We start from the raw sequence: 57,671 nt of genomic DNA on the forward strand, positions 1-57,671 counted from the left end.
TGACTTCGTGATCGCGATGGAGGACGAGGCCAGAGTGGTCTCGCCGTCTTCGATGTCCCATAGCGAGTTCTGCAGCAGCCGCCCGAGCGTCCAGCCGGTCGCGCGTGCACGGTCCAGGCCGAGGACCTCCGTGAGCAGGTCGAAGCGGCGCCGCACGACGCGCAGGGCATCGTTCTTCATGACGACGTCGTCCCACCGGCTGTCCAGGGCGGGCCAGAGGTCGAAGCCGGGGTCCCCGGCGAGCGGTTCGGGATCGATGGCGAGCCACGGCTCACGCTGCGCGGCGAGAACGTTGTCGTAGTGCAGATCCCAGTGCAGCATCCGGTCTCCGGGCTCGTCCGCAAGCTCGGCCACCGCCGACGCCCAGCCGCGCAGGAGCTGCCGGTCTGCCCGGTCAGCCAGAGCCTCGACCGCCGTGGGAACCTTCTCCAGCATCTCAGCGGTGATGTCGCCGAGGCTGCGCAGTCCCTGGGGCGCAGGGACACGGACCAGCCGGGCCTGAAGCTCGGCGAGGATGCCCATCGCAGCGTCGTCGTCCTCGACCGAGGTCAGCGTGCGGGCAGCGTTCAGCCGCTCCAGGAGCATGGTGCTGGTTTCGGGATCGTGGTCGAGCAGCCGCACCATCCCGTCGCCGTTCCAGGTGCGCAGTCCGATGAGTGCGGCAGCGGTCTCCTCCCTGGGCATCTGCAATTTGAGGACCGCGCGCGTGCCGTTCCTACGCAGCACCGGCAGCACCAGCGAGGCTTCCCCGGCTCCGGCCGCGCCGTCCCGTTTCAGCTCCCAGCGGTCCAGGAATTCAGCGGCGAGGGCCGGCAGGCCGGCGATCCAGGCCCGGCCTTCCTCGCCGAAACCTCTGGCGTACGACACCGCCAGGGACTGCGGGACCTCGACCGCTTCCAACGTGCTCAAGTCATGCGTCCTTCAGCCGCGATCGCGTTTCTCGCTGCAACCTACCGGAGCACAGCGGACGGCCATGCCGTCGTCGACCTTCACCAGCCACCCTCCGCTATCGCTCACGCCCGATCACGGCTGGCTTTCTTGAGGCGTCTGCAGCAGATGAGGCCGCAGGCGAGGGAGACGATGCCGTGCGGTGTCCCGGCAGGTGTGTTGTCGTCGCATTGTCGTGCGGCGCGTGGCGGGAGGTGTCAGGTGCGTGTGCCGCTGGCGTGATGTGGGGTGTGGGCGTTCTGGGCTGCTCTGCGGGTGCTCCAGCGGACCAGGGGCTGCAGGGCTTCGATGAGGGCCTCCCCTGCGGGGGACAGGGTGTAGGTGATCTGGACGGGTGTGGTGGGCACCACGGTGCGTTCGATGAGTCCCTCGGCTTCGAGTTCCTTGAGGCGCTGGGAGAGCAGGCGGTCGGAGATGCCGTGGATCACTGCCCGGTACTCGCCGAAGCGTCTGGCGCCTTGGGTGGCGGCCATCAGGATGGAGCCGGTCCAGCGGCGGCCCACCGTTTCGAGGGTTTCCTGGAAGCGGGGGCAGGTTTCGTCGTGGATGGAACTGCGTTCGAGCTGTCGTGGCATGTGGTCTACTCCTGAGCTACTTACGTAAGATTAGCAGCTTACGGGACGTTTGGTCTGGCGTGAGGGCGGCCGCACTGTGGTGCCATGACCGATTACGGACACCCGCTGTCGTTCGGCCTGAGCCTCGACCCGGCAGCGGACGCTCTCGAAGAGACCCGCCGGCTCGCGCACCAGGCCGACACCGGCGGGCTCGACTACCTCGCCGTCCAGGACCACCCGTACCAGCCGGGCCACCTGGAGACCTGGACACTGCTCAGTCACCTTTCAGCGTCGACGCAGCGCATTTCCTTCCTCACGGACGTGGCCGATCTTCAGCTGCGGCCTCCGGCGCTGCTGGCCAAGGCGGCCGCCTCGTTGGATGTCCTCACCGGCGGCCGTGTGCAGCTGGGGGTGGGCGGCGGCGCCTTCCCCGAAGCGATCGCCTCCATGGGCGGCCTGCCCCGGCGGGGCGCGCAGATGGTTGCCTTCACCGAGGAGTCCCTCGTTCTCATGCACCAGGCGCTGGCCGGTGGTGCGGTACGGATGCAGACCCTTCATCACACCGTCATGGGTTACCGGGCCGGCCCTGTCCCGGCCGCCCCGGTGCAGCTGTGGCTGGGGGCGCAGAAGTCCAAGATGCTCGCCGTGGCCGGGCGGGCGGCCGACGGATGGATCTCGCCGCTGAACATCTACGTGCCGCCCGAGGAGGTGCCCGCACGGCAGGTCATCATCGACGAGGCGGCCACGGCCGCCGGCCGCGACCCGCGGTCCGTCCGGCGCATCTACAACGTCATCGGCGCCATCGGGACGCACGGCGCCCGCCACGGACTCGTCGGCGACGTCGAGGTGTGGGTCGACACGCTCACCGACTGGGCCCTGCGTCTGGGGTTCGACACCTTCATTTTCTGGCCTGTGGGCGATGCCGAGACCCAGCTGGAGCTCTTCGCCGCACGCGTCGTCCCGGCGGTGCGCGCACGCGTCGCGGAGCGCAGGGGGCAGCGATGAACCCGGGACCCGTCACCGCGCCTGCCGCCCTGTCCGGCAAGCTGATCACGCCGGACGACAGCCGCTACCGGACCTACCGTTCCACGTACACCACGGTGGGCAGTCCCGCCGTCGTCGCCGTCCCGGAATCGGCCGGTGACGTCGCCGCCGCCCTGCTCCTGGCGCGGGATCGCGGGCTTGCCGTCGCGGTGCGCAGCGGCGGGCACGGTCTGTCCGGCCGCGGCACCAACAACGGCGGGCTGGTCATCGACCTGCGGCGGATGAACGATGTCACGGTCCTCGACCGTTCCAGGCGCCTCGTGCGGGTGGAGGCGGGCGCCCGCTGGGCGCAGGTCGCCCAGGCGCTGAGCCCGCACGGGCTGGCCATCAGCTCCGGCGACCACGGCAATGTCGGCGTCGGCGGGCTCGCCACGGGTGGCGGGGTCGGATGGCTGGTCAGGCGTTTCGGGCTCACGGTGGACCGTGTGCGGGCGGTGGAGGTGGTGCTGGCCGACGGTTCGCTCGTGCGCGCCGACGCGGCCAACGAGCCGGACCTGTTGTGGGTGATGCGGGGCGCGGGCGCGGGCGCGGGTATAGCCGTGGCCTTCGAGTTCGAGGCCCTCGAACTGCGGAACGTGGGATACGCGCAGATCGCCGCGCGGGTCGATCCGGCGGGCGGGTTGCTGCAGCGTCTGGACGCGGTGCTGAAGGACGCCCCGCGGGAGCTCACGACGGCCGTCATGTTCTCCTCGCAGGGGCCGGTGACGAACGCGTTCATCACCGCGGTCGTCGCCACCGACGACACGCGGGCCATCAGTGATGCGATCGACCCTCTCCTCGGCATCGGTGAGGTGACCCTCCAGCAGGCGCTGCTGACGCCCTACACGAGTCTCGTTCCGCGTGAGCACATGCACGTCAACGTGGGGCAGATGCCCGCCTCCACGACCAACGGGCTGCTCACGGAAGTCACGCCGGCCGCCGGCCGTGCGCTGGTCGACATGGTGGCCGGGCCCACGCCCCTGTTCGTCCAGATGCGCTCCCTCGGCGGTGCGGTGGCCGAGACCGATCCTGCGGCCACCGCCTTCCCGCACCGGCATCAGCGGTTCCTCGTCACCGCCTCGACCTTCCCTCCCTACGGTTACGACGACCTGCTCAGGGCTTGGAAGCCGGTGGAACAGCACACGGAAGGGGCGTATGTGAACTTCGAGAGCAATCCGAGCCAGGCCTCGTTCGACCGCGCCTACCCGGGCGCCGTCGGCACGCGTGTCGCTGCGTTGTGGCGGCGTTACGACCCCGACGGCGTTCTGCGCCCCCGTAGGTGAGTGAGGTCGGTGCGCGGGTCAGGGGTCGTGTGGCAGGAGGCGGAACGTGTGCCGCATGAGGCGGTTTCGCCACTCTGCGTCGAGTGCTGCGGGGTTCGGCTGCGCAGGTGTGTCCTCGTCCAGGTACTGCCCGTTCCAGGTGCCGGTGGCGAGGGCGGCCTGGACCACGTGGCGTGCGCCTCGGGAGGGCGGGTCTCCCTCGATGGTGAACATGGCGTGCAGCAGCGGTGTGCGGATGACTCCGGGGTGCACGCTCACGGCGTCGAACCGGGGCTCGGGCGCCTGCTCCGTGAGCCATCGCGCATGGGCCACCAGGGCGAGTTTGCTTCGGGAGTAGGCGCCGGCGGAGCTGTAGGGGGCGCGTCGCATGTTGAGGTCGTCCACGTCCAGTGACGTGGTCAGATGCGTGGCTGAGGAGACATGAACCACGCGTCCGCGCGCGGTGCGGAGCAGAGGGGTGAGGCGGGCGGTGAGCAGTACCGGTGCCAGGTAGTTGGTTTGCAGGGTGCGCTCGTTGCCGTCGCCGGTGAGTTGCCGGGTCGGCGGGCCGGGGCGGCCTGCGTTGTTGACGAGTACGTGGACCCGGTCGGTGATGTCTGTGATGTGGCCGGCGAGTCTGCCGGCGGCGGCGAGCTGGTCGAAGTCCGCCTGGAGGTAGTGCACTTCGCCCGCGCCCAGCTGGGTGAGGCGGTCGAGGAGGGGGGACTGGCTCTCGGGTGGCTGGGGGCCGTGGACGATCAGCCGGGCTCCGTCCGCGGCCAGAAGGTGAGCGACGTGTTCGCCGATGCCGCTGGTGGCACCGGTGAGCACCACCGTGGGGCGGGCGGTGCTGCTGGAGTCCATGGTGTTCACCGTTGCGTGGGTGACGGGTGCGGGCCCGTGGTGTGCGGATGCCGCCGGGCCGTCCGGCGCCCCGGAAGGCCATGGCGCCGGGCGGATCGGTCGGGTGCCCAGGTGGGGGTCCTGCCCGTGTGGTGGGGCGTTGTGACTGCCGCCCCTCACCCCACCTCACCGCATGGGTGGGCTCTGGTTCACAGGAGCAGCTGGTCGATGGTGAAGGGCAGGGAGCGCAGTCGGCGGCCGGTGGCGTGGTGGACGGCGTTGCCGATGGCTGCCGCCATGCCGACCAGGCCGACTTCGCCGACTCCCTTCGTGCCGACGGTGGTGGCTCGGTCGGGGCCGCCGCAGAAGATCACTTCCATGTCGGGGATGTCCGCGTTGACGGGCATCAGGTAGTCCCCGAAGGTGGCATTGGCGATGCGTCCGGTACCTGCGTCGGTTGCCGTCTCCTCGAACATGGCTTGGCTGATGCCGCCGACGGTGCCGCCGGTGATCTGGCTCGAGGCGGTCTTCTCGTTGAGGATGCGTCCGCCGTCGATCGCGCTGACGACGCGTGCCACCCGCAGGAGGCCCAGTTGCGGGTCGATACGGACCTCGACGAACTTCGCGCCGAAGGCGCCGGCTGTGGCCATGCCGATCTTCTGAGGGTCGGGTGGTGTGCTGCGGCCGTCCGCGCTGAGCTCCTCCAGACCGTGACGGTCGAGGATGTCGGTGTACGCCTCTCCCTGGTCCGGTGCGTCAGTGCGGTGCAGACGGCCCCCGCTTGCGGTGACCTCGTGCGCTGCCGCTCCCCGCAGCGGGGAGGCATCGTCGTCACGGACGATGTCGAGGAACTCCTTGACGAGGTTGCCGCAGGCCATGTGCACAGCGTTGGCCAGCGCTCCGGTCAGGCCGGACCCTCCGGCCTGGGGCGAGTAGGGCATGTCGGAGTCGCCGAGGTCGAAGCGGACCCTGTTGAGGTCCAGGCCCAGGCATTCGGCCGCGAGCTGGGTCATGACGGTGTAGGTGCCGGTGCCGATGTCGGTTGCGGCGCTGGTCACGTAGGCGGACCCGTCGCGGCGCAGCGACGCCCGTGCCTGGCAGGGCACCTGGTAGAACGGATAGGACACGCCGGCCATGCCGTATCCGACCAGCCAGTTGCCGTCGCGCATGGAGCCGGTTTCCGGTGTGCGGCGTGCCCAGCCGAAGCGTTCTGCGCCGACGGTGTAGCACTCGCGCAGAGCCTTGCTCGACCAGGGCAGGCCCAGGACCGGGTTCTGCTCGGCGTAGTTGCGCAGCCGCAGTTCCAGCGGGTCCATGCCGAGCGCGTACGCCACCTCGTCGATGGCGGATTCCAGGGCGAAGTTGCCCTGGCCCTCGGCGGGGGCGCGCATGGAGCCCGGGCAGGGGATGTTGAGGCGGGCCTGACGGTCGTGGGTGCGGGCGTTGGGGCAGTCGTAGGCGACCGCTGATCCGGCGGCGACCGGTTCGTAGTCGTCGTCCTCCATCGCCACCGACGAGATGGCGCGGTGCTCGATCGCCGTCAGTTGGCCGCCGGAGGTGGCGCCGATCTTGATGTGCTGGACGCTGTTGGGGCGGTGTCCGACGGAGGTGAACATTTGTGGCCTGGTCAGGACGAGCTTCACCGGGCGTTTGACTTCGCGCGCGGCCATCGCCGTGAGGATGGTGTGGGACCACACGCGCAGTCCGGCGCCGAAGCCGCCGCCGACGAAGGGAGCGAGGACCCGCACGCCGCTTTCGGGGATCCGGAAGATCCGGGCGAAGGAGGTGCGCACGTTGTGCGGCCACTGGGTGGAGTCGTGGACGGTGACCGAGTCGCCGTGCCAGGAGGCGATGGTGGTGAACAGCCCGAGCGGGTTGTTGGTGTTGTCGGGGGTGGTGTAGCGCTCGTCCACGACGATGTCGGCCTGCGCGAATCCGGCTGTGACGTCGCCGCGCTCGGTGTCCAGTCCCCAGGGGTTCTCAAGGATTTCGGCGCGGGGGTCCTCGATGTCGAGCAGCGCCTCGCCCGGCTCGTACTCCACCTTGATCAGCGAGGCGGCGTGCCGTGCCTGTTCCGGGCTGTCGGCCACGACGACGGCGATGTGCTGGCCGTAGTGCAGGATGCGGTCGTCCTGCATGGGAGCCGGCGGAGAGGGGCCGAGCAAGGTCATCGGTCCGCGTTCCAGCTGGGGTGCGGTCAGGTGGGTGATCACCGTGAGGACGCCAGGAGCATGCTGCGCTTCGGAGGCGTCGATGCTGCGGATGCGCCCTGCGGCGATCGTGCTGCCCACCAGGGCCGCGTGCACCATGCCCGGGTAGATGTAGTCATTGGGGTAGTGCGCGGCCCCGGTGGTCTTCAGGGGGGCATCGACGCGGTCGACGCCTTCACCGATGACCGTGCGCGTCGGGTCTTCCAGAGTGGTCATGACGAGGCTCCCGCGACGGTCTCGAGCGTGCGCACCAGGGTGCGCTTGGCCAGCTCCACCTTGAACGCAGTACCGGGCAGTGTCCGGGCGCCCTCCAGAGCCGCTTCCGCGGCGGTCCGGAAGTTCTCGTCACTGGCCGTGGCGTCGCGCAGCACGTCCTCGGCGCTCCAGGCCCGCCAGGGAACGGTTCCCACTCCACCCAGGCCGATCCGTGCTTCACGGATGGTGTCGCCCTCCATCCGCAGGGCCACGCCGGCGGAGGTGAGAGCGAACTCGTAGGACACGCGGTCGCGGACCTTCATGTAGTGCGAGCGCGCTCCCTCGGGAAGAAGGGGGATCTCGACTTCCGTGATCAGTTCGCCGTGGTTCAGCACGTTCTCGATGTGGGGTGTCGTGCCGGGCTCACGGTAGAACTGAGTCAGCGGGACGGCGCGCGGCCCGTCCGCGCCCTGGATGTGGACGACGACGTCCAGCGCCACGAAGGGTACGGCTACGTCCGATGCGTGCAGGGCGATGCACTGGTCACTCGTTCCCAAGATCGCATGCATGCGCTGGATGCCGTGAATGGCGGCGCATCCGGAGCCGGGATCGCGCTTGTTGCACGCCGCGACGGTCGGGTCGCGGAAGTACCGGCACCGTGCCCGCTGCAGCAGGTTGCCGCCGATCGTGGCCATGTTGCGCAGTTGTGTGGACGCCCCGAGCAGGAGCGCCTCACGTACGAAGGGAAGCCGTTCGCGCAGCAGCGGGTCCGCGGCGAGTTCCTCCATCGTCGTCAGTGCGCCGACGTGCACCGTCGAGTCGGCGTGCATGATGCCTTTGAGGGGCAGCCTGGTGATGTCGACCAGCCGCTCGGGCTCGAGGACGCCGTCCTTCATGAGGTCGAGCTGAGTGGTGCCGCCGGCCAGGAACGACGTGCGGGGGTCTGCGGTGACGGCTGCCACCGCCTGCTCGGTCTCGGCGGGCCGGACATACTCAAACGGACGCATCGTTGCCCTCCGAAACGACGTCGCGGATCGCTGCGCGGATATTCGGATAGGCCCCGCAGCGGCAGATGTTTCCGCTCATGAACTCGCAGATGTCCGCGTCCGTGCCTGCGCGTCCCTCGGCTTCCAGGGAGACCGCGGACATGATCTGTCCCGGGGTGCAGTAGCCGCACTGGAATGCGTCGTGCCGGGCGAACGCCTTCTGCAAGGGATGCGGCTCGCCGTTGTCGGTGAGCCCTTCCACCGTGGTGATCTCGTGGCCGTCGTACTGAGCAGCCAGAGCGAGGCAGGAGACGATGCGTTTCCCGTCGACCAGAACGGTACAGGCGCCGCATGCGCCTTGATCGCAGCCCTTCTTCGCGCCGGTAAGTCCCAGGTGGTCGCGCAGGGCGTCCAGGAGCGTCACACGCGAGTCGAACCGCATGCGGTACGCATCCCCATTGACGCTGAGTGTGACTTCTACGTCCGGGATCTGTGATGTCGCTTCGCTGGGGCGCGTCGGCGTGTCGGCATGCTTCATAGCGCCTCGATTCATGAGGTTCGTGTTCAGAGCAGGAGCGCGCCTTGGCAACCGGAGTGGTTTCTGGTCGATGCTAAAACCGGGCACAAAGGTCCGCCATTCGTGGCAAAACGCGGGCATTGATCAAGAAGTGGGAACCGGTACCTCTGTGTTCTCGACTCGTCAGGTGGGGTGTTCCGAGCCGGGCGGCGTGACGGTCGAACGGTCCCGGGCGCCTGCAGGGATGGCCGCTTACGCTGGTTCCACGCGCGCCTGCCTGTTCTTTCCCGCCGTTCTCGGTGGCGCCACGGCCGTCTCGTACCGCGTGTGCATAGGGACCGATTCCACACTTCAGGAGCTGGAGATGTTGGATGTTGCGGAGCACCTGTACCGCTGGATCAAAGCTGATCAGGATTTCGCCGTCGCCACCGTGGTCTCTGTGAGCGGCAGCGCGCCGCGCATGCCCGGTGCGGCGCTGGCCGTCGACGCCGACGGAACGGCCGTGGGCTCGGTCTCGGGCGGATGCGTCGAAGGAGCGGTCTACGAGGCGTGCCAGGACTCCCTGCGCACGGGGCGCAGCCTGGTCCAGCGTTTCGGCTACAGCGACGAGGACGCCTTTGCTGTGGGCTTGACGTGTGGTGGTGTCATCGACATCGTCACCGTCCCCGTCCGTCGGTCTGATCCCAACCGCCGGCTCCTGGCGTCAGCCCTGGCGGGAGTGTGTGCTGACGAAGCTGTGGCCTTGGCCCGTGTGATCGACGGACCGGAGCCGTACATCGGCCGTGTTCTGGTCGTGCGGGCCGACGGCTCGATGGAGGGCACACTCGACGGGAACACCGAACTGGATCGTGCAGTTGCCGGCGAGGCCCGTGCATTGCTGGACGTCGGACGCACGTCCACCATTACGGTGGGTGCGGATGGTTCGTACTGCGGCCAGCCCCTGCGCCTGCTGGTGGAGGTCAGCGCCCCACCACCACGCATGATCGTTTTCGGCGCCATCGACTTCGCGGCCGCCCTGGTGCGGCTGGGGAAGTTCCTCGGCTACCACGTGACGGTGTGCGATGCCCGCCCGGTCTTCGCCACCCGTCAGCGCTTCCAGGAGGCCGACGAGGTGGTCGTCGACTGGCCGCACCGATACCTCGAAGGCACCGGCATCGACCGTCGGACCGTCTTGTGCGTGCTGACGCATGACGCCAAGTTCGATGTGCCCCTGCTCGCCCACGCCCTGCGGCTGCCAGTGGCCTACATCGGGGCCATGGGATCGCGCCGCACCCACGAAGACCGCGTCCGGCGCTTGCGGCAGGCCGGTGTGACAGACGAGGAGCTGGCCCGGCTGCGCGCGCCGATCGGCCTCGATCTGGGAGCACGGACCCCGGAGGAGACCGCGGTCGCGATTGCCGCTGAGCTGGTTGCGTCGCACAGAGGAGGGAGCGGTTCGCCGCTCACGGGTTCAGCGGCCCGCATCCACAAGGACGTCGCACCGCAGTGACCGGTTCACCGTCGTCGCAACAGGTACGGGGTCGCTGGGGTGCGGGTGGCAGAGCTCCGGTCGGCACTCGTGTCCGGCGGCACCTGCAGGCCGTCGTCGCGGGTGCATCCCGGGGTCGGCCTTGCGATTCTGACGGACGGGGATGCAGAGGGGACTGATGGTGGTGAGCACCCCGTATGACGACTCGGAGAAGTCGCTGACGCAGCGGCTTCCGACAGCCGAGTTGACAGTCGACCAGCACGGGACGATCACCCGGTGGAGCGGGGCTGCCCGGTCCCTGGTCGGTTTCACGGCCTCGGAGATGCGCGGCGAACCGGTCACCCGTCTTTTGTCCCCCCGAGTCGATGCATCGGGCGAGGGCGCGGACACCACCGCTCCGGTTCTGGTGCACGGCAAGGACGGTCGCGCCCAGGCCTGTCATGTGCGTATCCGGCCCGCCGATGACGTCGCCGGCGGCTGGGCCGTGACTCTGACGCCCGTGGCTGCGGGCGAACACGGTGACAGGGTGGGGTCTGCGGTGCTCGGAACTCTGTTCACGCAGGCACCGTCCAGCTTGTGTGTGTACGACTGTGACCTGCGGCTTCGCCAGTTCAATCCGGCGGCGCAGGGCATGCAGGGGGTTTTCGGCCCTCGCTCTCTGGGTCTGAGGCCGCACGAGGTGTGGCCGGATTCGAACTCGAAGGAGTTCGAAGTGCGCATGCGTCAGGTCCTGAAGTCCGGGATTCCGGTGCTGGGCTTCGACAAGCGGGGCCGTCCTCCGGACGATCCCGAGCATGAGCATGTCTTCGCGAACTCGATCTTCAGGCTGGAAGATGCCCAGGGGCGCGTGCTGGGCTTGGCCACCACAGCGGCTGAGATCACCGAACAGCGCAACGCGGAGGAACGCATTGCGCTGCTCGCGGACGCCAGCGCTGTGGTCGGCACGTCCCTGAGTGTGGTCGAGACCGGCCAGCAGCTCGCGGATGTCACAGTGCCCCGCTTCGCCGACGCTGCAACGGTCGACGTCCATGCACCCGTTCTCGCAGGAGAGGAACCCGATCCGAGCAACTCCGACTTGCGCCGCGTGGGCTTGCGGTACGGCGGCGGTGACCACCGGCAGCGACGCCGTCCCAGGTTTCCCTACCCGATCTCCATGACCGAGCACGTCGACGCCCCCTACCGGTCCGAGGTCCACATCCCCGCGGACGACGGGGAACCGCTGTACCGGAGTACCAGCAGCAGCCGGCCCGTCCCCTGCCTCGTAGCCCCGATGAAGGCCCGCGGCAGCGTCGTGGGGGCCGTGACGTTCTACCGTCTTCGGCCGGGCAGCTCCTTTTCCGACTTCGACAGCCTCACGGCCCGCGATCTGGCCTCCAGGGCGGCTCTGAGCATCGACAACGCGCGCCGCTATGTACGCGAGCACAACGCGGCGCAGGCCCTGCAGCACCAGATGCTTCGCCGCCGCACCACCGGGCAGAGCGCCGTCACGACGAGCCACTACTTCACTCCCGCCTCCGCAGGTGCCCACTGGTTCGACGTCATTCCGGTGTCCGGAGCCCGCGTTGCCTTCGTGCTGGGAGAAACGACCGAGGCGGGCCTGTCTGGGGCGGCCTTCATCGGCCGGCTGGGGGCAGCGGTGCACACGCTGGCGAGCCTGGACCTGGCTGCGGATGAGGTGCTGGCCCGCCTGGACACCTTGGTCACGCAGATGGCCGGCCCCGAGGACGACGCCCCCCGGCACGCGAACGTCTCCCCTGCCGCGGAGATCCGCTGCCTGTACGGCGTCTACGATCCCGTGTCCGGCCGTCTGTCCGTGGCCGTCGCCGGGCACGTCCCTCCTGCTGTCGCGGAGCCCGGGGAGAGGTTCAGAACGCTTCCTATGCTGGTCGGTAAGCCGCTCGGCACTGATGAGCGGCACTTCGTAGGCGCTGATTTCGATCTGTCCGACGGCAGTGTGATCGCCTTCCACACGCCGGCCCTCGGGCCCGGCACCCCCACGGCCCGCGACGACCGGACGCCGGAATGGCTTACAGGCGTCAGGGGCCCGGCTGCCGGGACACCGCTGGACGAACTGCGCGACACCGTCCTGGCTTCCTCCCCCGACACCGGGCACACGCCCAGCGGCGAGATTCTCCTGCTGGCCCGCACCCACCGCCTGGACGACGACCATGTGCACACGTGGGATCTGCCCGGCGACCCGGCGATCGTGGCCACTGCCCGCAGCCTGGTGCAACGCCAACTGGCCGTCTGGGGGCTGGAGGAGGCAGGGTCCGTCACCGAACTGGTGGTGAGTGAGTTGGTCACCAACGCCATCCGTCACGCCGAAGGCCCCGTACGTCTGCGCGTCATACGCGATCGCCAGGCGCTGATCTGTGAAGTGTCCGACGCGAGCACGACGGCTCCCCACCTGCGCTACGCCCGCACCGGCGACGAAGGAGGGCGAGGATTGTTCCTCGTCGCGCAACTCACCCAGCGATGGGGCACGCGGTTCAGCGACAGCGGCAAAACCATCTGGACCGAACAGGACACGCAGCCGCCGGCATGACCCCTCCCCCGCCCTGATGGGAAGCTGCGGCCGGCCTTCTTGGTCCACAGGACGGGGCGCCGGCTCGGGCCCTCCGATACCGGGCCGCGGCCCGGGCGCCGTGCGGCCGTCTGCAGCGGCCGGGCGAGCACGGGCCGCACTGCCCAGTGGGGACGGCGCGGTATGCGGCGGGAGGGATCAGGCGGCGGTGACGCGCCGGGCGGTCTCCTTGCCCTTGAGGACGGCGTCCTCCAGGGCGCGTGCCCAGGACTTCTCGGCCAGCGGGATGAGTTCGGCCATGTCCGGGTTGGAGTGCGCAGCCGTCAGTTCCGGGACGATGAAGTCCAGTTCGAGGCCCATGTACTCGTTGAGGATGGACCGCAGGTAGTTCTGCACGTACTCGGACGCTTCCCTGGGTGTGCCCGGCGCATACGACCCGCCGCGGCTGGCGATCACGGTCACCGGCAGGCCCTTGACGCTGGAGGCGTCTCCGGTGGTGCGTCCGACCATGAGGACGTGGTCGATCCACGCCTTGAGGGTCGAGGGGATCGTGAAGTTGTACATCGGCGCGGCCAGGAGCACTGCGTCGGCCCGCTCGAGTTCCTCGATCAGCCGGACACGGCGGGCCATCGCCGTGGCCTGCTCCGGAGTACGTGCCTCGGCGTCCACGAACGCTGCGGAGAAAGCGTGCTGGTCCAGGTGCGGCAAGGGCTCCGCGGCAAGGTCGCGATAGATGACCTCTCCGTCGGGGTGCTGCTCCCGCCACGCGTCGCAGAACCTCATCGCCACGGTGCGGGACTTCGAGGTGGTGCCGAGGTTCAGGGAGGAGTCGATGTGCAGCAGGGTAGCCATGTGTGCTTCCAGGTCTGTACGGATGATCAGGTCGGGCGGCTCGCGGGGAGCCTGCGTCCAGACTGGCTCCGCTTTCCCCCACCCGCCAAAGCGGTCGTTAGCTACTTACTTTTCGTAAGTCACAGTGGTGGCCGGCATCAAAGACGCGGCGGCAAACTCGCCTTCCACCTCTGCCGGTCACCCTGCGCGGTGACGCCGGCCGGACAAGAGGCCGGCTCACCCCTGAGCAGCAGGCCGCTCCCCGCGAACTCGGCATCTTCCGGGCGCAAGAGGGAGCGGCAGGCCTGTGAGCGGGCTGATACCGCCGACTACAGCTCGAACTCCACGTGTTCGATGTCCGTGAAGCGCACTTCTTCCAGGGTGCCGGCGCGGCGGCCGCCGTCCTGGAAGTACACCTCGCGGAGTGCGTCGGCGGTGATCTGCTGGAGTTGGCGGTCGTCGGCGCCGGCTTCCTGGGCGTCGAAGAGGCGTGCCGCGTGGTGCGGGGGCAGGGCGACGGTCAGGTGTCGGACGCGGGACTCGTCCGTGGAGCCGATGGGTGCGGTGTAGCCGAGGCGGGCGCGGGTGTCGATGACGATGCCGTCGCTGGTCGCCGCCCGCTTCCGGGCCTGGGCGCGGATCTGGGGCTGCCAGCGTTTTTTCACCTCCCGTTCGAGGCGGGCGGCCAGTTCGGGGCGGGGTTTCCTGATCTGGTTCTTCACGTAGCGTTCGACGGTGCGTTGTGAGACGCGCAGCAGTTGGGCGACCGCTTTGGTGCCCTTCAGTTTTCTGACCAGGTAACGCATCTGTGCGGGTGCGGTTTTCGGGGCGGGGCGGGTGAACGCTTTGTGGACCGCCGCCTCCAGGCCGTCGCCGATCACGGTCATTCCTGCTCTGCCTCACTCGCCGGTGTCGGTGTCGGTGACGGTGCCGTCCTTGATGTACCGGGCCAGGTTCAGGGTCGGTGCGTCGAAGCGTTCACGGACTTCCTCTCCCCACAGGACGGTCTGGGTGCCCTCGTGTTTCACCAGGCCTGGGTTGACGCCCAGTTTGAAGCCCCCGGGGAGCGGTTTGTCGTCGCGGTAGGGCAGGAAGTCCAGCGGAGAGGGGCCGGGGGATGCGTAGACGACGCAGTCCGACAGGACCGCCACCGGGTACTGTCCCGTGTACGCCGCGTGTTTGACGATTTTGCGGTGCAGGTTGATGCGGGTGCGGGAGATGACCGCGGCGCGGATGTCGGGGCGCCAGGTGGGGCGGGACAGGGCGCGCCATGGCTGGCCGGGGCGCCAGCCTTCTCCGCGGGGGCGTTCGCGGAGTTTGCCGAGTCCGCCCTTCACTGTTGCCTTGATGGCTGAGACGACCAGCCCCAGGTCGGGGTCACGGTCTGTGTAGCTGTCCATCGCGGTGAGGAACTCGGCTGGGGGCAGGTCGGTGTGGACGCCGAGGTCTGCCATGGTCGTGAGGTAGGCGTCGCGCAGGCGTTTGTACCAGTTGTCGAGGTAGCGGCCGTGGTGGTGGCGGAGCCAGGCCTCCAAGGGCTGTACGTCGTAGCCGAGTTCCGTCGCGTAGGCGACGGTGGGGGTCGCGTACCAGGCGGGGCCCTGGGGGCGGTCGCCCTTGGGCGTGAACGGGGAGGGCAGCAGGTCTCCGTCCAGGTTCACCCATTCCTTGCCGAGTCTCACCCGTGACAGGTCGACGTGGGAGAGGTCGACCAGCCACGAGCCGGGCAGCTTGGGGTCGAACTCCGGGTTCGTGACGTGGGTGGGTGCGTCGAGGCCGACACTCAGGCCGTTGGCGCCGGCGGCGAAGGCCATGTTGACGTCGATGCCGACGAGGTGGTGCAGGGTGCATTCCTCGTCCGTCATGGGCCGTGCCCAGTCGTAGGCCTCTTCGAAGAGTTTCTCGTCCGGTCCGCGGACGTGGAAGCGGGGAAGGTGGGCCAGGACGGGATGCCCGTCGGGGGCCTCGCACGGTGCGGGGTCGACCGGCTGGGCGCCCAGTGAGCCCGGGTTGCGCTCCGGGTGCCGTCGGCCGGCGGCGTCGGGCTCGGACGCGCGGGTCGGCGGGTGCAGCGCCGTCATCAGTTCCAGGCCGGTGACGGCGGTGGAGCCGCGGGGTGTCATCACGCGGGTGGCGTACACGCCCAGGACGCGGGCGAGTTCCGCCGGGGGGAGCTGGGCGGCGTGGCCCCAGTGACGGGTGTCCAGTGCGTGCCAGGCGGGGATGCACAGTTGCACGCACTGGCGCTCCGAGCCCTGGGCGGGGCGGTAGATCCGCGCCCACGGGCCCAGGCCCCGCTGGGTGAGTTTCCAGTCGGCGCGTGCCAGTTGTCTGACGGTGGTGTGGCCGTCGGGGATGCGGCCCGCCCGTTTTTCCTCGTCCGTGAGCGCGGTGGGCAGGCCGAAGTGTTCCAGAGCGGCTTCGGTGAGGACCAGCAGCGGGTCGGCAGGGCGGCCCGGGCCGGAGAGCTTCGGCTGCCCCAGCCTCGCCTTCGACAGGGTCCACTCCACCAGGGACGGCAGGGACGTGGCGGGCACGTCCAGGATCTGGCCGCCCACGCAGTAGGCCGACACCTTCCCGTCCTCGGCGTCGACGACCGCCAGGGGTCCGTTCTCGAAGCGCGCGTCTCGGGGCGCTGCCGGCTCAGAGGTCTTCGCCGGGACCGGGGTCGTCTTTCGCGGGGTGGGTTGTCCGTCGGCCGTGCGGGCGGGTGTCTCGTCCGCGGCAGGGGCAGGGGCATGGGGTGGCTGGGGCGTGACGGGAGAGGGAGCGGGGGTGGAGGTGGAGGGCTCGGGGGTGGAGGGCTCGGCGGCCGGGGCAGGCCCGGTGGCCGGCGTCGCCACGGGAGGAGCGGGCGCTGGCGGTGCGGGGTAGAGCTCCGCGAGCTGGTTCAGCAGCCGGGCGTAGGCGTCGCGCTCCGGCGGGCGGGGTTCCGTTTTGCCCGCCTCCCAGCCGGAGACCGTGGCCCGGCGTACCTTCAGCGCCGCGGCCACTTCCTCGATGGTCAGGCCGTGCGCGGTCCGCAGTCGCTTCCGCTCGGCCGGTGGTGGTAGCGCGGCCCGTGACGCGACCAGCGCGTCCACCGCGTCGAACAACTCGGACACCGGACACCTCCCAATCGGCATCCTACCCCCTGAGCATCCTCTGGGCGTACGAACCGCGTACGTTTTGCGTACGAATCGCGGCGGATGTGCGGCGGAACGGACCCGGCGAGGGTCGAGGGTACGGACCCGCTCAGGGATCTTGGGTGAGGGTTTCCCAGCCGTGCTCCAGCAGGTCGAAGGCGCTGATGACCGCTGCCCTGGGGTCGGCGTGGCCGTATGCGGCGCGCGGGGCTTCGAGGGCGAAGTGGGCCAGTGCCAGGCAGGCGGGGTCGTCGGCGGGGCGGCCGGTTTCCTCGGCGATGACGCGGGCCAGGGCGGCTGTATGGCGCAGCCACATGTTCTGGCCGTAGTCGCGCAGTGCGGGGGTGGTGGTCACCAGGTTGAGGAAGGCGGTGAGGCGGTCGTCGCCGTCGGGGGTGAGCAGGCGGGAGTTGAGGGCGTGTTCGCGCAGGGCGGCCGGGACGGAGGCGCCCGGGGGGCGTTCGCGGACGGCGTTGAGCAGGCGTTCCTCCTGGTCGTCGTCCTCGTCGAAGACGAGGGCTTCCTTGACCGGGAAGTGCTTGAACAGCGTGGTGGTGGACACGTCGGCGGCGTCGGCGATCTCGCGGATGCCGACGGCGTCGTAGCCACGTTCCAGGAAGAGGTGCAGGGCGGCGTCGGCGATGGCTTTGCGTGTGGCGGCCTTTTTGCGTTCGCGGCGGCCCGGGGGTGCGGGGGTGGTGCCGGGTGCGGGGGTGGTCGGGGGCATGCCCGCACCTTACCCGTTTGGTTGACCGGATCCAAAAGTTGAGTTGTTGCACTTATTTAGTTGTTGTGTTTTTCTGGGCGCGGCAGCCGTGAGGCCCTGCCCGGCCGCCGTCCCGCCCACGAACGGAGTCCTCTCATGTCCCCCACTCCCCCGCCGCGCATCGCCGTCGTCGGCGCCGGCCCCGGCGGCCTGGCCTGTGCCCGCATCCTGGCCCGGCACGGCATCACCGCCACCGTCTACGACCGTGACGCGGGACCCGACGCGCGCGACCAGGGCGGCAGCCTCGACCTGCACGCCGACAACGGCCAGCTCGCCCTGCGGGAGGCCGGGCTGCTGGAGGAGTTCTTCCGGCTGGCCCGCCCCGAAGGGCAGGAGATACGGCAGCTCGATCCCTCCGGCGCGGTCCTGTTCCACCACGTGCCCGGGCCGGACGAGCGGTTCAAGCCGGAGATCGACCGCCGTCTGCTGCGCGATGTGCTGCTGACATCGCTGCCGGCCGGCACCGTGCGCTGGGGGCACACCCTGCGGGCCGTCACCGGGCCCGCCGACGGCCCGCGGCGGCTGCACTTCGCCGACGGCGCCACCGTGGAATGCGACCTCGTGATCGGCGCCGACGGCGCCTGGTCCACCGTCCGCCGCGCCGTCTCCGACGCCACGCCCCGCTACACCGGCGTCAGCTTCCTGGAGGCGTGGTTCCACGACGTCACCACGCGCCACCCCGGTGTCGCCGACCTCGTGGGACAGGGCAGCGCCGCAGCCGCCGACGGCGAGCGCGGCCTGTTCGCGCAGCGCAACGGCGGCGACCACATCCGCGTCTACATCATCCAGCGCGCCCCCGCCGACTGGATCACCGCCGCCGGCCTCGACCCGCGCGACACCGACCAGGTCCGTGCCCTGCTGCTGGAACGCTTCCGCGACTGGTCACCCCGTATGCGGCGGCTGATCGGTGACAACGACGGCCCCTACGTCGACCGCCCCATCCACGCCCTGCCCGCTGGCCACACCTGGCAGCACAGCCCCTCCGTCACCCTCCTCGGGGACGCCGCCCACCTCATGCCGCCGCTCGGCGTCGGCGTCAATCTCGCCCTGCTCGACGCCTGCGAACTCGCCCTCGCCCTCGCCCGCCACGACACCGTCGGGCAGGCCGTCCGCGCCTACGAGGACACCATGCTCCCCCGCTCCGCCGAGACCTCCCGGCTCCTCGACGGCGCCGTGCACGACCTCGTCTCCACCGAGCTGCCCGACTTCGCCGCCGCCGACGCGCGGTGACTTCCCGCGTGACGCGGCATCCGGCCGGCGCCCCCGGGCTCCGGCCGGATGCCGGGTCCGGTCCTCCGCGCTCGGCCGGCGTCGCCCGCCGGCCGCGTGGGCGGTGACCGGAACCGGCCGCGCGGGACGGCTGCGACTCAGGTCGAGCGGCTGTCGACCGGCCCCTCTCGGACTCATTGAAACCGTTCAATTCCCGCACCGGATCCCGCCCCGGGCCGCCTGCCGGCCCCCCGACCGAGGGCGCCTCCCCACCCCTCCCCCTCGCGCCGCACGGACGCCACTTCCTTCAACACCCGCGCTCTGCAAGCGCTTACCCGCCCCCGCCCGCCCATTTCGCCGCGTCCTCCTCATTGACCCCACCCGCCCACGCCTCTACGGTGGCCACGCTCACCGCATGTGAAACGATTCAATTCCTACCGTGCGAGGTGGCGTAGTGATCAGTCGCAGAAACGTCCTGGCGAGCACGGCGGCCGTGGTGGCCGCCGCGGCCTCCGGAGCCGGGCAGGCGCAGGCCGTGCCCGTGTCCCCCACCACCGCGCGGGCGGGCGGCCGGGCCGCGCCCGTGGAGATCACCTCCCCCACCGTCGAGTACGCCCGTCAGCCGCTGGGCCTGGACGAGCCGCGTCCGCGGTTCAGCTGGCCCATGGCCTCCGACGAGCCGGGGCTGCGGCAGAGCGCCTACCAGCTGCGGGTGGCCACCAGTGCCTCCGCGCTGGCGCGGCCCGACGTCTGGGACAGCGGCCGGGTGGCGTCCGAGGAGTCGGTCCTCGTGCCGTACGAGGGGCCCGAACTGCGGCCGAGGACACGGTACTTCTGGGCCGTGCGGGTCTGGGACGGCCAGGGCCGGGTCTCGAGGTGGAGCGAGCCCGAGTGGTGGGAGACCGGCCTGATGGGCGCCGGGCAGTGGGCCGCGCGGTGGATCTCCGCCCCCGCCGAACTGACCGACGCGCCGTCCTTCGAGGGCGGTCACTGGATCTGGTTCCCCGAGGGCGACCCGGCGAGCAGCGCCCCGGCCGCCACCCGCTGGTTCCGCCGCACCGCGGACCTGCCCCCGGCGGTCGTCTCGGCCACGCTGGTGATCACCGCGGACAACGCCTACTCCGTGTCCGTCAACGGCCGCGAGGTGGCCCGCACCGACCTGGCCACGGACAACCAGGACTGGCGGCGGCCCGCCGTCGTGGACGTCCTGGAGCAGGTGACGTCCGGGAGCAACGTGATCGCGGTCGAGGCGGTCAACGGCACCGAGGGGCCGGCCGGTCTGCTCGCCGTCCTCGTCGTGCGGACGGCCCTCGGCGAGCGGCGGATCGTGACGGACGCCGCCTGGAGGGTCACCGACCGGGAGCCGGCCGGTGAGTGGCGCGGCGCCGGTTTCGACGACTCCGGATGGGCGGCCGCGCGGGAGGCGGCGCCGTGGGGGGCGGGCCCGTGGGGGACGGTCACGCCCGCGCCGCACGCGGTGGCCCGGCTGCGCCGTGAGTTCTCCCTGCGGCGGGCGAAGGTGCGGCGGGCGCGGCTGTACGTCACCGCGCTCGGGCTCTACGAGGCGCATCTCAACGGTGTCCGCGTGGGCCGCGACCAGCTCGCCCCCGGGTGGACGGACTACCGCACGCGGGTGCAGTACCAGACGCACGACGTCACGGAGTTGGTGCGTTCCGGCGGCGGGAACGCTCTCGGGGTGCATCTCGCCCCGGGCTGGTACGCGGGCAACGTCGGCATGTTCGGCCCGCACCAGTACGGTCGGCGCCCGGCGCTGCTGGCGCAGTTGGAGGTCGACTACGCCGACGGGACGGTGCAGCGCGTCGTGTCGGACACGGACTGGTCCGCCTCGTCTGGGCCGGTCGTCGCGGCCGACCTGCTGGACGGCGAGACGTACGACGCCCGCAAGGAGACTCCCGGCTGGGCCCTGCCGGGGTTCGACGACGCGGGATGGCTGCGCGCGGGTGAGGCGGACGGGGTGGTGCCGGAGCGGGTGGTGGCACAGGTCGACGCGCCGGTGCGGGTCACCGAGGAGCTGACGCCGGTGGGTGTCAGCGAGCCCAGGCCCGGGGTGTTCGTCTTCGACCTGGGCCGCAACATGGTCGGTTCCGTGCGGCTGCGGGTGCGGGGCCGGGCGGGCACGGTGGTGCGGCTGCGGCACGCCGAGGTCCTCAACCCGGACGGCACCCTCTACACGGCGAACCTCCGCACCGCGAAGGCGACCGACACGTACGTTCTGAAGGGCGGCGGCAGCGAGACGTACGAGCCGCGTTTCACCTTCCACGGCTTCCGCTACGTCGAGGTCACCGGCTTTCCCGGCACGCCGACCGCGCGGGCGGTCACCGGGCGGGTGATGCACACCGACGCGCCCGCGACGCTCACGTTCGCCACCGACTCGCCGATGCTGAACCGGCTCCACAGCAACATCACCTGGGGGCAGCGGGGGAACTTCCTGTCCGTGCCGACCGACACCCCCGCCCGGGACGAACGCCTCGGCTGGACCGGTGACATCAACGTCTTCGCGCCGACCGCCGCGTACACGATGGAGTCGGCGCGCTTCCTGGCGAAGTGGCTCACCGACCTGCGCGACGCGCAGACGGCGGAGGGCTCCTTCACGCACGTGGCGCCCGACGTCGGGCGTCTCGGTGACGGGGCGGCGGGCTGGGGCGACGCGGGCGTCACCGTGCCCTGGGCGCTGTACCAGGCGTACGGGGATGTGCGGGTGCTGGAGGAGGCGTGGCCGTCGGTGGTGGCGTGGCTGGGCTACCTGGAGAAGCACAGCGACGGTCTGCTGCGGCCGGCGGACGGCTTCGGCGACTGGCTGAACGTCGACGACGAGACACCGAAGGACGTCATCGCCACCGCCTACTTCGCGCACGTCGCGGACCTCGCCGGGCGGATGGCGCGCGAGCTCGGCCGGGACCCGGCGCCCTACGATGACCTGTCCGGGCGGGTGCGGGACGCCTTCCGGCGGGCGTACGTCGACGCCGCGGGCCGGGTGAAGGGCGACACGCAGACCGCGTACGTCCTCGCCCTGTCCATGGGGCTCGTGCCCGACGCGCTCAGGGATGCGGCGGCCGGCCGGCTGGTGGCGCTCATCGAGGCCCGCGACTGGCATCTGTCGACCGGGTTCCTGGGCACGCCGAGGCTGCTTCCCGTGCTCACCGACACCGGGCACACCGACGTCGCCTACCGGCTGCTCACCCGGCGCACCTTCCCGAGCTGGGGCTACCAGATCGAACGCGGCGCGACGACGATGTGGGAGCGGTGGGATTCGCTGCGGCCCGACGGCACCTTCCAGGATCCGGGCATGAACTCCTTCAACCATTACGCCTACGGTTCGGTGGGCGAGTGGATGTATGCGCACATCGCGGGGATCGCGCCGGGCCGGCCGGGTTACCGCGAGGTCGTCGTCCGGCCGCGTCCGGGCGGCGGCATCGACGAGGCGCGGGCGACGCTCAGCTCGGTGCGGGGGCCGGTCTCCACCCGGTGGAGGCGGCGGGGCGGACACTTCGAGCTGACGTGCTCGGTACCGGTGAACACCACCGCGCAGGTGTGGATCCCGGCGTCGGCGACGGACCGGGTCGAGCACACGGGTGCGGCCATGCTGCGGCACGAGGACGGGTGCCAGGTGTTCCGCGTGGGTTCGGGGACGCATCGGTTCGCGGTGTGAAGTGCGGTCGGCCGCGCGGGCGTTCGGGGTCGTCCGCGCGGCCGGGAGGGGGGTGTTCGGTGATCGGTGGCGGGGGCTGTCGGGGCCGGCCGGGCGGCAGGGAGGGGCGGTGCCGGTGGGCGCGACGGACAGCTCCCGCAGGCGTGCGGCCGCGGCGCGGTGGACGGTGTGGGCGCGGGCCCGGCCGTCGTCCGTCGGCCCCTGCTCGTCGGTGGCCCGCGCCGCCTCGCGTGCTCCGGGGAGGGGCCGCCGCGTCCCGGCGGGATTTCTGACGCCGTTGCCGATCACCGTGCCCTGCTCGCCGGTCGTCGTACCGGCGTCTCTCCCCCGCCGCGCGGAGGGCACCGGCGCCGGCGTCCACCCCCGCCCCGCCACCGAGGCGAGACGTATCGTCTTGCCTCGGTGGCGGATGTGGCGTAGTGTCCTGCACATGGGTTCCCTGTGAGATCGCCGGCGCCGACCGCGTAGAGCCGTGCTCCGCCGTCGTCGCGCCTCGCCGCGCAGCCGTCCATCACCTTGTCAGGCCCGGGCTGTCGACCTGTTCGGCCGGGAGGGAACCGATCTTGCACACCGCACAACTCACCCTGCGCAACGTCACCAAGGGCTATCCGGGCCGTACCGTTCTGGACGACGTCTCCTTCACCCTCAAACCCGGCGAGAAGGCCGGGCTGATCGGCGACAACGGCGCCGGCAAGTCCACGCTGCTGCGGCTGATCGCCGGTCAGGAGCGCCCCGACAGCGGGGAGGTGACCGTCGCCACCGCCGGCGGTGTCGGATATCTGCCCCAGTCGGTCCCCCTGCCGCCGTCCGCCACCGTCCAGGACGCCGTCGACCTGGCCCTCGCGGACCTGCGTGCCCTGGAGGCCGGGCTGCACCGGGCCGGGCGGGCGCTCGAGGACGGCGGCGACCCGGCGGCGCTCGCCGCGTACGAGGAGCTCCTCGCCCGCTACGAGGCCCGGGAGGGGTACGACGCCGACCACCGGGTGGACATCGCGCTGCACCACCTCGGCCTGCCGGGGCTGCGCCGCGAACGCCCGCTCGGCACCCTCTCCGGCGGTGAGCGCTCCCGGCTCGCCCTCGCCGGTGTCCTGGCCGGCCGGCCGGAGCTGCTGCTCCTGGACGAGCCGACCAACGACCTTGACGACCGGGCGGTCGAGTGGCTGGAGGCGCAGCTGCGGGCGCACCGCGGCACGGTGCTCGCGGTCACCCACGACCGTGTCTTCCTGGAGCGCCTGACCACCACGATCCTGGAGGCCGAGGAGGGGAAGGTCACCCGCTACGGCGACGGCTACGACGGTTACCGCACCGCGAAGGCGGCCGAACGGCGCCGCCGGATCCAGGAGTACGAGGAGTGGCGCTCGGAGCTGGCCCGCAACGAGCGGCTGGCCGCCGGACACGCCGCCCGCCTCGGCGTCATCCCGCGCAAGGCGCCGCTGGCCAACTTCGGCCACGGCGGTTTCCGGGCCCGCGGCCGGGCGCACGGTGCGATGGCCCGCATCCGCAACGCCCGTGAGCGGGTCCAGCGGCTGACCGCCGAGGCGGTGGCGCCGCCGCCCGAGCCGCTGGCCTTCACGCCCCGCTTGGCGGCGCCCGGGACCGTCCCGGAGGCCGGCGCCGGAGCCGTTCCGGAGGACCTGCCCGCCGCGCACCTGTCGGACGTGCGGGTGGGTGACCGTCTGCGGCTGGGTTCGCTCACCCTCGGCCGCGGCGGGAGGCTTCTCGTCACCGGTCCCAACGGAGCGGGCAAGACCACGCTGCTGAAGGTGCTCGCCGGTGAACTGCGGCCGGACCAGGGCACGGTGCGGGTGCCCGGCCGGGTGGGGCACCTGCGGCAGGAGGAGACGCCGTGGCCGCCCGGCCTGACGCTGGCCGAGGCGTTCGGGCTGGGCCGCGTGGGCTCCCCCGACGAACACGCCGACGCCCTGCTCGCCCTCGGCCTCTTCCGCCCCGCGGACCTGCGCCTGCGCGTGGGCGAGCTGTCCTACGGGCAGCGCCGGCGGGTGGATCTGGCCCGGCTGGTCACGGAACCCGCCGATCTCCTGCTGCTCGACGAGCCGACGAACCACCTGTCGCCGGCGCTGGTCGAGCAACTGGAGGAGGCGCTGAGCGGATACCCGGGGGCGATCGTGCTGGTCACCCACGACCGTTCGCTCCGGGCGCGGTTCGAGGGCGAACGGCTGCATCTGCCGCGGCGGGAGGCGGGAGTCGCGGGCGTCCGGGCAGGCTGACGGCGCACGGTCCGGGCCCCTGCCGTGCGGCAGGGGCCCGGGCGGGTCAGCTGGCGGGCGAAGGCGTCGAGCGTTCGATCAGACCGTGTACGTCCTGGTCGCCGCGCGGGTCCAGGGGCGTGGTGTAGTGGCCCACCGCCCAGAAGGAGCCGGCGTCGTCCGCCGGGGCCAGGTCGTAGAAGGTGTAGGACGGCCACCGCGCGTCGCCGTCGGGAGCCGTCGCCCCGTCCTGCTCGGTCCACGCGGTGCCGTCGTAGTGCCAGAACACCGGGCCCGAGGAGGTCGGTTCGGTCTGGTCACTGCCGGTGACCCACAGTCCGCCGCGGCCGTCGGGGGCGATCGCGTGGACGTAGAGAGCGGACAGGTCACCGGTGACGTCCCGCCACTCGGCGCCGTTCCAGTGGGCGACGGACGGGATCGGCGGGCGGGCGTCGTCATCGGCCCAGCCCGCAACGTAGACGCTGTCCGTCGACTCGACCGCGATCTTCGCGGTGTCCGTACCGGCACGCACCGGTACCTCCTCCAGAAGCGTCCACGTGGTGCCGTCCCAGTGGTAGGTCACCGGGTGGCCTCCGTCGACCGGGTACTTCATGCCGGTGGCGTACGCGTCGTCCGCGGCGAGGGCGTCGATGTCGCGGATGTGCACCTGTTCCGGCAGGGCGAACGTCTGCCAGGCGCCGTCGGCGTAGGTGTAGAGGGCGTCACCGCCCTTGAAGAGGCGCCCGGGCACGGCGTCGAGCGGCACCTCGGGGAAGGAGTCGTCGACGGGGCCCACCGTGGGCACCGTGGTCCAGCGTGTGCCGTCGAAGTGCACGAGTCTCTGGTCCCGGCGCACCGTGCCGTAGGCCCAGACGTCGTCGGCCGCGACGGCGGTCACAGACGACCACTCCCACACGTCGGGAAGCCCCGACGCGGGGTCCTTGCTCCAACGCGTCCCGTCCCAGCGCACGATGACGCCCTGGCCGTCCTTGCTCCCCACCGCCCAGGCCAGGTCGTCGTCCACGGCGGAGACGGACCTCAGGCTGCCGGCCGGGCTCTCGCCGGAGAGGGAGATCTCCCAGTTCGAGGACGTGGGCGCTGCGGTGGCTCCGCCGGCGGCCAGCAGGGTGGAGGCGAGCGCCAGGGAGGCGGCCGCTCCGCGGACGAGGTGCCGTATCTGCATCGGTACGCATCCTTCGGGTCGAGGAACTGTGCGCCGGTCACGGCCTGAGGGGCGCGTGGCGCGCCCGCGCGGCCGGCCGGTCACACACCAAGATCAACCACGACCCTGGAAGGTTGTAGGGCGATGTGAGCGCCCAACTCCTCCAACCGCCGTACCGTTCAGCGCAGTTCGTCGTCGTCCGCCGGGCCGGTCAGGTCGGCGAGGGTCTCGGAGAGGGTGGATGCGGGGGCGGTGGTGGCGGGCGCGGAGGTGCTGGCCGTGAGCGGCGCGGTGGGCGCGGACGGCTCGGCGGTCGCGGTGGCGGTGGCGGTTGTGGCGGGCGCGGGCGGCCAGGTGGGCGCGGTGGTGGCCGTGGTCGGCGCGGCGGCAGCGGCGGTGGCTGGTGCCGCGGACGCGGGCGGCGCGGCGGTCGCGGGCGCGGTGCTGGTCGTGCGGCGGGCGTGGAGGAGGACGCGCAGGGCGCGGGCCGGGGTCAGGCGCAGGACCGGCACGGTCCGGACGGTGAAGCCGTCCTCGTCGGGGACCACGAGGTCCGCCTCGCCGGGCTCGACGCCCGGCGAGGCGGGCGGGGTGCCGCCGGCGGGGTCCCAGAAGGCGACCCGACCCGTGCGGGCCGGGTCGCCCGGTTCGAACACGGCGGCGCAGCACGCCGGTTACGCAGCCTGCCGCGGTGTCATCCACTCCATGCGTTGCGACACCCTCTCCCTCCATGCGCTTGGTTCCGGCCGGTGTGAGCGCGACTGCGCCGGGCGGTCAGAGGTTGTCGCCCCAGCCGCCCTGGATCATGGTCTGGAAGGCCCAGGCGCCGTCCTTGCGGACGAGGACGTCGGCGTAGTCGGTCTCGTAGGCCTGGTCGCCCGCGGTGACGGTGGAGTGGGTGAAAACGACCGCCAGGGAGGCGGAGAGGAAGACCGGGGTGCGGGTGTTGCGGAAGGTGACCTGCTGGCTGTCGTCACCCATGACGTGGGCCATGGTCTCGACGAACCGGCGGCGGTCCCACTGGGCGGACCTGCCGTTGGCCGCCGAGTCGTCGCTGATCACGTTGAGCGGGAACACCGCCTGGTCCGCCATGCGTTCGACGTCGCGCTCGGTGCACAGCGCGTCGTAGTGCTCGAACCAGGCGTCGAGGCTCGCGCGGTCCTCGGCGGTGGGGGTGTAGCCGATCTGGGGCAGGGTCACACGGGCTCCCGGTGAGTGATCCGACTGTTCAAATTTGACTACACCCTAGTCTAGACGGAATTCGGCGGTCTGCCAAAAGGCCGGGGGCGCAGTCCATGGCCGCGACGGGCACGTTGATCCAGAAGATCCACTGCCGGCCGAGGCCGTCGGCGACCGCGCCGCCCACGACCGGTCGAGGGCGACAGCCAGGCCGCTGACGGCGGACCACAGTCCGAGGGCCAGGCTGCGCAGCTGGTCGGGCACCGCCTGCGCCAGCAGTGTCAGGGACAGGGGCATCACGGCCGCGGCGCCGACGCCCTGGGCGGCCCGGCCGGCGATGAGCTCGCCGCTGGTGTCGGCGAAGGCGCAGGCGAGGGAGGCGAGGGTGAAGGCGGCGATGCCGAGGACGAACAGGCGTCGCCTGCCGAGGCGGTCGCCGAGGGCGGCGCCGGTCAGCAGCAGGCAGGCGAAGCTGAGGACGTAGGCGTTGACGAACCACTGCAGGTCGGTCGTGTCGGCCTGGAACTCGGCGGCGAAGGTGCGCAGTGCCGTGGAGACGACCAGGTTGTCGAGGGCGACCATGAACATGGGGACGCTGCACGCGACGATCGACAGCCACAGGGGCGGACGGCCGCGTTCGGCCGCGCAGAGCGGTGCGGTGCGGTGCTCAAGAGGACTCCTCGGGGAGACGGGGCTCGGTGCGGCCTTCGGGAAGGGGGTCCGGCCCGGGGGTGCCCCGGGCCGGAGGTCGTGTCACGGCTCAGGCGTCGCCCGCCGCGTCGGTGCGCGCCTGTTCCGCCAGGCGGCGCCTGGCGTCGTCCCAGGTGATGGGCAGTTTGGTGGTGTCGACTTCCCAGAAGGTGAACGTGGAGGTGCGCATCGTGGAGCGCAGCGACATCATGATGCCGCGGTGCGGTTCGGTCCTGGCGTAGGCGTAGAGGGCGTCGCGGTCCTGCCAGGCGGACAGCGTGTAGAAGACGCGCCGGGCGGGCTGGGCGATCAGTGAGGCGCCGTAGGCGCCGGGGGCCGAGCGGACCTGTTTCCAGGCGGCCAGGGAGCGGAGGAAGAAGCGGGGGACGTCCTTGAGCGTCCGCACTTCGAAGCGGGACGCCATGACGTACGCCGTGCCGTGCGGCGGGGGCGGGTTCGGGACGGTCCAGGGAAGTGTGGGCACCGTGGTCTCGCCTTCTGGAGTGGTGAGTGGCACTATCCATCGTAATCAGATATGGACAGTGGCACTAGCCGTATTCCGATGGACCATGGAAAACAGGACGAGCAGGAAGCGGACCGATGCGCATCTCCGAGCTGAGCCGCCGCAGCGGGGTCTCCATCCCCACGATCAAGTACTACCTGCGGGACGGTCTGCTGCCCGCGGGCCGGCCCACCGCCGCCAACCAGGCCGAGTACGACGAGGACCACGTGCGCCGGCTGCGGCTGATCCGCTCCCTGATCGGGGTCCGCGGGCTGTCCGTGAGCGCCACCAGGGACGTCCTGGCCGCGGTGGACGAACAGCAGGGCGACCTGCATCTGCTGCTCGGGCTGGTGCTCGGCGCGCTGCCCGTGGAGCGGTCCGGCAGACCGCCTCGCCGGGACGACGCCGCGGAACCGGCCGGCGCCGGGGCCGCCGCGGGGGACGCCGGCACCGCTGCGGGGGACGCCGCCGGGGACGTGGCCGCGCTGACCGCCGAGATGGGCTGGAAGACGTCCCCGAACCCGCCCGCCGCGCAGGTGGTCGCCGAGACGCTGGAGACGATGCGGGCGCTCGGGGTGGACTACGACTGGCGCTCCCTCGTCCCGTACGCCGAACTCGCCGACCGGGCGGCGCGGCTCGACCTCGACCAGCTGCGGGACGCGGGCGACCCGCTGCAGCAGGCCGAACGGGCCGTCCTGCTGACCGTGCTGCTGGAGCCCGCGCTGCTGGCCCTGCGGCGGCTCGCGCAGGAGCACCACTCGGCGCTGCGCTTCGGCAACGGCTGACGGCAGGGCTGGAGCCCGGTGGCAGCCGCACCGCACCCGTCCTCGCACGACGACGGGCCCGGTACGGCACGCGCGATGCGCGCCGCGCCGGGCCCGGGCCGGGCCGGGCGGGTCGCCTCAGATGTCGTCCGCCAGGCCGGTCAGGTCGGCGAGGGCCTCGGCCGGGTCGGCGGACGGGGGGCCGGCGGGCCACCACAGGCCGTCGCGGCGGCGGTAGGGGTACCAGCGGCCGTCGCGGCCCAGGCGGAGCTGGAGTCCGCGGCCGGTGAGCGTCCAATGGTTGCCGTCGACGTCGACCGGGGGGAGCTCCTCCGCCTCCCAGGCCGTGGCCAGCGCGGTGCGGGCGCGCGCGGTCTGCTGCTCGGGCGGGGTCCAGGGGTGTTCCAGGACGTCCAGGGCGGCCCGGCCGCCGGTGCGCCACGCGGCGGCGGCCCGGTCCAGGTCCTCGGCGGGGCGGCCGGAGCCGGTGCGGAGCCGCTCCGCCGCACGCGGGTCAGGGTGGGTGGCCGCCAGACGCACCGTGTCCTGCCAGACGTCGAGCGGTTCCGGTGGCTCGGCGCCGAACCCGTGGGCGTAGGCGAGGAGTTCGCGGGCGCGCAGGGCGGCGTCCGCGGCCAGCCGGTCCAGCGGGTCGGCCTCGATGCCGGTCAGCGGCTCCTCGGGGGCGGCGGGCGGTTCGGGCAGCGGCGGCAGGGCGGGCAGCGCGGCGGCGGGGCGGGCGTAGGCCGCGCGCTGAAGGCTGTCGTCGGGCGTCTCGGCCGTCCCGCCGGCGGTCCCGTCCCCGGCCTCCTCGTCGTACGGCTCGCCGTCCTCCTCGTCGTCGCCGGCCAACGCCCGCAGCAGCAAAGCCGACTTGAGTTCCTCCACCGCATCCTCGGCGTCGCGGCCGCGGATCAGGAGCAGCAGCCAGGGGTCGGTGTCCAGCAGCCAGGACAGCTGGTAGGCGAGGGCGGTGGCGTGCGGGCAGGGGTGGTCGAGGGCGTCGCAGTCGCAGTCGGCGTCGAGGTCGCCGTAGCCGGGCAGCATGCGCACCCGGGCGTCCTCGACGGCCTCCAGCAGGTCCTCCGGGAGGTCGCCGGCCAGCAGCGCCTCGGTCTCGGCCGGGCGGTCGGCGGTCTTCTCCCAGAGCAGGTCCCACTCGTCGTCGTCCAGCACGGTCAGCGTCAGCCGCGTGCGGTACGTCTCCTCGCCGCCGTACACCTCGGCGGACACCCGGCCGGGGCTGACCGTGATCGGGCCGATGCGGCCGGTGCGGGCGAAGGAGCGGCCCTTCTTCAGCGGGCCTTCCTCCGGCCAGACGTCTTCCATAGCCTCGGTCCACTGCGCGGCCCAGAAGGACTGGCCGCGGGCGCGGCCGCCCCGGCGTGCCGCGAAGGCGGGGAAGCCCCGTGCGCCACGGCCTCGTGCGCCGCTGCCCTGTGCCTCGCTCATGCCATGCTCCTCAGTTCCACCAGGTTGGCCAGCTCGTCGTTGCTCAGTTCGGTCAGGGCCTGCTCGCCGGAACCGAGGACGGTGTCGGCCAGTTCCTTCTTCGCCTCCAGCAGGGCGGCGATGCGGTCCTCGACGGTGCCCTCGGCGATCAGCCGGTGCACCTGGACGGGCCGGGTCTGGCCGATGCGGTGGGCGCGGTCGGTGGCCTGCGCCTCGACGGCCGGGTTCCACCAGCGGTCGTAGTGCACGACGTGGTCGGCGCGGGTGAGGTTCAGTCCGGTGCCGGCCGCCTTCAGCGACAGCAGGAAGACGGGGAACTCGCCGTCCTGGAAACGCCGTACGAGCTCCTCGCGCCTGGCCACCGGGGTGCCGCCGTGCAGGAGGGCGGCGGGGGTGCCGCGGTCGCGCAGATGGCGTTCGAGGAGGCGGGCCATGGTGACGTACTGGGTGAAGACCAGGGCGGAGCCGCCCTCGGCGGTGATGGTGGCGAGGAGTTCGTCGAGCAGTTCCAGTTTCCCGGAGCGTCCGGTGAGCGGGGCCTGGTCCTCCTTGAGGAACTGGGCGGGGTGGTTGCAGATCTGCTTGAGGCCGGTAAGCAGTTTCAGCACCAGGCCGCTGCGGGCGATGCCGCCCGTGCCGGAGCGGATCTCGCCCATCACCGTCTCCACCTGCTTGCGGTAGAGGGTCTGCTGCTCGGCGGTGAGGCCGACGGGGCGGTCCGTCTCGGTCTTGGGCGGCAGTTCGGGTGCGATGCCCGGGTCGGTCTTGCGGCGGCGCAGCAGGAACGGCCGTACCAGCTCCGCCAGGAGGCGGGCGGTGGGCTGTTCGCCGTCCCCGTCGGAGGCGAGGACGCGTTCGGTCTCGATGGGGGCGATCCAGCGCGTGCGGAAGCGGCGGTGGGTGCCCAGGAGTCCGGGCGTGGTCCAGTCGAGGACGGCCCACAGTTCGGAGAGGCTGTTCTCCACGGGGGTGCCGGTGAGGGCGATGCGGGCACGGGCGCCGATCTGCCGCAAAGCCTTGGCGGTGGAGGAGTGAGGGTTCTTCACGTGCTGGGCCTCGTCGGCGACGACCAGACCCCAGGTGTGCGCGCCGAGCCGGTCGGCGTCCAGGCGCATGGTGCCGTACGTGGTGAGGACGAAGCCCTCGTCGGCGCCGTCCAGGGTGCGGCCGGGGCCGTGGTAGCGGCGTACCGGGGTGCCCGGCGCGAAGCGGCCCACCTCACGCTCCCAGTTGCCCAGCAGGGAGGCGGGGCAGACCACCAGGGTGGGGCCGCGGTCCTCGGGGCGTTCCTGGCGCAGCAGGTGCAGCGAGATCAGCTGGATCGTCTTGCCCAGGCCCATGTCGTCGGCGAGGCAGCCGCCGAGGCCGAGGGAGGTCATGCGGTCCATCCAGCGCAGGCCGCGCAGCTGGTAGTCGCGCAGGGTGGCGGTCAGGCGGGCGGGCTGCTCCACCGGGCCGTCGCCGCCGTCGGGGTCGGCGAGGGCGCGGCGCAGGGCGTCCAGCCAGGCGCTGGACGCCACCCGTACGCGTTCGCCGCCGATGTCGGTGTGGCCGGTGAGGGCGACGGCGAGCGCCTCGATCGCGGTGAGCGGCGGCAGCCTGCGGTCGCGGGCCTTGCGGGCGATGCGTGTGTCGACGAGGATCCAGCGGCCGCGCAGCCTTACGACGGCCCCGCCGGCGGCGACGGCCGCCGCCTCCTCGTCGGTGAGGGGGTCGCCGTCCAGGTCGAGGCGCCAGCGCAGGTCCACGGTGCCGTCGCCGCCGAAGAAGGACCTCAGGTCGGCGGGCGGTTCACGGTCGGCGCCGGCCACCGCGCGGGCCGTGAGCGCCCCGGTGGACGTCTCCGGCCAGGTGACGTCGATGCCGTGCCCGGCCAGCCGGCCCGCCGCGCCGCCCAGCAGTTCCCGCAGTTCCTCGTCGGTCAGGTCCAGGGCGGTGGGCACGGGCAGCAGGCGTTCGAGTGGCTGCCACACGGCCGCGGCGCGGCGGACGGCGAGGACCATGTCGGCCTGGGCGCGCGGTCCGAGGGCGTGGTCGGCGCGGGCGAACAGGTCGTCGGCGTCCAGGGCCAGCGTGGGGTCGGCCAGGCTGTGGGCGCGGAGGATCAGACGCGGGCGGGGCGGCTCCGTGTCCCGCGCGGTGGCGGGGGCGTCGGTGAGTTCGACGCGCAGCGACATCCGTACGCCGGAGTCGAGTCCGGCGGAGATCTCCTCGGCCCAGGCGCGCAGTTGGGGCACGTGCTGAGGTGCGGTCGCGGCGAACGCCGCGCGTCCGGTGGCGAGTTCGGCCGCGGGGGTGCGCGGCAGGGTGTCGGCGACCGCGTCGAGGAAGGCGCGTACGAGCGTGGCCGGGTCGGTGCCGGGGACGGCGACGGCCTCGCCGGGGGCGGCGTCGGCGAGCGCGCGAAGGCGGGCGATGTCGTCCGCGTCGAACGGGCCCGCCCGCCAGGTGTCGTAGCCGGCCGGGGAGACGCCGGGAAGGAGGCGCTCGCGGGCGATCAGATGCAGGGCCAGGGCGGTGACGGCTCCCCAGAAGACGGTGGCGGAGTGGGGGGCGGCGGGGGCCGGCTCGGTCGTGGTGGGCGCCATCGGCCCCGCGGGCGCGGTCGTGGCCGTGCGGCGGGCGTGGAGGAGGGCGGGCAGGGCGTGGGCCGGGGTCAGGCGCAGGACGGGCACGGTCCGGACGGCGAAGCCGTCGCCGTCGGGGACCACGAGGTCCGCCTCACCCGGCTCGCCGCCCGGCGCCGTGGGCGGGGTGCCGCCGGCCGGGTCCCAGAAGGCGATCCGGCCCGTGCGGGCCGGGTCCCCCGGTTCGAACACAGCCGCGCAGCGCGCCAGCGGCGCGGCCTGCCGCGGTGTCATCCACTCCATGCGTTACGACTCTCTCTCCCCATGGTTCCGGACCGCCGCCGCACGTCGCGAGGCGGCGCGGCGTCGGCGGATGCGGGTACACCCCCGCCGATGATCCCTCATGCTCGGCACGGCGTTCCGGGGCCTCACCGAAGGACCGCGCGGCCACCGGGCCGGGTCAGGTTGCGGTGGGCCAGGTCCGCAGGAGGGTGGCGATCTTTCCGGCGGTGCAGGACGGGTCCAGGAGGAGGTCCTTGAGGGCCAGGGCGTTCTCGCGGGTCGGCTTGACGGTGATGCCGGCCGCCTCGAGGTACATGACGCCGGTGGCGGCGGCGACCGCCAGGTTGGAGCGTTCCAGCCAGCGGCAGCGGCCCAGGGTGTGGACCAGGGCGGCAGCCTTGGCGTAGGGGCCGTCGTAGACGGGCTGCTCGAACAGTTCGGCCCGGTGCCGGGCGACCGCGGACACGGGGACGCCGTAGTCGTCGGGGGCCGGGTCGTCCGCGCCGGCGGCTTCGGCCACCTGCAGGATCCAGGGGACGTCGATGTGCAGGTTCATCAGGCGGCGCGAGCTCCCCGCGAGCCCTCCGGCCGCCGGCCGTCGGCTTCGGCTTCGGCTTCGGCTTCGTCGAAGATCGCCTGGTGTTCGGCCAGGAAGCGTGCGGCTGCGTCCACGGCTCGGGCGCGCAGGCCGCTGGCATCGTCCTGCACCAGTCGGGCGAGGTAGTCCCCGACGCTCAGCCCCAGGTCGGCGGCGCGCTTCCGCGCGAGTTCCGCGACGTCCTCGTCCACGCGTGCACCCAGTTGTGTCTTCGCCATGGATGGATGGTAACAGGTGTTACCGATCTCTAGTAGGCGTCGGCCGGGACGTAGGTGCCCCAGACGTCGCGCAGGGTGTTGCAGACCTCGCCGACCGTGGCGCGGGCCCTGAGGGCGTCCTTCATCGGGTAGAGGACGTTGTCCTCGCCCTCGGCGGCCTTCTTCAGCGCGGCCAGCGCGGTGTCGACCGCCTGCTGGTCGCGCTCGGCGCGCAGCTTGGCGAGGCGTTCGGCCTGCTGGGCCTCGATGGCCGGGTCGACGCGGAGCGGCTCGTAGGGCTCCTCCTCGTCGAGCTGGAAGCGGTTGACGCCGACCACGACCCGCTCGCCCGAGTCGGTCTCCTGCGCGATGCGGTAGGCATTGCCCTCGATCTCGGACTTCTGGAAGCCGTGCTCGATGGCGCGGACGGCTCCTCCGAGCTGCTCCGTCTTGTCGATGAGGGCCACGATCTCCGCTTCCAGGTCGTCGGTCATCTTCTCGATGACGTAGGAGCCGGCGAACGGGTCGACCGTGGCGGTCACATCGGTCTCGTAGGCGAGGACCTGCTGCGTGCGCAGGGCGAGCCGGGCGGACTTGTCCGTCGGGAGCGCGATCGCCTCGTCGAAGGAGTTGGTGTGCAGCGACTGCGTGCCGCCCAGCACCGCCGCGAGGCCCTGCACGGCGACGCGCACCAGGTTCACCTCGGGCTGCTGGGCCGTCAGCTGCACCCCGGCCGTCTGCGTGTGGAAGCGCAGCATCAGCGACTTGGGGTTCTTCGCGCCGAACTCCTCCTTCATCACCCGCGCCCAGATCCGGCGGGCCGCACGGAACTTGGCGACCTCCTCCAGGATCGTCGTGCGGGCCACGAAGAAGAACGACAGGCGCGGCGCGAAGTCGTCGACGTCCATCCCGGCCGCGACGGCCGTGCGGACGTACTCGATGCCGTCGGCGAGGGTGAACGCGATCTCCTGCGCCGGCGAGGCGCCCGCCTCCGCCATGTGGTAGCCGGAGATCGAGATCGTGTTCCACTTCGGGATCTCGGCACGGCAGTACTTGAAGATGTCCGCGATCAGCCGCAGCGACGGCTTCGGCGGGAAGATGTACGTGCCGCGCGCGATGTACTCCTTCAGCACGTCGTTCTGGATCGTGCCGGTGAGCTTGTCGGCGGGGACGCCCTGCTCCTCCGCGACGAGTTGGTACAGGAGCAGCAGCAGCGCGGCCGGGGCGTTGATCGTCATCGACGTGGACACCTTGTCCAGCGGGATCCCGCCGAACAGCACCCGCATGTCGTCGATCGAGTCGATCGCCACACCCACCTTGCCGACCTCGCCGTGCGCGATCGGCGCGTCGGAGTCGTGCCCCATCTGCGTCGGCAGGTCGAACGCGACCGACAGACCCATCGTGCCGTTCGCGATCAGCTGCTTGTAGCGGGCGTTCGACTCCGTCGCCGTGCCGAAACCGGCGTACTGGCGCATCGTCCACGGACGGCCCGTGTACATCGACGGATACACACCCCGCGTGTACGGGTACTGCCCGGGCTCACCCAGCTTCTCCGCCGCGTCCCAGTCCGCCAGTGCGCCGGGCCCGTAGACCGGTTTGATGGGCAGTCCGGACTCCGACTCGCGCGCCATGGTGTGCTCCCTCTCCCGCTTCCGCTTCCGCTGTGCCGGGCGTGCCCCCTGCCGGGAGCCTCCCGGGAGGTTACGCACCAGCGGTGGAGGGGTGCTCGTGCGGAGCCGCTCCGGCACCCCCCGAGCATCGGTCGAGGGCGGGACGTCAGGGTCGGGGCCGTGAGCTCCGGTACGGACGGGCGTGAGCCCCCGCGGGGTACACCGCCCGTCGGCGCCCCACCCCCCCCAAGGGCACCGACGGGCCTTCCGCCTGCCCGGCGGCCTGCTGCTCTCCGACGCCCGCGCGGCTTGCGGTGTCGTCCTTCTCTGCGAAGCGGGTGGCGGCCCAGGAGGCGGCATCGAGGGTGACGGTCTCCCCCAAGTCCGCGGCGAGTTCACGGCACCAGCGCCTGAGGTGCTCGTGGTCGCGCCCCCGCGGTCGGCTGCGACGGCGCTGAGGGGCGCGGGCGTTGGCCGGAAGTGGCCCGTCGGCTCGACGGTCGCTCGAGGTGCGGTCTCGTTCCGCCGCACGATCCGGGTCGCCGGGCACCGGCCGCGTCACCGTATGTGCGTGTCAGAGCCACCGCCCTGTGCTGAGACGGGGCGGCAGGCGACTACGTCCCTCCTGCCCCCCACTCGACGGAAGTGCGGTTACCCGTGGCTACCTTCCTGTACAAACTCGGCCGCTTCGCCTTCCGGCGGCGCGGCCTCGTGACCCTGCTGTGGGTGCTGATCGTCGTCGGCGTCGGTGCCGCGGCGTCCTCGGCACCCGCACCGCCGAACGAGCAGTTCTCGATGCCTGGCACCGAGTCGCAGAAGGCGTTCGACCTGCTCGAGGAGAAGTTCCCCGACGCGGGCGCCGACGGCGCCACCGCCCGGGTGGTGATCCAAGCGCCCCGGGGCGCGAAGGCCGCCGACGAGAAGCCGGCGATCGAGACGCTCCTCGCCGAACTCGGTAAGGCGCCCCAAGTGGCGGGCGTCACCGACCCGTTCGCCGCCGGGACCGTCAGCAGCGACGGCCGGACCGCCTACGCCGTGGTGACCTACGAGGTCACCGCGCCCGACCTCACCGCCGAGGCGCACGACGCGCTCGCCGACGCCACCGACCGGGCCCGCGAGGGCGGGCTGACCGTCGAGACCGGCGGTGACGCCGTCCCGATCGAGCAGAACGTCTCCGGCACCGGTGAGCAGATCGGCGTGCTGATCTCGGCCGTCGTCCTGTTCCTCACCTTCGGCTCGGTGATCGCCGCCGGCATGCCGCTGCTCACCGCCCTGATCGGCGTGGGCGTCGGCGTCTCGGGCATCGCCGCGCTGGGCTCCACCCTCGGGCTGTCGGCCACCACGTCGACGCTGGCCATGATGATCGGCCTCGCGGTCGGCATCGACTACGCGCTGTTCATCGTCTCCCGGTACCGGTCCGAGATCGCCGAGGGCCGTACCCCGCAGGAGGCGGCGGGCATCGCCACCGGCACGGCCGGTTCGGCCGTCGTCTTCGCCGGGCTCACCGTCATCATCGCGCTGGGCGGCCTCGCGGTCGTCAACATCCCGATCCTCACCAAGATGGCGCTCGCCGCGGCGGGTACGGTCGCCGTCGCCGTGCTGATCGCGGTCACCTTCGTGCCCGCCCTTCTCGGCTTCGCGCCGCGCCGGGTGGTGCGGCTCGCCGACCGGCACCTCGTACGGACCCGGAAGCCGCTGTCGGCGCGCAAGCTGCGCAGGTCCGAGAAGAAGGCCGCGAAACTGGCCGCGCGCACCAAGCCGAACCTGTCCACCCGCTGGGCCTCCCTCGTGGTGCGCCGCCCGCTCGGTGTGCTGCTCCTCGCGGTGGTCGGCCTCGGCGCGATGGCCCTGCCCGCCACCAAGCTGGAGCTGGGCCTGCCCGGCGAGGGCACGATGGCGGCCGACACCACCCAGCGCAAGGCCTACGACCTGCTGTCCGGCTCCTTCGGGCCCGGCTTCAACGGCCCGCTGACGGTGACCGTCGAGGGCGAGGACGCGGCCGCCGCCGGCGACCGGATCGGCGCCGAGCTGAAGAAGGACGCGGGTGTCGCCTCGGTGTCCCCGGCCACCGCGAACAAGGCCGGTGACACCGCCATCTTCAGCATCGTCCCGAAGTCCGGCCCGACCGAGACCGAGACCGAGGAACTGGTCAAGGACCTCCGCGCGCGGGCAGCGGCGCTGGAGGCGTCCTCGGGCGCCACCGACATCCTGGTGACCGGCCAGACCGCGATGTTCATCGACTTCTCCCGAACCCTGTCCGACGCGCTGCTGCCCTACCTGGGCCTGGTGGTGGGCCTCGCCTTCCTGCTGCTGCTCCTGGTGTTCCGCTCGGTCCTGGTCCCGCTGAAGGCGGCCCTCGGCTTCCTGCTGTCGGTGAGCGCGGCGCTCGGCGCGCTGGTCGCGGTGTTCCAACTGGGCTGGGCCTCGGGCTTCTTCGGCGTGGAACAGACCGGCCCGATCATGACGACGCTGCCGATCTTCATGATCGGTGTGGTCTTCGGCCTCGCCATGGACTACGAGGTCTTCCTGGTCACGCGGATGCGTGAGGCGTACGTCCACGGCGCCTCGGCGAAGGACGCCGTCGTCACCGGCTTCCGGCACAGCGGCCGGGTGGTGGTGGCCGCCGCGATCATCATGATCAGCGTCTTCTCGGGCTTCGTCTTCGAGACCGACGACCTCGTCGCGATGATGGGCTTCGGCCTGGCCGCGGCCGTTCTGTTCGACGCCTTCGTGGTCCGGATGATGATCGTGCCCGCCGTGCACTCGCTGCTCGGCGACGCCGCCTGGTGGCTGCCGCGGTGGCTCGACCGGCTGCTGCCGGACGTGGACGTCGAGGGCGAGAAGCTGCAGCGCAGGCTGCGGTCCGCCGGCCCGGGGGTGCCGGGCGGCCGGACGGACCACGAGCCGGACCTCGTGCACTGACGCTCCCCCCGCCGGCTCTCCCGCCCCTCCCCGCCGGCCGGCCGCTCTCCACCCGCCCGCGACCTCCGGTCGAGGGCGGGGCGGGACGCTCGGGGCGAACGCTCCGGTGACGGACGGGCGCGAGCCCTCGCGGAGCGGTGGACCGCCCGTCGGTGCCCCACATCCCCCGAGGGCACCGGCGGGCCGTTTCCGTGCACCGGCCGACCCGGACGAAGGGACACACCGACTGTGAACAGCACCTGGTTCCGGCGCTTCACCACCCCGGGGAACGGGCCGCTGCTCGTGTGCTTCCCGCACGCCGGGGGCTCCGCGACGGCGTACCGGACCCTGGCGCAGGCGTTGCCCGCCGGCCTCGACGTGATGTGCGTGCAGTATCCGGGCCGTCAGGACCGGTACCTGGAGGAGCCCTTCACGGATCTGACCCGGCTCGCCGGGGCGGTGGCCGAGGAGCTGGCGCGGGTGCTGGCCGCGGACCCCGGGCGGCCGTACGCCCTGTTCGGCCACAGCATGGGCTCGCTCGTCGCGTTCGAGACGGCCCGGCTGCTCGCCGCGGGCCGGCTGCCCGGGCCGCGGCGGCTGTTCCTGTCCGGGCGGGGCGCGCCGGACGCGCACAGCACGGCCCACTTCGGACTGTACGACGACGCCGAAGTCCTGGCCGAGGTGCGCAGGCTGGACGCCGCCTCCCGGTCCATGCTCGACGACCCGGACATCGTGGAGATGGTGCTGCCGGCGCTGCGGGCCGACTACCGGGCCCTCGGCGCCTACCGCTGGCGGGCGGGCGCACCGCTCACCGCCGCGATGACCGTACTGGTCGGCGACAGCGACCCGATGGTGACCGTCGAGCAGGCCGGCACCTGGCGGTCGCACAGCCGCGGGGACGTCGCGGTGAAGGTGTTCCCCGGCGGTCACTTCTACCTCTTCGACCACCTCGCCGAGGTCACCGCGGCCGTCGCCGAGGGACTGCGCGCCGAGGCCGCCGCTTCCTGACCGACCGGGGCCGGCCGGCCCTCAGCAGGTGTGTGTGAACTGGGCCGGGTCGCTGATCCTTAGCTCGGCGGGCAACCGCCGCGTGACCCTCGTCCACCCGGGTCTTCTCGGAGGACCAGGTCAGTCCGGATCCTCGGTGGCCTGGAGGCGGCGCAGGGCCAGGATCAGGTTGCCGCTGCCGAACGTCGCGAGCGCGGCGACGCCCCACAGGGTCGCCGCGACACCGGCCCGGTCCAGCACGGCGCCCGCGGCCAGGAAGCCCAGCGGCCCGGCCAGGGTGCTGATCGTGACCACGGCCTGCAACGCCTTGGGCCCGAGGCCGTCCGGCAGCCGGGCGGAGAGCAGGCCCATCAGCGGCGCGTTCGCCAGGGGCGCGGCGGCCGACGACAGGCCGACGGCGACGACGAGCACGCCGGCCGGCACGGGCACCAGGAGCGTCCACAGGGGCAGAGCGACGCAGACCAGGGCCGTACAGGCGAGTCGTACGGGGGCGACCCGTGCCGCCAGCACATAGGCGGCCACCGAGCCCACCAGGCCACCGGCGCCGAGGGCGGCGATCAGCAGGCCGCCGACCCTGGCGTCCCCCTCGAACCGGGCGAACGCCAGCACCGGCATGGTGATCATCAGGGTCCGCAGCATCAGCCCGAACACCACGGTGGACAGCATCGCCCGGCTCAGGAACCAGTCGCCGCACAGATGCCGCACTCCCGCCCACAGGCCGCGGGGCCCGGCCGCGGACCCTCCGGCCCCGCCGCCCCCTGCCGGGACGCGGCGCAGCAGCAGCAACCCGGAGAAGGCGAACGTGGCCGCGTCCAGCCACACCACCGATGTGGTCCCCACCAGCGGGATCAGCGCGCCCGCGAGCGCCGGTCCGGCGAACGCCGAGCCGTTCTGCACACCTTCCAGCGCGCTGTTGGCGCGGGCCAGGGAGCGGGCGTGCGGGCTCAGCAGTTCCATCGCCAGCACCCGCTGTGCCGCGTGGTACGGAACGGCCAGCGCCCCGAGCGCCGCGACGATCGCCACGAGGACGGCCGGATTGAGCGCGCCCAGGGTCTGCAGCAGCGGGATCAGCGCCACGACCGGAGCGCGGGCGAGATCGGAGACGACCATGGTCCGGCGGGCGCCCAGGCGCTGGATGACCTCTCCGCCCGCGAAGCCGAGCAGCGCCATGGGCAGCACCTGGGCCGCGAAGACCAGGCCCGCGCGGGTGGCCGAGCCGGTGGTCTCCAGCACCAGCCAGGGCAGCGCGAGCATGGTCATCTGGGTGCCCAGCGCCGTCACCGCGCCCGCGACATAGACCGCCGTCAGCGCACGGCCCGGCCTGCCACCCGCTGTGCCGTTCGGCGCTCCGCCGGGTGGGACGGGGGCTGCGCCGGGCCGGGTCGCCGCGATCGTCATCGGGTCGCCCCTTTCTCCTCGGTGGGTCCGGACCATGTGGTCGCCCCCGCACCCTGGCGCCCGCCCACCGTCCGGTGCCAGGGAAGGACCGGCAGCAGCTCACTGCCGGTGCCGCTGCGCTTTCTTCCCTGCCACGCAGCCGGCCCGTCCGGCAGTGTGATGGCCGTCGGAGCCCACGACGGCCAAGGCCACCGGCGGCGGAAGCGGACACCAACGAAGGGGGGACGGCGATGAGCGGCGGTATCGGAACGGCGGTGCACGTCCCGTCCTTCGCCGCCCGCGACGGACGGCGAGCGGTCGAGACCCGGTACGTGGACGGTCTCCCGCAGATCGTGGCCTGGGACCTGACGACGGGTCAGCGCCGCCAGGCGACCACCGCACCGCAGGGTGTGGAGACCGCCGCCATCGAGCCGGACGGCCACGGCCTGTGGTGGTTCGACGCCGCTCCCGGCGGTCAAGGCCGCTGGCTGCGCGGGCCGTTCGAGGGCGGGCACCCGCGCCCGGCGCTCGACGGCGTACCCGCCGGGCGGATGCACGGCCTGGCCTTCGACCCCCGCAGCGGCCTCGCCGCCGTCGGCGTCGGGGTCGCGGACCGCTCGCGGTACTACCTCGGCCGACCGGGCGAGCGCGCCCGCCTGGTGGCCGAGGAGCCCGGTTATGCGGCAGTGGTGGGCCTGGCCCCCGGCGGCCGACTGCTGGCCACCGCGGGGTGCCCGGCCGGACCGGCCGCGGTCCGGCTGTGGTCACCGGCCTCCGGCGTCCTCGTGGACGCCATCCCTGGCGCAGCGGGTGACGGCGACGGCGGCGCGGTGTGGGCGCTGGGCTTCCGCCCGAACCTCACCACCGCACGGCCGGAACTGCTGCTCGTCCTCGAACGCGCGGGCCGCTACACCCTGGCCTTCTGGCGGCAGGGCGAGGGGATCCATGCGCACGGTCCCGGCTCCGCCCTCGACTTCGACACGGAGATCACCGCCTGCTGGTACGGGCCCGGCCGCACGGCGCTGGTCCAGCAGGACCGGGCGGGACGCAGCCGCCTGCTCCGCGCCGACCTCGACCGCGGTACGACGACGGTGCTTCCCACGCCCGAGGGCACGATCATCGACTTCTCCTGCGCACCCGACCGCACGGTCCACGGCCTGTGGAGCCGCGACGGCGAACCGCCCCGGCCACTGATCTGCCACCCGGACAGCGCGGAAAGTGCGGAGCACCCGGAACCCCCGGTACATCCCGACCGCTCCGGCCGCTCCACGACGGCGTCACGCGGCACGGCGCCCGGCGGAACGACCGGATCCAGGCGCCGCGAGCTGTGGACACGTCGGCCGTACGGGCAGATCCACAGCTTTGTGGCCACCCCGCCCGGCCGCAGGGCCGGCCACCGCCCCTGGCCGACGGTCTTCCTCGTCCACGGCGGGCCCCACACCCACGACCGGGACGCCTACGACGCCCGGACCGAGGCCCTGGTCCGGGCCGGATTCGCCGTGGTGCGCACCAACTACCGCGGCTCGACGGGCTACGGCCCCCGCTGGCGGGACGACTTCGGCCACCGGGTCGGCCTCGCCCAGCTCGAAGACCTCGCCGCGGTGCGCGGCCACCTCATCGACGCGGGAGTCTCGGAGCCGGGCCGTACCGGACTGTGCGGCTACTCCTGGGGCGGCTATCTGACGCTGCTGGCGATGGGCGTCCAGCCCCGGCTGTGGGACGTGGGGCTGGCCGTCGCCCCCGTGGCCGACTACACGGCGGCGTACCGGGCGACGACGCCGGCGCTGCGGGAGGTCGACGACCGCCTCTTCGGCGGCACCCCCGAGCAGGTGCCACACCGCTATCGCGCGGCCTGCCCGATGACCTATGTGGGCCGCGTACGCGGCCCGCTCTTCCTCGCCGCCTCGACGGACGACGAGAAGTGCCCTCCGGAACAGATCGAGCGCTATCTCGCCGCGCTGCGGCGCCGCGACGTCCCGCATCGCGTCCGGTGGCTCGGCGGCGGACACGACGTGGGCCGTGACCCGGCCGGACACGCCGCCGCCTGGGCCGACATGGTGCGCTACGCCGACGACACGCTGCGCGCCTCCCCCTGAACCGCCGACCGCCGCGACAGCGGGCGGACCGGCTCGCACCACCCCGTCCACCACACCGAAGAAAGGTCAGAACCATGAAGCGGCACGGACTGCGCGTCGACCCCATCAGCGCCACCGAGCGGGAGCGCGGGATCATCATTCCGCCGGACACCCAGGCCGCCCTGGACAAGGCGGTCCCGGTCCGGCCGAACGGCCCGGCGCGGACCTGCACCACCCGCACGGAGAAGAACACGGAGACGACGTCGCCTCTGCAGTGAGCCCAAGCAGCGCCGTAGCGGGGTGCCACGCCCGGCACCCCGCCGCGGCGCCGGCCGTGCCGGTGAGGACAGGAAGACATCATGACCACAGCTACGGCAGCGACGGCAGCACCCCGGACGAACAGTCCCCGGCCGGAGAAACACCGGCCGGACGGGCCCGGGACGACGGAACCGCGCCAGACCCCGCCGACGTTCCTCAGCGACCCGTACCCGACCCTGGCAAGGATGCGTCAATCGGCCCCGGTCTCCTTGCTGCACGGCGACGGCGGCCTGCGGCTGTGGATCATCCCGCGCTACGCCGATGTCCGGGCCGCGCTCTTCGACCGCCGCTTCGCGCAGGATGTGCGGCGCGCCCAGGCCCTGGCCGACAGCCGGGTCGAGGGCGTCAACCTGGGCAGCGAGATCACCCATATGCTCAGCAGCGATCCGCCCGACCACACCCGCCTCCGCCGCGTGGTCCAGGCGGCGTTCAGCCGCAAGCGGGTCGAGGCGATGCGGCCGATGGTCGAGCGCATCACCCTCGAACTCCTCGACGGGCTTGACGCGGCAGCCGCGCGCCACGCGACCCGCACCACCACCGCCACGGTGGACCTGATACGTGACTTCGCCTTCCCGCTGCCGATCCTCGTCGTCTGCGAACTGCTCGGCTTCCCGCCCGAGGACCGCGACCTCTACCGGACGTGGTCGACCGCCATCGTCACCCAGGGGGGCGACCACGCGGCGTTCCGGCGAGCCGTCCAGGAGATGGGCTCGTACGTCCTGGCCCTCGCCGACCGGCGTATCCGCCGCAATGACCGTCCGGCCGATCTGCTCACCGAGCTGCTGGCGGCCCGCGAGCGCGGGGAGCTGACGGACGACGAGATCGTGGGCATGGTCGCCCTGCTGCTGATCGGCGGGCATGAGACCACCGTGAACCTGCTGGGCACCTCCTGTCTCGCGCTGCTGCGCGATCCCGGCCAGGCCGCCTGGCTGCGCGCCGATCTCACCCGGATGCCCGGGGCCGTCGAGGAGTTCCTGCGCTACGACTCCCCCATCTGCATGGCCACCACCCGCTTCACCACCGAGCCCGTGGACGTCGGCGGGGTGGAGATCCCGCAGGACGAGTTCGTGCTGCTGTCCCTCGGCGCGGCCAACCGCGACCCGGCGCGCTTCCAGGACCCCGACCGCCTCATCCTCGACCGCCGGGACGCCGGCCATCTCGCCTTCGGCGGTGGCATCCACCGCTGCCTCGGGGCCCTGCTCGGCAAGCTGGAGACCGAGATCGCGCTCACCGCGCTCCTCGCCCGCTTCCCCGGCATGACCCTGGCCTGCCAGGAGCGCGACCTGCGGTGGCGCAATACGATGATGCTGCGCGGCTTGGAGGCGCTGCCCCTCACCCTGCGCCGCTGACCCCCGCCCTGACCCTGCCGCCCTCACCGCCTCCTACGGCAGGCGAACGGGCCGCCGGCCGACGCTGAACCGCCGGTCAGGCGCCCGCCCGGGCACCCGACCTGACGGCCTGTTCGCCGGCGGGGCGGCGCGCGGTCGGCGACGCGATGGAGAGACAGCTGGTCGTGCTCAGGTGCGGGTCCCCCAGGTGAGCAGCGTCGCGCCGATCGACATGCCGCCGCCGAACCCGGCGAGCAGCACCAGGTCGCCCGGTGCCAGCGCGCCCGTGCGGTGGGCCTGATCGAGGGCGACCGGTACGGAGGCGCTGCCGACGTTGCCGTACTCGACGAGCGTGCGGTGGGTGAGGGCGGCGCCCAGGCCGGCGCGTTCGACGACCTCGCCGAGCATCACACCGTTGGCCTGGTGCGGTACGAAGTGGTCGACCGCGCCGATGTCGACGCCGGCCCTGCGGGCCAGCGCTGTCAGCGCCGGCGGGACGTGCTCGGCGACGAAGTCCCGTACGCCGCGGCCGTCCATCCGGAAGAAGTGACCACCCTCGGCGACGGTCCGCGCCGACGCCGGGTGGCGGCTGCCGCCCGCCTCGACGCGGATCAGATGGTGGGCGTCGCCGCGACTGGTCAGGTCCGAGGCGAGGATGCCGTAGGGCTCCGGCACCGTCCCGACGACGGCCGCGCCGGCACCGTCGGCGAAAAGGATCGCCGTCCTGCGGTCGGTGAAGTCCAGGATCCGCGAATACACGTCCGCGCCGATCACCAGGACCCGGGCCCGCGGCCGGACGGACACCAGGCTGTGGGCCAGCGACAGGGCGTAGACGAAGCCGCTGCACACGACGTTGATGTCGAAGCAGGCGGCCCCGTAGGCGCCCAGCAGGTGCTGCACCAGGTAGGACGTGGGGGGCTGCGGGTGGTCGCCGGTGGAGGTGGAGACGATGACGTAGTCGATGTCACCGGCGGTCAGTCCCGCCTGTTCCAGGGCCCGTTCGGCGGCCTTCGCGGCGAGGTCGGACGTCGCCTCGTGCGGGGCGGCGTAGCGGCGGGAGCGGATCTGCGTCTTGCGTTCGATCCACTCGGCGGTGACGCCCACGCGCTCGGCGACCTCCTCGTTGCCCACCTCGTGCTTGGGCAGGTAGGAGCCGGTGGAGAGGATGCCGATGCCCATGTCAGGACACCTCCGGGCGGACGGGTGCGGGCGGCGGGGCGGGCCGGGCGGGGCCTTCGGTACTGCTCACAGGACCGCCCCCTCCTTCGTCCGCCTGCGCAGCGCCGGCCTGCTGGAGCGGCCGAGGTCCTTCCACATGTCCGACAGCCCGAGGACGGTGCGGGCCGCGAACAGCCTGCGGATGGACACCTCCTGGTTCAGTTCCGCCCGGATCAGGCCGACCAGCCTGATCGCCCGCAGGGAGTTGCCGCCGAGGTCGAAGAAGTCCTCGTCGATGCCGACCCGGTCGCGTTCCAGCACCTCGGCGAAGGCCTTGGCCAGGACCCGTTCGGTCTCGTTGCGCGGCGCCCGGTACGTCTCGTCGTCGGGCACCGGCTGCGCCAGCGCGGCCCGGTCGACCCGGCCGCCCGCGGTGAGCGGCAGGCGGTCCAGGACGGTGAACGCCGACGGCACCTGGACCTCGGGCAGGCGTTCGGTGGCGAAGCGGCGCAGTTCGTCGGCGGAAGGGGTCCGGCCGGCGACGGGGACAACGTGGGCGGTCAGGCGCCGCCGGCCGCCGGGGTCCTCCTGGACGGTCACGACGGCCTGCGCGAGCGCGGGGTGCTCGGACAGCGTCTCCTCGGCCTCCGCGAGTTCGACGCGGACGCCCCGGACGTCGGCCTGGGTGCCGGGTCCGCCGACGTGGGCGAGCAGACCGTCGGCGGTCCACCGCACCCGGTCCCCGGTCCGGTACATGACGGTGCCGGCCGGGCCGAACGGGCAGGGGACGAAGCGTTCCGCGGTCGCCGCCGGACGCCCGGGGTAGCCGCGGGCCACGCCGGGGCCGGCGACGTAGAGTTCGCCGGCCACGTCGACGGGGACCGGGGCTAGGCCGGGGCCGAGGACGTAGAGGGCGGTGTGGTCCGCGGGGCGGCCGACGGCGAGGAGGGTGGTCTCGGCCCCGCCGTGCCCGGTGACGACCGTCAGATCGGGGCAGGCCTCGCGGACCCGGCGCAGCGCGGCCGGGGGGACCCGGTCGGCGCCGGTCCACACCTCGCGCAGTCCGGCGAGCCGTTCGGGGTGCGCGGCGGCGATCTCGGCGAAACGGGCCGCGGGCAGCCACAGGGTGGTGATGTCGTGGGCCGCCCGCAGCCCGGTCAGCGCGTCGGCGTCCAGATCCCCGGCGGGGGCCACGACGACGCGGCCGCCGTTGAGCAGGGGCGTCCACAGTTCCAGGGCGAGCGCGTCGCAGGCGAACGGCGCGTGCCACAGCACCGTGCCGCGGCCGGCTTCCCGGCACCGGCGGTCCAGGACGAAGCGCTCCAGGTTCCGGTGCGTCACGGCGACCGGCCGCGCGGCACCGTCCGGTCCGGTGCCGTACAGCACGGCCAGCAGGTGGTCCGGGTGCGGCGGGACGGCGGCCCCGCCCGCGGGGTCGGCGGGGTCGGTGTCGAGGTCGTCGAGCAGCAGCACCGGCACGTTCCGGCCGTCCGGGAGCGTGCCGGCCGTGGCGGTGTCGGTGAGCACGGCGGCCACAGTGACGGCGCCGGCCGGGAACGCCGGGGACGCCGGGTCGAGGGGCAGGGCGGCGGCGCCGGCCCTCGCCACCGCCAGCAGGGCGACGGCCAGCTCCGGCGACCGGGGCAGCGCCACCGCGACGACGTCCTCGGGGCCGATGTCCCGCCGGCGCAGCGCCGCGGCCAGCCGGCCGGACCGTTCGTCCAGTTCGCGGTAGGAGACCGATGTGTCGCCGGCGACCAGGGCTACGGCGTGGGGGGCGTGCTCGGCCTGCCGGGCGAACAGCTCCGGGACCGTCAGCCCCGGCAGCGGCGCGCCGCTCGCGTCCGGTGCCGCGCGCACCCGGTCCCGCCCGGCGCCGCCCGACACGTCCAGGGCGCCGACCGGCCGGTCGCCGGAGGCCAGTACGGCACGGACGCAGGAGATCAGCTCCTCGCCGATGAAGCGCAGTTCCGCACGGTCGTACAGGCCCTGGGGGGCGTCGAGCCGGATGAACAGGTCGCTGTCGGGGCTGCCGTCGGTGTAGACGCCGATCGACAGTTCCTCGAAGGTGCCGGTCGTGGCGCCGAAGTAGCGGGCCGGGCTGTCGCCGAAGCGCAGCTGCTCCGCGAACTCGACGACGTTGACGACGGCCCCGAAGCTGCCGCGACCGCTCAAGGCGGTTCCGCTCGCGCGCTGGATGTCGGAGTAGTGGCAGGCGGTGTGGTCGAAGATCTCGTACGTCTCGTCGACGAGCGTGTCGGCCACCTCCGCGAAGGTGGCGCCGAGGGGGACCTTCACCCGTACCGGGACGACGTTCACGGCCAGGCCGGGCGTCCGGCTCGCCACGCCGACGCGGTTGCCGACGGCGAGGGACAGGAGGAACTCCGGGCGGTCGCAGCGGTGCCGGAAGTACACTGCCGCCGCCGCGGTCAGCATCTGCGACATCCACACGCCCAGGGACCCCGCGGTCTCGGTCCACCGGTCGGCCTCGGCGCGCGGGACTGTCAGGGTGCGGCTCACCATGCCGATGGTGCCGGCCACCTCCGACCAGCGGTCGGCGCCGCTCAGCGGCTCCGACAGCGCGGCGCGCCGCGCCTCGGACAGGGCGACGCGGGGGACCTGCGCGGGCGGGGGCGCGTCCTTGAGGTAATCCCGCCAGAACTCCGTGTCCTCGGCGAACCTCTGCGAGGCGAGGTACTCCACGGCCTCACCGGCGAAGGACGCGGTGTCCCAGGGGTGCGGCAGTTCCGGCACCCGCTCGCCGCGCGACAGCGCCGTGTACACCTCGGCGAGGCGCCGGGAGAGCAGGCCGCCCGCGCCGAACCCGTCGGAGACGAGGTGGTGGTAGGCGATCACCAGCAGGGAGCGGTCCTCGGCGAGCCTGACCACGCCGAGCCGGAACAGCAGGTCGCCGCCCAGGTCGAACGGCCGGCGCACGAGGTCGGCCAGGGCTTCGCGGGCCGCCTGCTCGGGGTCGGTCTCGGCGGCGAGGTCGAGGAAGAACGGCCGCCAGTCGCCCAGTTCGCGGGGGACCAGGCGCAGACCGCCGCCGTCGTCGACGAAGGTGACGCGCAGTACCTCCGCCTCGCCCATCACGTGCAGGAAGGCGGACTCCATGACGGCCGCGTCCAGCACACCGTCCACGTCCCACATGGTCAGCGCGTGGTTCGGCGTGTCGGGAGCCATTTCCTGCGCTCGCCACATGCCCAGGTGCGCGGACGACGCTCCGTACGAAGTCACACAGATCAACCCCTCAGCAAACAGACCCGGATCACCGGGAATTCGCGGATCACCCCCACCTTCCGGGAAGTGAGGCGGCCGTTCGAGACAACTCGGGGCCGGCGGGACGGGCCGCGCGCGGCCCTTGCGTGTCCCGCCGGCGGGACGTTCCTAGGCGGCGAGCGAGGACACGATGTGCCCGGCGATCCGTCGCGGGGACGGGTGACGCAGCACCACGTTGGCCCTCAGGCGCAGTCCGGTCGACGCGGTCAGGCGCTTGCTCAGTTCGGCCGACAGCAGTGAGTCGAAGCCCAGTTCCCTGAACTCCTGGTCGGGGTCGACCACGTCGGCGGAGGGCCGGCCGAGCACGACGGCGACCTTCTGCCGCACGTGCTCCAGCACGAGGGCCCGCGCGTCGTCGTCGGGGAGGGCCGCGATCCGCTCCGGCAGGGGAACGGCCTGGTCGTCGTCCTCGGCGGGCGGGACCGCGGGCAGTTCGGCCGTGGCCGCCGCGGTGGGCGAGGAGCTGAGCCAGTACCGCTGCCGCTGGAACGCGTACGTCGGCAGATCCACCCGCCGGCGCGCGGGGAACAGGGCGTCCCAGTCCACCGGACCGCCCCGGACGTGGAGCTGGGCCAGCGAGCCGAGCAGGGCCTGGGCCTCGTCCCGGTCCCGCCGCGAGGAGGACAGCACCAGCGTGTCGTCCAGGTCCTCGACGATCTCCTGCACCGGGACGGTCAGCACCGGGTGCGGGCTCATTTCGACGAACACCCGGAACCCGTCGTCGGCCAGGCGCCGGACGGCGGTGTCGAACAGGACCGGCTCGCGGAGGTTGTCGTACCAGTACTCGGCGTCCAGCCCCGCGGTGTCGACGACCTCGCCGCGCAGGGTCGAGCAGAAGGGCAGCCCGGACGTGCGCGGCCGTACGCCGGTCAGGGCGCCGGTCACCTCGTCCCGGACCCGGGCGACCTGCGGGGAGTGGGAGGCGTAGTCGACCGGGATGCGGCGGGCCTGGGCGCCGTCGGCCCGCGTCTTCTCGACGAACTCGTCGAGCGCGTCCGGGTCCCCGGAGATCACGACGGAGCGGGGCCCGTTGACGACGGCGACGTTCGCCCGGTCGCCCCACGGAGCCAGCCGCTCGGCCACCACGTCCGCGGGCTGGGCGACGAAGGCCATCCCGCCATGACCCTCCAGGGCGACCAGCGCCTTGCTGCGCAGCGCGACGACCCGGGCGGCGTCCCGCAGGGACAGCGCGCCGCTGACGCAGGCGGCGGCGATCTCGCCCTGGCTGTGGCCGACCACCGCGCCCGGTTCCACGCCCCAGGACCGCCACAGGGCGGCCGTGGACACCATCACCGCGAACAGCGCCGGCTGCACCACGTCGACCCGGTCCAGGCCGGGCGCCCCGGGCTCCTCGCGGACGACGTCGAGCAGCGACCAGTCGACCCACTCGGCGAGGGCGTCCGCGCACGCGTCGAGGGACTCGGCGAAGACCGGGAAGGTCTCGTACAGCCGCCGGCCCATGCCGGCCCACTGCGAGCCCTGGCCGGGGAAGACGAAGGCGACGCCGCCGAGCTTGCCGGCGCTGCCGCGCACCACCGCGGCGGACTCGGTGTCCTCGCTCAGCGCGGTCAGTCCGCTCAGCAGCTCCTCCCGGCCGTGCCCCAACACCACCGCGCGGTGCTCGAACCGGGAGCGGCCCGACACCAACGACCAGCCGATGCCGGCGTCGTCGGCGTCGTCGGTGTGCGCGCCGGCGGCGACGAAGTCGCGCAGCCTGGCCGCCTGTCCGCGCAGCGCCTTGGCGCTCTTGGCGGACAGCACCCAGGGCACCGGGCGGACGGCGCCGCGCGTGTCCGGCCCGTGCTCGCCGGACGTCTCCCCGGCCCGCTCGCCGGGCGGCTCCTCGGGCGGTGCCTCCTCCAGAACGACGTGCGCGTTGGTGCCGCTGACGCCGAACGACGACACCCCGGCCCGCCGGGGGCCGTCGCCGCGCACCCAGTCACGGCCCTCCACCAGCAGCTCGACCGCGCCGGAGGACCAGTCGACGTGGCGGGTGGGGGCGTCCACGTGGAGTGTCCTGGGCATGTACCGGTGCCGCAGGGCCATCACGGCCTTGATGACCCCGCCGACGCCGGCGGCGGCCTGGGCGTGCCCCATGTTCGACTTCAGGGAACCCAGCCGCAGCGGCCGGCCGGCGGGCCGGTCCCGGCCGTAGACGGCCAGCAGCGCGTCCGCCTCGATGGGGTCGCCCAGCGTGGTGCCGGTGCCGTGGGCCTCGACCAGGTCCACCTCGCCGGGGGCGACGCCCGCGTCGGCCAGGGCCCGGCGGATCACCTTCTCCTGGGCGCGGCCGTTGGGGGCGGTCAGCCCGTTGCTGGCTCCGTCCTGGTTGACCGCGCTGCCGCGCACGACGGCCAGCACCGGGTGGCCGTTGCGCCGTGCGTCGGAGAGCCGCTCCAGCAGCAGCACGCCCACGCCCTCGGCCCAGCCGGTTCCGTCGGCCCCGTCCGCGAACGCCCTGCACCGGCCGCCGGGCGACAGGGCGCCCTGCCGGGAGAACTCCACGAACATCGCGGGCGTCGCCATCACCAGTGCCCCGCCCGCCAGGGCGAGCGAGCACTCCCCCGAGCGCAGCGACCGCACCGCCATGTGCAGCGCCACCAGGGACGAGGAACAGGCGGTGTCCATCGACACGGCCGGACCGGTCAGCCCGAGTTCGTACGCCACGCGGCCGGAGGCGACGCTCAGCGCGCTGCCGTACAGCAGGTAGCCCTCCAGCTCCTTCTGGCCGCCCTGGAGGAAGCGCCAGCCGTACTCGGAGGAGCTGACCCCGGAGAAGACGCCGACGTCGGTGCCGCGCACGTCGGCGGGGACGATGCCGGCCCGTTCGAAGGCCTCCCACGACGTCTCCAGCAGCAGGCGGTGGTGCGGGTCCACGGCGAGCGCCTCGCGCGGGCTGATGTTGAAGAAGTCGGCGTCGAAGCCGGCCACGTCCCGCAGGAAGCCGCCCTGGCGCGTGTACGAGCTGCCGACGGCGTCGGGGTCCGGGTCGTACACGTCCCGCCAGCCCCGGTCGGCGGGGAAGTCGCCGACGACGTCCCGGCCGTCGCGGACCACGTCCCACAGGTCCTCCGGCGAGGACACGCCGCCGGGGTAGCGGCAGGCCATGGCCACGACGGCGACGGGCTCGTCGCGGACGGCCTTCAGGGCGTCGTTCTCCCGCCGGAGCCGGTCGCGTTCCTCCAGCAGGGTGCGCAGCGCCCGCTGGACCCGGTCCGCGCCGTCCGCCGTGCCTTCCGTGCCTTGGGTGGACTCGGTCATGTCACTTACCTCTTCTCGTCCAGGGCCAGGTCGACCAGTGCGTCCAGGTCGAGGGCGGACAGTTCCTCCACCTCGGCCAGGGCGTCCGCCACAGGGTCGGTACCGGTGCCGGCCCCGGTGTCCGGGGCGGGGGCCGGGCGCAGCAGGCCGAGGAGGTGGTCGCTCAGCTCGCGGGGGGTCGGGTAGCTGAAGACGAGGGTGGTCGGCAGACGCAGTCCGGTCCGGGACGCCAGGCGGTTGCACAGTTCGACCGAGGTCAGCGAGTCGAAGCCGAGCTGGGTGAAGGCCTGTTCGGCGTCGACGGACGCCCCGGAGGGGTGCCCGAGCACGAGGGCGACCTGCTCGCGGAGCCAGTCCAGGGCCGTGGTCCGCATCTCGTCGGCCGGTACTCCGGCCAGCAGGGCGGGCAGGCCGCGCGGCCCGTCGTCCCCGGTGCTCCCGGACCGCTCGCGGCGGGGGCCGCGGGCGGCGACGAGGTCGCGCAGGAGCGGCGGCAGGTCGGCGGCCCCGCGTCCGCGCAGCGCGGCGAGGTCCAGCCGGGCCGGGACGAGGACCGCCTTGCCGCTCGCGCACGCGGCGTCGAACAGGGCCAGCGCCTCGGGCGTGGGCATCGCGGCGACGCCCATCCGCCGCAGCCGCAGCAGGTCCGCCTCGTCCAGGTCGCCGGTCATTCCGCTGCTCTCCTCCCACCAGCCCCAGCACAGCGAGGTGCCGGGCAGTCCGGACGCCCTGCGCTGGTGCGCCAGTGCGTCCAGGAGGGCGTTGGCGGCGGCGTAGTTGGCCTGGCCCGCGGTGCCGAGGGTGCCGGCGAGGGCGGAGAACTGCACGAACGCCGTCAGCGGGCGGTCCCGGGTCATCTCGTGCAGGGTGAGCGCGCCGCCGGCCTTGGCGAGCAGCACCCGCTCCATGGTCTCCGGGGTCAGCGACTCCACGGTGCCGTCCGCGAGGACGCCCGCCGCGTGCACGACCGCCGTCAGCGGGTGGTGCGGGGGCAGGTCGGCGAGCAGGTCCGCCACCGCGGCCCGGTCGGTGACGTCGCAGGCCACGACGCGGACCTCGGCGCCCGCGTCCCGCAGGTCCGCGACCAGGTCGTCGACCCCTTCGGCGGCCGGTCCCCGGCGGCTCGCCAGAACCAGGGAGCGCACCCCGTGCGCGGTGACGAGGTGCCGTGCCACGAGGGAGCCCACTCCCCCGGTGCCGCCGGTGACCAGCACGGTGCCGCCGCCGAAACCGCCGCCGACGTCGAGGACGAGCTTGCCGACGTGGCGGCCCTGGCTCATCTCGCGGAAGGTGCCGCGCGCGTCGCGGATGTCGCGGACGGACACCGGCGTCAGGCGCACCCGGCCGTCCGCGAACAGGGCCATGACGTCACGGAACATGGCGTGGATGGCGTCGGGGCCGGCCGCGTACAGGTCGAAGGCGTCGTACGTCACTCCCGGGTGGTCGGCCGCCACCTGCCGGGCGTCGCGGATGTCGGTCTTGCCCATCTCGATGAAGTGACCGCCCTCGGGCAGCAGTTCCAGCGAGGCGTCGACGTAGGCGTGCGCGAGGGAGTTCAGGACGACGTCCACGCCCCGGCCGTCGGTGGCGGCGCGGAACTTCCCGGTGAACTCCAGGTCGCGGGAGGACGCCAGGTGCGCGTCGTCCAGTCCCAGGCCGCGCAGGACGGGCCACTTGGCGGGGCTTGCCGTGGCGTAGATCTCGGCGCCGGCGTACCGGGCGAGCTGTACGGCGGCCATGCCGACGCCGCCCGCCGCGGCGTGGATGAGGATCCGCTGGCCCTTCTTCAGGCGGGTGACGTGGAAGAGGGCGTAGTAGGCGGTGAGGAAGGTGCTCGGCATGGACGCCGCCTCGGCGTGGCTCCAGCCGTCGGGGACGGCCGTGAGCAGGCGGTGGTCGGCCACGGCCACGCGGCCGAAGGCGCCGGTGAAGATGCCGGTCACGCGGTCGCCCGGGGTGAAGGCGGTGACGTCGTCGGCCACCTCCAGGACGACGCCGGAGCCCTCGCTGCCGATACCGGCGTCGAAGGCCGTGCGGTCCACCAGGCCCAGGGCGATGGTGACGTCGCGGAAGTTGAGTCCGGCGGCCTGGACGGCGATGCGGACCTGCCCGCTCTCCAGGGGCGCCTCGGTCTCGGGGCACGGCACCCAGGTCAGGTTCTCCAGGGTGCCCTTGTCCGGGATGCCCAGTCGGTAGGCGCCCTGAGGCGCCTCCGGGAGCCGTCGGCCGGCGGGTGCGGCGGGGGCGAGGCGGGGGACGAGGAAGGTGCCGTCGCGCAGCGCCAGTTGCTCCTCGCCGAGGGCGAGGGCGTCCGGGAAGGCCGCCCAGGAGGCTTCCCCGTCGTCGATGTCCACCAGGCGGAACCTGCCGGGGTGTTCGGTCTGGGCGGACCGGATCAGACCCCACAGGGACGCGCCGGGGAGGTTCTCGGCCCGCTCGCCCGCGCCGGTGTCGACGGCCAGGCGGGTGAGCACCACCAGCGTGGACGCGGCGAACGCCTCCTCGGTGAGGAACCGCCGCACCTGCTCCAGGACGTGCCGGCCGGCGGCCGCGACCGCGGTGAGCGGATCGGAGCCGGGGGCGGGGCCGGGCGGGCACAGGACGAGGTGCGCGGGGGCGGCGTCCGGGGGGATCTCGTCGAGGGACGCGCAGGCCACGGCCTGGTCGCCGCCTGCCCGCAGGAGCCGGGCGGCCTGGCCGGTGTCCGCGCCGACGACTCCCCACGGTCCGGGCGGGCCGGCGGGCCGGTTCCGGGGGAGGGTCCGCCACTGGACCTCGTACAGCGGGCTGTCCTGCCCGCCGAGGGCCGCGCGCACCTGCTCGGCACTGGCCGGGCGGAACGTCAGGGAGGCGACGGAGGCGATCTCGCGGCCGTCCTCGCCCGCGACCGTCAGGGACACGGCCTCCTCGCCGGCCGGGGTGAGCCGGACCCGGACGGTCGGGCCGCACGGGCCGGACAGGTGGGCGCCGGCCCACGCGAAGGGCATCCGGCCCTGTTCGCCCGTCACCTCGATGATGCCGCCGGCCACCGACGCGTGCAGCACGGTGTCCATCAGCGCCGGGTGCAGGGCGAAGGCGCCCGGCCCGGCGCTGTCGGGCAGGGTGGCGAGGGCGTAGAGGTCGTCGCCGTGGCGCCACACCTGACGCAGTCCGCGGAAGGCGGGGCCGTAGTCGAACCCGGCGTCGGCGAAGGCGTCGTAGAGGCCGTCGAGCGGGAGCGGGGTCGCGCCGGACGGCGGCCAGGCGGCGAGCGGCCGGGCGGTGGCGTCGGCGGGCGGTGCCGCCTGCGGGGCGTCCGGTGCCAGGCTGCCCAGGGCGTGGCGGGTCCAGCCGCCGACGGTGCGGGCGTCGTCGCGGGGGCGCGAGTACACCTCCAGCGAGCGGCGTCCCGTCCCGTCCGCCGCGCCGACGACGACCCGTACCTGCACGTCGCCCGTGTCGGGGAGGATCAGCGGGACTTCCAGGGTGAGTTCCTCCAGGGCGGCGCACCCGACGTGTGCGCCCGCCGACAGCGCCAGGTCCAGGTAGGCCGTCGCCGGTACGACGACCGCGCCGAACACGGTGTGGCCGGCCAGCCAGTCGTGGGCGGCGAGGGACCACTGGCCGGTGAGGACGACCTCGTCGGTGCCGGGGTGGTCCACGACGGCGGCCAGCAGCGGGTGGCCGGGGGCCGACAGACCGGCCGAGGCCACGTCCGCCGGCCCCATGCCGGCCAGGAGGTCCAGCCAGTACCGCTGCCGCTGGAAGGCGTACGTCGGCAGGTCGACCTGCCGGCGCTCGCCGAACAGGGCGGTCCAGTCGACCGCGGCGCCCCGTACGTGCAGGGCGGCCAGTGCGCCGGTCAGCGCCCGGGCCGCCTCGCGGTCCCGCCGGGACGCGGGGACGACCAGCGCGTCGTCGACGCCGGCGGCGGCGAAGGCGTCCTTGGTGAGACCGGTGAGGGTCGCGCCGGGGCCGACCTCGACGAGGATGTCGGCGCCGGCCGCGCGGGCGTGCTCGACGGCGTCGTGGTAGCGGACGGGTTCGCGGACGTGGCGCACCCAGTGCACGGCTGACGTCAGCTCCGCAGCGGTGGCCTCGCGGCCCAGCAGGGTCGAGACGACGGGGATGGCGGGCTCCCCGGCGGGCAGGTCGCCGAGAGCCGCCTCGAAGTCGCCGAGGACCGGTTCCATCAGCGGGGAGTGGAAGGCGTGGTCGACCGGGAGGAGCTTCGCGGACCCGCCGTCGGCCAGGATGCGGTCGCGCAGCGCGTGGACCTGCTCGCGCAGGCCGGAGAACACCACCGACTCGGGGCCGTTGACGGCGGCGAGGCCGACGCGGTCGTACGCGCCGAGCAGGGCTCCCGCCTCGGCCTCGGTGAGACGGGCGGCGAGCATGGCGCCCCGCTCGGTGACGGTCTGCATGGTCCGGCCGCGGGCGGCCACGAGGCGGGTCGCGGTGTCCAGGCCGAGCGCTCCGGCCACGTGCGCGGCGGCGATCTCGCCGACGGAGTGGCCGATGAGGTGGTCCGGCGGCGGGCAGTACCGGGTCAGCAGCCGGTAGAGGGCGACCTGGAGGGCGAACAGGGCGGGCTGTGCGACGTCCGTGCGCTCGCGCCGCTCCGGTTCGGCGGCGAGCAGCAGGGGTTTCAGGGCGAAGGGGAGGTGCGCGTCGAAGTGGGCGCACACCTCGTCGAGGGCCTCGGCGAAGACGGGGAAGGCCTCGTACAGCGGGCCCGCGGCGCCGGCCCACGGCGCGCCCTGCCCGGGGAACAGGAAGACGCGGCCGCCGGTGCCGGCGGCGAGGCCGGTCACCGTCGCGGGCGACTCCTCTCCCTCGGCCAGTGCCGCGAGGCCCGCGAGGAGTTCGTCCCGGTCGTGTCCGAGCACCACGGCACGGTGTTCGAGCCGGGCCCGGCCGGACACCAGCGACCAGCCGGCGTCGGCGAGGTCGAGGCCGGGCGTGGCGGCGACGTGGTCACGCAGCCTGGCCGCCTGGGCGTGCAGTGCCTGGCGCGAGCGCGCGGAGAGGACCCAGGGCACGAGGGCGCCGGGCACCTGCCCGGGTGCGGCGTCCCCCACCGCCTCCTCGAGGGCCGCTTCGGGGGCCTCCTCGAGGAGGAGGTGCGCGTTGGTGCCGCTGACGCCGAAGGCGGAGACGCCCGCGCGCCGGGGCCGGCCCTCGGGTGTGGTCCACTCCCGGGCCTCGGTGAGCAGTTCGACCGCTCCGGCCGACCAGTCGACGTGGGTCGTGGGCCGGTCGACGTGCAGCGTGCGGGGCAGGGTGCCGTGCCGCATCGCCATGATCATCTTGATGATGCCGCCTACACCGGCCGCCGCCTGCGCGTGGCCGATGTTCGACTTCAGCGACCCCAGCCACAGCGGCCTGCCGGGTTCCCTCTCCTGCCCGTAGGTGGCCAGCAGCGCCTGTGCCTCGATCGGGTCGCCCAGCGTCGTACCGGTCCCGTGCGCCTCGACGGCGTCCACGTCGGCCGGCCGCATCCGGGCGTTGGCGAGTGCGGCGCGGATCACCCGCTGCTGCGCCGGGCCGTTGGGCGCGGTCAGCCCGTTGGACGCGCCGTCCTGGTTGACCGCCGAACCCCGGATCACCGCCCAGATCCGGCGCCCGGCCCGTCGCGCGTCC

General features: G+C 73.0%; 36 protein-coding genes and 2 pseudogenes (2 of these 38 cut by a window edge). 13 read left to right on the top strand and 25 right to left on the bottom strand.

Annotated elements, in window-relative coordinates; all coding sequences use genetic code 11:
* Both ELQ39_RS00265 and ELQ39_RS00270 read right to left on the bottom strand, forming a co-directional pair.
* Positions 1–909, bottom strand: the 5' portion of a protein-coding gene (locus ELQ39_RS00265; RefSeq protein WP_242590434.1) for an aminoglycoside phosphotransferase family protein. Its footprint begins 15 nt before the window's first position; only the first 909 of its 924 coding nucleotides appear in the window; its start codon is at positions 907–909; its stop codon lies beyond the left edge, outside the window.
* Between the two features lie 236 nt (positions 910–1,145).
* On the bottom strand, positions 1,146–1,523 hold the full coding sequence (locus ELQ39_RS00270; RefSeq protein ID WP_242590435.1) for a winged helix-turn-helix transcriptional regulator: 378 nt from the start codon (positions 1,521–1,523) through the stop codon (positions 1,146–1,148).
* 84 nt (positions 1,524–1,607) lie between these two features.
* Here ELQ39_RS00270 and ELQ39_RS00275 point away from each other — a divergent pair, with 84 nt between their 5' ends.
* Both ELQ39_RS00275 and ELQ39_RS00280 read left to right on the top strand, forming a co-directional pair.
* Positions 1,608–2,507 (top strand): LLM class flavin-dependent oxidoreductase, encoded by a 900-nt coding sequence (locus tag ELQ39_RS00275; protein WP_242590436.1) that lies wholly within the window; start codon positions 1,608–1,610, stop codon positions 2,505–2,507.
* Positions 2,504–3,808, top strand: a complete 1,305-nt coding sequence (locus tag ELQ39_RS00280) for an FAD-binding oxidoreductase (protein WP_242590437.1) — start codon at positions 2,504–2,506, stop codon at positions 3,806–3,808. The genes ELQ39_RS00275 and ELQ39_RS00280 overlap by 4 nt, the downstream gene beginning before the upstream one ends.
* Before the next feature lie 18 nt (positions 3,809–3,826).
* Here ELQ39_RS00280 and ELQ39_RS00285 read toward each other — a convergent pair whose 3' ends face one another.
* From ELQ39_RS00285 to ELQ39_RS00300, 4 genes are all read right to left on the bottom strand, one after another.
* Positions 3,827–4,651 carry an SDR family NAD(P)-dependent oxidoreductase gene (locus tag ELQ39_RS00285; protein WP_242590439.1) on the bottom strand — a complete coding sequence of 275 codons (825 nt, stop codon included), beginning with the start codon at positions 4,649–4,651 and terminating at the stop codon, positions 3,827–3,829.
* A 188-nt stretch (positions 4,652–4,839) separates the two neighbouring features.
* Complete coding sequence (locus tag ELQ39_RS00290) at positions 4,840–7,056, bottom strand: xanthine dehydrogenase family protein molybdopterin-binding subunit (protein ID WP_242590441.1); 2,217 nt, start codon at positions 7,054–7,056, stop codon at positions 4,840–4,842.
* Complete coding sequence (locus tag ELQ39_RS00295; protein ID WP_189408998.1) at positions 7,053–8,042, bottom strand: FAD binding domain-containing protein; 990 nt, start codon at positions 8,040–8,042, stop codon at positions 7,053–7,055. Before ELQ39_RS00295 ends, ELQ39_RS00290 begins: the two co-directional genes overlap by 4 nt.
* Positions 8,029–8,559: a (2Fe-2S)-binding protein gene (locus ELQ39_RS00300; RefSeq protein WP_190005495.1), complete on the bottom strand. Its 531-nt coding sequence runs from the start codon at positions 8,557–8,559 to the stop codon at positions 8,029–8,031. Before ELQ39_RS00300 ends, ELQ39_RS00295 begins: the two co-directional genes overlap by 14 nt.
* Before the next feature lie 343 nt (positions 8,560–8,902).
* Between ELQ39_RS00300 and ELQ39_RS00305 the strand changes: the two genes are divergently transcribed.
* A complete protein-coding gene (locus tag ELQ39_RS00305; protein WP_242590664.1) occupies positions 8,903–10,027 on the top strand; it encodes an XdhC family protein in 1,125 nt (374 codons plus the stop codon).
* Positions 10,028–10,184: 157 nt separating this feature from the next.
* Positions 10,185–12,551: an ATP-binding SpoIIE family protein phosphatase gene (locus ELQ39_RS00310; protein WP_242590443.1), complete on the top strand. Its 2,367-nt coding sequence runs from the start codon at positions 10,185–10,187 to the stop codon at positions 12,549–12,551.
* 177 nt (positions 12,552–12,728) lie between these two features.
* On the opposite strand, the gene ELQ39_RS00315 is transcribed toward ELQ39_RS00310, so the two are convergent.
* From ELQ39_RS00315 to ELQ39_RS00330, 4 genes are all read right to left on the bottom strand, one after another.
* A complete protein-coding gene (locus tag ELQ39_RS00315) occupies positions 12,729–13,382 on the bottom strand; it encodes an FMN-dependent NADH-azoreductase (protein WP_242590445.1) in 654 nt (217 codons plus the stop codon).
* A gap of 308 nt (positions 13,383–13,690) precedes the next feature.
* Positions 13,691–14,248, bottom strand: coding sequence for a telomere-protecting terminal protein Tpg (tpg, locus tag ELQ39_RS00320; RefSeq protein WP_242590447.1), 558 nt, complete (start codon positions 14,246–14,248; stop codon positions 13,691–13,693).
* 12 nt (positions 14,249–14,260) lie between these two features.
* Positions 14,261–16,465 (bottom strand): telomere-associated protein Tap, encoded by a 2,205-nt coding sequence (gene tap, locus ELQ39_RS00325; protein WP_242590449.1) that lies wholly within the window; start codon positions 16,463–16,465, stop codon positions 14,261–14,263.
* A gap of 130 nt (positions 16,466–16,595) precedes the next feature.
* A complete protein-coding gene (locus tag ELQ39_RS00330; protein WP_242590451.1) occupies positions 16,596–17,213 on the bottom strand; it encodes a TetR/AcrR family transcriptional regulator in 618 nt (205 codons plus the stop codon).
* Positions 17,214–17,348: 135 nt separating this feature from the next.
* Here ELQ39_RS00330 and ELQ39_RS00335 point away from each other — a divergent pair, with 135 nt between their 5' ends.
* From ELQ39_RS00335 to ELQ39_RS00345, 3 genes are all read left to right on the top strand, one after another.
* Positions 17,349–18,482, top strand: a complete 1,134-nt coding sequence (locus ELQ39_RS00335) for an FAD-dependent oxidoreductase (RefSeq protein ID WP_242590453.1) — start codon at positions 17,349–17,351, stop codon at positions 18,480–18,482.
* Between the two features lie 433 nt (positions 18,483–18,915).
* A complete protein-coding gene (locus ELQ39_RS00340) occupies positions 18,916–22,131 on the top strand; it encodes an alpha-L-rhamnosidase (RefSeq protein ID WP_242590455.1) in 3,216 nt (1,071 codons plus the stop codon).
* A gap of 563 nt (positions 22,132–22,694) precedes the next feature.
* On the top strand, positions 22,695–24,359 hold the full coding sequence (locus ELQ39_RS00345) for a TlrC/CarA/OleB/SrmB family ABC-F type ribosomal protection protein (protein ID WP_242590457.1): 1,665 nt from the start codon (positions 22,695–22,697) through the stop codon (positions 24,357–24,359).
* A gap of 46 nt (positions 24,360–24,405) precedes the next feature.
* On the opposite strand, the gene ELQ39_RS00350 is transcribed toward ELQ39_RS00345, so the two are convergent.
* The 5 genes from ELQ39_RS00350 to ELQ39_RS00370 all read right to left on the bottom strand — a co-directional run bounded on the left by ELQ39_RS00350 (position 24,406) and on the right by ELQ39_RS00370 (position 27,853).
* Positions 24,406–25,521 (bottom strand): hypothetical protein, encoded by a 1,116-nt coding sequence (locus tag ELQ39_RS00350; protein ID WP_242590460.1) that lies wholly within the window; start codon positions 25,519–25,521, stop codon positions 24,406–24,408.
* Positions 25,522–25,679: 158 nt separating this feature from the next.
* The gene (locus ELQ39_RS00355; RefSeq protein ID WP_242590461.1) at positions 25,680–26,156 is read right to left on the bottom strand and encodes a hypothetical protein; all 477 of its coding nucleotides are present in this window, start codon (positions 26,154–26,156) and stop codon (positions 25,680–25,682) included.
* A 118-nt stretch (positions 26,157–26,274) separates the two neighbouring features.
* Positions 26,275–26,700 carry a nuclear transport factor 2 family protein gene (locus ELQ39_RS00360; RefSeq protein ID WP_242590462.1) on the bottom strand — a complete coding sequence of 142 codons (426 nt, stop codon included), beginning with the start codon at positions 26,698–26,700 and terminating at the stop codon, positions 26,275–26,277.
* Between the two features lie 45 nt (positions 26,701–26,745).
* Positions 26,746–27,267, bottom strand: a complete 522-nt coding sequence (locus ELQ39_RS00365) for an MFS transporter (RefSeq protein WP_242590463.1) — start codon at positions 27,265–27,267, stop codon at positions 26,746–26,748.
* A gap of 172 nt (positions 27,268–27,439) precedes the next feature.
* On the bottom strand, positions 27,440–27,853 hold the full coding sequence (locus ELQ39_RS00370; RefSeq protein ID WP_242590464.1) for a DUF3291 domain-containing protein: 414 nt from the start codon (positions 27,851–27,853) through the stop codon (positions 27,440–27,442).
* Positions 27,854–27,969: 116 nt separating this feature from the next.
* On the opposite strand from ELQ39_RS00370, the gene ELQ39_RS00375 reads away from it, so the two are divergent.
* The gene (locus ELQ39_RS00375; protein ID WP_242590465.1) at positions 27,970–28,656 is read left to right on the top strand and encodes a MerR family transcriptional regulator; all 687 of its coding nucleotides are present in this window, start codon (positions 27,970–27,972) and stop codon (positions 28,654–28,656) included.
* 117 nt (positions 28,657–28,773) lie between these two features.
* Here the strand turns inward: ELQ39_RS00375 and ELQ39_RS00380 are convergent, their stop codons facing one another.
* From ELQ39_RS00380 to ELQ39_RS00400, 5 genes are all read right to left on the bottom strand, one after another.
* Complete coding sequence (locus ELQ39_RS00380; RefSeq protein WP_242590466.1) at positions 28,774–30,087, bottom strand: SWIM zinc finger family protein; 1,314 nt, start codon at positions 30,085–30,087, stop codon at positions 28,774–28,776.
* Positions 30,084–32,957, bottom strand: a complete 2,874-nt coding sequence (locus ELQ39_RS00385) for an SNF2-related protein (protein WP_242590470.1) — start codon at positions 32,955–32,957, stop codon at positions 30,084–30,086. Before ELQ39_RS00385 ends, ELQ39_RS00380 begins: the two co-directional genes overlap by 4 nt.
* Positions 32,958–33,114: 157 nt before the next feature.
* Complete coding sequence (locus ELQ39_RS00390; protein ID WP_242590472.1) at positions 33,115–33,492, bottom strand: fic family toxin-antitoxin system, toxin component; 378 nt, start codon at positions 33,490–33,492, stop codon at positions 33,115–33,117.
* Entirely contained in the window at positions 33,492–33,752 is a 261-nt protein-coding gene (locus ELQ39_RS00395) for a hypothetical protein (RefSeq protein WP_242590473.1), read from the bottom strand. Before ELQ39_RS00395 ends, ELQ39_RS00390 begins: the two co-directional genes overlap by 1 nt.
* Positions 33,753–33,781: 29 nt before the next feature.
* Positions 33,782–35,362: an acyl-CoA mutase large subunit family protein gene (locus tag ELQ39_RS00400; protein WP_242590475.1), complete on the bottom strand. Its 1,581-nt coding sequence runs from the start codon at positions 35,360–35,362 to the stop codon at positions 33,782–33,784.
* A gap of 636 nt (positions 35,363–35,998) precedes the next feature.
* Between ELQ39_RS00400 and ELQ39_RS00405 the strand changes: the two genes are divergently transcribed.
* A complete protein-coding gene (locus tag ELQ39_RS00405) occupies positions 35,999–38,263 on the top strand; it encodes an MMPL family transporter (protein WP_242590477.1) in 2,265 nt (754 codons plus the stop codon).
* Positions 38,264–38,491: 228 nt separating this feature from the next.
* Positions 38,492–39,250 (top strand): thioesterase II family protein, encoded by a 759-nt coding sequence (locus tag ELQ39_RS00410; RefSeq protein ID WP_242590479.1) that lies wholly within the window; start codon positions 38,492–38,494, stop codon positions 39,248–39,250.
* A 120-nt stretch (positions 39,251–39,370) separates the two neighbouring features.
* Here the strand turns inward: ELQ39_RS00410 and ELQ39_RS00415 are convergent, their stop codons facing one another.
* Positions 39,371–40,648 (bottom strand): MFS transporter, encoded by a 1,278-nt coding sequence (locus ELQ39_RS00415; protein WP_242590482.1) that lies wholly within the window; start codon positions 40,646–40,648, stop codon positions 39,371–39,373.
* Positions 40,649–40,878: 230 nt separating this feature from the next.
* Between ELQ39_RS00415 and ELQ39_RS00420 the strand changes: the two genes are divergently transcribed.
* The 3 genes from ELQ39_RS00420 to ELQ39_RS00430 all read left to right on the top strand — a co-directional run bounded on the left by ELQ39_RS00420 (position 40,879) and on the right by ELQ39_RS00430 (position 44,369).
* The gene (locus tag ELQ39_RS00420) at positions 40,879–42,723 is read left to right on the top strand and encodes an alpha/beta hydrolase family protein (RefSeq protein WP_242590485.1); all 1,845 of its coding nucleotides are present in this window, start codon (positions 40,879–40,881) and stop codon (positions 42,721–42,723) included.
* A 74-nt stretch (positions 42,724–42,797) separates the two neighbouring features.
* On the top strand, positions 42,798–42,980 hold the full coding sequence (locus tag ELQ39_RS00425) for a hypothetical protein (protein WP_225626550.1): 183 nt from the start codon (positions 42,798–42,800) through the stop codon (positions 42,978–42,980).
* 225 nt (positions 42,981–43,205) lie between these two features.
* Positions 43,206–44,369: a cytochrome P450 family protein gene (locus ELQ39_RS00430; RefSeq protein WP_225626551.1), complete on the top strand. Its 1,164-nt coding sequence runs from the start codon at positions 43,206–43,208 to the stop codon at positions 44,367–44,369.
* Positions 44,370–44,537: 168 nt separating this feature from the next.
* On the opposite strand, the gene ELQ39_RS00435 is transcribed toward ELQ39_RS00430, so the two are convergent.
* The 4 genes and pseudogenes from ELQ39_RS00435 to ELQ39_RS00450 form a co-directional block, all read right to left on the bottom strand.
* Positions 44,538–45,527, bottom strand: coding sequence for a 3-oxoacyl-ACP synthase III family protein (locus ELQ39_RS00435; RefSeq protein WP_190005707.1), 990 nt, complete (start codon positions 45,525–45,527; stop codon positions 44,538–44,540).
* A 66-nt stretch (positions 45,528–45,593) separates the two neighbouring features.
* On the bottom strand, positions 45,594–48,746 hold the full coding sequence (locus tag ELQ39_RS00440) for an AMP-binding protein (protein WP_337662982.1): 3,153 nt from the start codon (positions 48,744–48,746) through the stop codon (positions 45,594–45,596).
* Between the two features lie 150 nt (positions 48,747–48,896).
* Positions 48,897–51,926: pseudogene (locus ELQ39_RS00445) on the bottom strand (type I polyketide synthase); the annotation flags it as partial.
* A gap of 128 nt (positions 51,927–52,054) precedes the next feature.
* Positions 52,055–57,671: pseudogene (locus ELQ39_RS00450) on the bottom strand (type I polyketide synthase); its annotated part runs 839 nt beyond the window's last position; the annotation flags it as partial.

The sequence above is a fragment of the Streptomyces sp. GB4-14 genome (assembly GCF_022696125.1).
Lineage (GTDB): Bacteria > Actinomycetota > Actinomycetes > Streptomycetales > Streptomycetaceae > Streptomyces > Streptomyces werraensis.

Excerpts from the sequence above, each read along its gene's own strand:
- ELQ39_RS00270 (WP_242590435.1), bottom strand. The coding sequence starts at position 1,523 with ATGCCACGACAGCTCGAACGCAGTTCCATCCACGACGAAACCTGCCCC.
- ELQ39_RS00275 (WP_242590436.1), top strand. The coding sequence starts at position 1,608 with ATGACCGATTACGGACACCCGCTGTCGTTCGGCCTGAGCCTCGACCCG.
- ELQ39_RS00280 (WP_242590437.1), top strand. The coding sequence starts at position 2,504 with ATGAACCCGGGACCCGTCACCGCGCCTGCCGCCCTGTCCGGCAAGCTG.
- ELQ39_RS00285 (WP_242590439.1), bottom strand. The coding sequence starts at position 4,651 with ATGGACTCCAGCAGCACCGCCCGCCCCACGGTGGTGCTCACCGGTGCC.
- ELQ39_RS00290 (WP_242590441.1), bottom strand. The coding sequence starts at position 7,056 with ATGACCACTCTGGAAGACCCGACGCGCACGGTCATCGGTGAAGGCGTC.
- ELQ39_RS00295 (WP_189408998.1), bottom strand. The coding sequence starts at position 8,042 with ATGCGTCCGTTTGAGTATGTCCGGCCCGCCGAGACCGAGCAGGCGGTG.
- ELQ39_RS00300 (WP_190005495.1), bottom strand. The coding sequence starts at position 8,559 with ATGAAGCATGCCGACACGCCGACGCGCCCCAGCGAAGCGACATCACAG.
- ELQ39_RS00305 (WP_242590664.1), top strand. The coding sequence starts at position 8,903 with ATGTTGGATGTTGCGGAGCACCTGTACCGCTGGATCAAAGCTGATCAG.
- ELQ39_RS00310 (WP_242590443.1), top strand. The coding sequence starts at position 10,185 with ATGGTGGTGAGCACCCCGTATGACGACTCGGAGAAGTCGCTGACGCAG.
- ELQ39_RS00315 (WP_242590445.1), bottom strand. The coding sequence starts at position 13,382 with ATGGCTACCCTGCTGCACATCGACTCCTCCCTGAACCTCGGCACCACC.
- tpg (WP_242590447.1), bottom strand. The coding sequence starts at position 14,248 with ATGACCGTGATCGGCGACGGCCTGGAGGCGGCGGTCCACAAAGCGTTC.
- ELQ39_RS00330 (WP_242590451.1), bottom strand. The coding sequence starts at position 17,213 with ATGCCCCCGACCACCCCCGCACCCGGCACCACCCCCGCACCCCCGGGC.
- ELQ39_RS00335 (WP_242590453.1), top strand. The coding sequence starts at position 17,349 with ATGTCCCCCACTCCCCCGCCGCGCATCGCCGTCGTCGGCGCCGGCCCC.
- ELQ39_RS00350 (WP_242590460.1), bottom strand. The coding sequence starts at position 25,521 with ATGCAGATACGGCACCTCGTCCGCGGAGCGGCCGCCTCCCTGGCGCTC.
- ELQ39_RS00365 (WP_242590463.1), bottom strand. The coding sequence starts at position 27,267 with ATGTTCATGGTCGCCCTCGACAACCTGGTCGTCTCCACGGCACTGCGC.
- ELQ39_RS00375 (WP_242590465.1), top strand. The coding sequence starts at position 27,970 with ATGCGCATCTCCGAGCTGAGCCGCCGCAGCGGGGTCTCCATCCCCACG.
- ELQ39_RS00380 (WP_242590466.1), bottom strand. The coding sequence starts at position 30,087 with ATGAGCGAGGCACAGGGCAGCGGCGCACGAGGCCGTGGCGCACGGGGC.
- ELQ39_RS00385 (WP_242590470.1), bottom strand. The coding sequence starts at position 32,957 with ATGGAGTGGATGACACCGCGGCAGGCCGCGCCGCTGGCGCGCTGCGCG.
- ELQ39_RS00390 (WP_242590472.1), bottom strand. The coding sequence starts at position 33,492 with ATGAACCTGCACATCGACGTCCCCTGGATCCTGCAGGTGGCCGAAGCC.
- ELQ39_RS00395 (WP_242590473.1), bottom strand. The coding sequence starts at position 33,752 with ATGGCGAAGACACAACTGGGTGCACGCGTGGACGAGGACGTCGCGGAA.
- ELQ39_RS00400 (WP_242590475.1), bottom strand. The coding sequence starts at position 35,362 with ATGGCGCGCGAGTCGGAGTCCGGACTGCCCATCAAACCGGTCTACGGG.
- ELQ39_RS00415 (WP_242590482.1), bottom strand. The coding sequence starts at position 40,648 with ATGACGATCGCGGCGACCCGGCCCGGCGCAGCCCCCGTCCCACCCGGC.
- ELQ39_RS00420 (WP_242590485.1), top strand. The coding sequence starts at position 40,879 with ATGAGCGGCGGTATCGGAACGGCGGTGCACGTCCCGTCCTTCGCCGCC.
- ELQ39_RS00425 (WP_225626550.1), top strand. The coding sequence starts at position 42,798 with ATGAAGCGGCACGGACTGCGCGTCGACCCCATCAGCGCCACCGAGCGG.
- ELQ39_RS00430 (WP_225626551.1), top strand. The coding sequence starts at position 43,206 with ATGCGTCAATCGGCCCCGGTCTCCTTGCTGCACGGCGACGGCGGCCTG.
- ELQ39_RS00435 (WP_190005707.1), bottom strand. The coding sequence starts at position 45,527 with ATGGGCATCGGCATCCTCTCCACCGGCTCCTACCTGCCCAAGCACGAG.